Here is a 57,671-nt window from a genome sequence, read left to right as displayed (position 1 = left end):
TCGTCGGCGAGGCCGGTGGTGTGCGACTGCGAGGTGAGCATCCAGATCGGCGCCTCGACGCCCGCGCCGAGCATGCCCTGCGTGAGCGCGAGGGAGAGGGAGAGGCCGACGGTGACGCCCTCGTAGCCCGGCTGGGGCTGCTCGTCGAGGGCGAGGAGGGAGAGGACACCGCTGGGGTTGCCGTTCTCTCCGAGGGTGGCGCGCAGCTGCTCCGCCACGGCGCCGTTCTCGACGGCGGAGGTGTCCAGAGGGAGGACGCTGACGTGTCCGCCCGCGTCGGTCACCGCCTGCTGGACCTGCTGTACGAGTGCATCGTCCTGGTGCGCCGTCGGTACGGCCAGCAGCCAGGTGCCGTCCAGGGTGGCCGGTTTCGGGTTCTGCTGGGGGCGCCACACGATGCGGTAGCGCCAGCTGTCCACCGTCGCACGCTGCTGGCGGTCGCGCCGCCAGGAGGACAGCGCGGGCAGCACCTCGCCGAGCGAGCTGGGGTCGCTGATGCCGAGGGTGCCTGCGAGCGCGTCCAGGTCCTCCCGTTCGACGGTGTCCCAGAACTGTGCGTCCACCGGATCGGCGGCGGCAGTCGGCGCGTTGGGCACCTCCAGCCAGTACCGCTGACGCTGGAAGGGGTACGTCGGCAGATCCACGACGGCGGGCAGGTGCGCGGCGAACGCCGGGGCCCAGTCCACCTGTACGCCGTGCGCCCACAGGTGGCCGAGCGAGGTGTAGAAGCGGTCGAGACCGCCCTCGTCGCGGCGGAGGGTGCCGGTGACCGTGACCTCGGCGTCGACGGCCTCGGCGGTGTCCTGCACCGGCATGGTCAGGACGGGGTGAGGGCTCATCTCCGCGAAGGCGCCGTGGCCGTCTTCCACGAGGCTGCGGATGGCGGGCTCGAGCTGCACCGTGTGGCGCAGGTTGGTGTACCAGTATTCGGCATCCACACGCGTGTCGTCGTCCAGCCAGTCACCCGTGACGGTGGAGAAGAACGGCACCTCGGGCGTCCTGGGCTCCAGCGGCGCCAGAGCGGTCAGGATCGCCTCGCGGATCTCCTCCACGTGAGCGGAGTGCGAGGCGTAGTCCACCTCAATACGGCGCGCCCGGATCTCCCGCTGCTCACACGTCACCATGAGCTCGTCGAGGGCGTCCGCGTCACCGGAAACGACCACCGCGGAGGGGCCGTTGACGGCGGCGACCGAGATACGGCCCTCCCACGCGGCGATCAGCCCGTCCACATCCGTACGCGGCTGCGCGACCGACACCATCCCGCCACGGCCCGCCAGAGCGGTGATGGCCTGGCTGCGCAACGCCACCACACGGGCGCCGTCCTCCAGGGACAGTGCGCCGGAGACACAGGCGGCGGCGATCTCGCCCTGCGAGTGACCGACAACGGCGGCAGGCTGCACACCGTAGGAGCGCCACACCTCCGCGAGGGACACCATCACGGCCCACAGGACGGGCTGCACGACATCCACCCGGTCAAAACCGGGAGCACCGTCCACACCCCGCAGCACACCCGACAGCGACCAGTCCACGAACGGCGCCAGCGCCGCGTCGCACTCGGCGATGCGTGCCGCGAACACGGGTGAGGTGTCGAGGAGTTCGCGCCCCATGCCGACCCACTGCGCCCCCTGACCCGGGAACACGAACACCACGTCCGTGTCCGCTCCGGAGGTCTCGTCCACGCCGAGGGCCGCGCCCGCGGGCACCTCGCCGCGCGCCACCGCGCGCAGCCGGTCGAGGAGTTCGCCGGTGTCCGCGCCGGTCACCACCGCACGGTGCTCCAGCCCCGCACGTGCCACCGCGAGCGAGTGCCCGACGTCCGCCGCGCCCGCACCGGACTCCGCCACGTACGCGGCCAGCCGCTCCGCCTGCGCCCGCAGCGCCTCGCCCGAGCGCGCCGACAGCATCCACGGCAGCGGGCTGCCCGCCGGCGGCGCCGACGCGGCGGCCTCCTCCGCGGCGACGTCCGCCGCGGCCTTCGCCACGGCCGCGGCGACCTCGGCCTTCTCGCCGGTCAGCCCTTCCGTGGCCGCGGGCCCGTCGGCCGGAGGCGCCTGTTCCAGTACGACATGCGCGTTGGTGCCGCTGCCGCCGAAGGACGACACGCCCGCGCGGCGCGGTGCGTCGCCCGTGTCCGGCCAGGGCCGTGCCTCGGTCAGCAGCCGTACGGTGCCCTCTTCCCAGTCGACGTGCGGCGTGGGGTCGTCCGCGTACAGGGACTTGGGCAGGACGCCCTCCCTGATCGCGTGCACCATCTTCATGACGCCGGCCATGCCCGAGGCGGCCTGCGTGTGCCCGATGTTGGACTTCACGGAGCCGAGCCAGAGCGGCCGTTCGGGGTCGTGTGCCTTGCCGTACGTGGCACTGAGCGCGTCGGCCTCGATGGGGTCGCCGAGCTTGGTGCCGGTGCCGTGTGCCTCGACGACGTCCACGTCGCCCGGCTCCAGTCCGGCGTTCGCGAGGGCGGCGCGGATGACGCGCTGCTGCGACGGGCCGTTGGGCGCCGTGAGCCCGTTGGAGGCGCCGTCCTGGTTGATGGCCGAACCCTTGAGCACCGCCAGCACCTGGTGCCCGTTGCGCTGCGCGTCCGACAGCCGCTCCAGCAGCAGCACACCGACGCCCTCGCCCCAGCCCGTACCGTCCGCACCCGCCGCGAACGGCTTGCACCGGCCGTCCGGCGACAGACCCCGCTGACGGCTGAACTCCACGAAGTTGCGGGTGGACGACATGACGGTGGCGCCGCCCGCGAGCGCCATCGAGCAGTCGTCGTCACGCAGTGCCTGGATCGCGAGGTGCAGCGCCACCAGCGACGACGAGCACATCGTGTCGAGGGTGACGGCGGGGCCCTCCAGGCCGAAGTGGTAGGCGATACGCCCGGACAGGATGGCCGCCGAACCGCCGGTGAGGAGATGGCCCTCGACCTCGTCGGGCGCCATCGAACCGTCCACGGCGTAGCCCTGGTTGCTGGACCCGACGAACACGCCCGCCTTGCTGCCGCGCAGTGTCGCGGGGTCGATTCCGGCGCGCTCGAAGACCTCCCAGGCCGTCTCCAGCATCAGCCGCTGCTGCGGGTCCATGGCCAGCGCCTCGCGGGGCGAGATCTCGAAGAAGGGCGCGTCGAACTCGGCCGCGTCGTAGAGGAATCCGCCCTCCCGCACGTAGCTGGTGCCGAGCTGGTCCGGGTCCGGGTCGTACAGCCCGTCCAGGTCCCAGCCGCGGTCGGTGGGCAGCGAGCCGATGGCGTCGGTGCCTTCGGTCACCAGCCGCCACAGGTCCTCGGGGCTGCTGGCCCCGCCGGGCCAGCGGCAGGCCATCGAGACAACAGCGATGGGCTCGTGCTGCCGTGATTCGACCTCGGACAGCCGGCGGCGTGTCTGCCGCAGGTCGGTGGTGACCCGCTTGAGGTAATCGCGGAGCTTGTCCTCGTTGTTGTCCATGATGAAGCGTCAGCCCTTCAAGAATCGGGATGTCTGCACGTACTGGCTCAGGAGATCCCGAGTTCCCTGTCGATCAGATCGAACATGTCCTGGTCGGTAGCGGCCGCGACTTCGTCGTCGATGCCGTCGTCGCCGTCCTGCGGTACTTCTCCGTCCCACGCGCTCAGCAGCGCGCGCATGCCGTCGGCCATGGCCTGGCGGGCGGCGTCGTCCGGCGCCTCGCGGTAGGCGGCGTCCAGCTTCTGCAGTTCGGCGGGGAGACCGGAGTCGCCGCCGCCGTCGCCCTCCGGGAGCAGCTGTTCGCGGAGGTACGCGGCGAGCGTGGTGGGCGTGGGGTGGTCGAAGACCAGCGCGGCGGGCAGCTTGAGCCCGGTGGCGGCGCCCAGCCGGTTCCGCAGCTCCACGGCCGTCAGCGAGTCGAAGCCGAGCTCGCGGAACGCCCTGTCCGCCTTCACCTGGTCCGCCGAGCCGTGCCCGAGCACCGCCCCGGCCTCGCCCCGCACCAGGTCCACCAGCATCCGCTTCCGCTTGGGCTCCGGCAGCGCGCTCAGCTGCCGTACGAGCTCCGCGCCCGGGTCGTCGGCACCGCCCCCGGCCGCCTCGTCGCGCTCCCGCTCCCGCTGCTGCTCGGCGAGCAACTCCCGTACCTCGGGCAGCTCGTCCAGCAGCGGACGGTGGCCGCGGCTCGCGTACGCGGGCAGGAAGCGGTCCCAGCGGATGTCCGCGACCACGACGGCCGTCTCGTCCCGGTCCACGGCCTCGCCCAGTGCCCGTACGGCCAGCTCCGGTGCCATCTCCGGGACGCCGCGGCGGCGCAGCTGCTCCGCGACCTCCTCGTCGACCATGCCGCCGTCCGCCCACGCGCCCCAGGCGATGGACGTGGCCGTACGGCCTGTGGCGCGGCGGCGTTCGGCGAGCGCGTCGAGCTGGGCGTTGGCGGCGGCGTACGGGCCCTGGCCGCCGTTGCCCCACACGCCGGCGCCGGAGGAGAACAGCACGAACGCCTCCAGGTCCGCGTCCGCCAGCAGTTCGTCCAGGTGGAGCGCGCCGGCGACCTTGCCCCGTACGGTGGCCGCCGCGTCCGCCACGGATGTCTCCGCCAGCGGCCGCGCGCCGCCGACGACGCCAGCGGTGTGCATGACGGCTGTCAGCGGAAGGTCCGCGGGGATGCCGGCGAGCAGCTCCGCGAGCGCCTGCCGGTCGGCGACGTCGCAGGCGGTGACGGTGACGCGGGCGCCCAACGCGGTGAGCTCGTCACGGAGTTCGGCCGCACCCGGCGCGTCCATGCCGCGCCGGCTGACGAGCAGGAGGTGCTCGGCGCCCTCCCGGGCCAGATCGCGGGCCACGTGGCTGCCGAGCGCGCCGGTGCCGCCGGTGACGAGCACCGTCCCGTGCGGGCACCACTGCCGTACGGAGGGCGCGGCGCTGAGCGGCGCGCGCACCATACGGCGTGCGTGGACGCCGGACGGGCGGAGGGCGACGTCGTCCTCCGCGGACCCGGCGGGCGGCGCGGTGCCGTCCGCCTCCGCCTGCGCGTGCGTTCGGGCGTGGGCGAGGAGGGGCGCAAGGAAGGCCAGGGCGGCGGCCGTACGGTCCGGCTCGGTGCCGTCTGTCTGGGTTCCGTCTGTCCCGGTGCCATCCGCCTCGGGCAGGTCGATCAGGCCGCCGAAGCACTCCGGCTCGTCCAGCCCGAACACCCGGGCCAGCCCGCGTACCGCCGCCTGTGCGGGGCGGGCCGGCGGCTCGTCCGGACCGGTGGACACCGCGCCGCGCGTGACACACCACAGCGGGGCGGCGGGTACGGCACCCTGCTCGAGGGCCTGCGCGAGCGCCATCGTGGCGAGCAGGCCGCGGCTGACGCCGAAGCCGTGGGCACTGTCCGCCTCGTCCAGGGCGAGGAGGGAGAGGACACCGCTCGGGGCGTCGCTCTCCGCGAGCGCCGTACGCAACTGCTCCGCCACGGCGTCGCCTTCGACGGCGGAGGTGTCCAGAGGGAGGACGCTGACGTGTCCGCCCGCGTCGGTCACCGCCTGCTGGACCTGCTGTACGAGTGCATCGTCCTGGTGCGCCGTCGGTACGGCCAGCAGCCAGGTGCCGTCCAGGGTGGCCGGTTTCGGGTTCTGCTGGGGGCGCCAGACGATGCGGTAGCGCCAGCTGTCCACGGTGGCGCGCTGCTGGCGGTCGCGCCGCCAGGAGGACAGCGCGGGCAGCACCTCGCCGAGCGATGTGGAGTCGCTGATGCCGAGCGTCCCGGCCAGCGCCTCCAGGTCCTCCCGTTCGACGGTCTCCCAGAACTGCGCGTCCACCGGATCGGCGGCGGCAGTCGGCGCGTTGGGCACCTCCAGCCAGTACCGCTGACGCTGGAAGGGGTACGTCGGCAGATCCACGACGGCGGGCAGGTGCGCGGCGAACGCCGGGGCCCAGTCCACCTGTACGCCGTGCGCCCACAGGTGGCCGAGCGAGGTGTAGAAGCGGTCGAGACCGCCCTCGTCGCGCTCCAGCAGCTGCTCCGCCCGCGTGTACGCGGCGGACTTGTGGTGCCCGAGGAGCCGGGCCAGCAGCACGAGGTTCTCCGTGCCGGTCAGGTCCTCGTCCACCGAGGCGTACTGCCCGGTGAGGCTCCATCTGCTGCGGACGGCGTCGGCCTCGCGCGCCACCTCGTGGCCGAACCCCCGCCCCCCGCCGCCGTCCCCCCCGCGGAACACATGCCCCGACAGCCCCCCTCCCGTTCCGCCCTTCGCTGCTCCTCCAGCTGCTCCGCCAGCTGCTCCTCCAGCTCGTGCAGGATGAGCCGGGCGGGGCTGTCACCCGCGGCGGCCGCCTCACGCGTCCACTTGGCGGCCTCCTCCGTGTGGATCTCGCGCGTGACGGGGTCGGCGGCCCGTTCCGCGCGTTCGAAGGCGAGGCCCGCAAGTTCGCGGGCGCAGGGGCCGTCGCCCCGCTCCGCGCCCTGGCGCAGCCAGCGGCTGGCCTCCTGGCCGTGGCCGCGTTCCCGCAGCGAGATGCCGAGGTACTCGCAACTGCGGTCGTCCTTCAGCTTCTCGGCCGCCGTACGCCACCACCCCTCCGCGGCCTCCGTCTTGCCGAGGCCGCGCAGCCGTACGCCCGGTTCGTGCGGCGGAACGCCCGTACGCAGGGCTTCGAGCCGCCGCCACCACCTCAGAGCGTCCGTGTACCGGCCGTCGGCGGCGCACTCGACGACGACGTTGGCCGTGGCGCGGGCATCGCCCTGTTCGGCCAGTTCGTGCCAGATCGCCAGCGCCTCGTCCCGGTGGCCCTGCTCGGAGAGGGCCTGCGCGGTGTCGTTCCGCACGCTCGGCGCCGGGCCGGTGCTGTCGGCCGGAGTGTCGCGCCGGCCGGCCTGCCGCCCCCGTGCCTGCCTCTGGCTCCGCCCCTGCCCCCGTCCCCGTCTGAACCAGTTCGTCATGTCTCCCCTGCCCCGCCCCCCGCGGTGGTGACCAGGACAGCAGAAGGGCACTCCGGAGGGAAGGGGACATAACGGGTCGGAGGGGGTGAGGTGGTCGATGGGTGGTCAGATCCACGACCGGGTGGGCGCCGGAACGGCGGTCAGGCGCGCGGCTCCCCTGCGTAGACGCCGAACGACCACGAGTTGCCCTCGGGGTCCTTGGCGGAGAACTCGCGGTTGCCGTAGTCCGTGTCCTCGATCGGCCGGGGCATCTCGACGCCGGCCCCCCGCAGCCGTTCGTAGAGCTCGTCGACGCGCGCCGTCACGACGTACGCGCTGAACGATCCGGGCGCGCTGAGGCAGTCCGAGTCCTCCTTGTACGAGCCGAGCATGACGCCGCCGCCCTCGGGCCAGTCGAGCTGGGCGTGCGCCACCTTGTCGCCGTCGGCGTACACGGCTGTGCGCAGGAACCCGACGGTGCCGACCAGGAAGTCGATGAGGGCGGGTGCGTCGTGCGCCTGGAGGACCGGCCACACGGTCGGCGGGGGCGCGGTCCGAGAGGAGGTGCGGGCAGTGTCTGTCGTCGCGTTCGTGGTGGGTGTGTTCATGGGTCCCACTGTTCGTCGACATGGTGCCCGCCCGCTTGGATATTTCGGTGCTCTTCCGCGATCCACGCCGTCGGGCTCAGCCCGGTGTACTGGTGGAAGTCCCGCACCAGGTGCGAGTGGTCGTAGAAGCCGCAGTGCGCCGCGACGTCCGCGAGGTCCAGCGGCGCGCCGCGCTGAAGCGTCCGCGCGATCCGCTGCCGCGCGTGCTCGAACCGCATCAGCCGGCTCGCCTGCTTCGGGCCGATCCCCAGCTCCCGCCGGAACAGCGTGCTCAACTGCCGTGGGCTGAGCGCCACATGTGCCGCCAGCCCGTCCATCGAACCGCCCCCGCGGTGCCACGCCATCCACCGCCACGCCTCGGCCACCTCGGGCCGTACGCCCGTACGGCGCTCGTGGTCCTCCGTACGGGCGCGGAGGTAGTCGGTGAGCACCGTGAACCGCTCGTGCCAGCCGCCCAGTTCGCACAGCCGCTCCCGTACGAGCGCCGCGTGCCCGCCCAGCACGTCCGCGGCGTCCTCGGTGAGCGTGTACAGCTCGGCGGCGGGCATGCCGGTGAGGGTGCGGGCGGCGAGCGGGTGCACGGCCAGCTGGATGCCGGCCTCGTGGCGCGGCCGCCGTACGAACGCGGGCCGCTGGTGCAGACCGCCGAGGACGATGTCCGCGCTGTACGCCTCCGGGCCGCGCGCCTGCTCCGGCGTCTCGCCCGCCACGACCGGCTCGTGCAGCGAGAAGATCAGCGTCAGATACGGCGACGGCAGCCCGCGGTGGAGCCCGCCCTGCGGCTGGTCCTCCACGTGGTAACCGACGGCGGACGGGACCAGGCCGCCGAGCAGGCGCGGGGCGCGCACGAAGGCGTACGTGTCGGTGCCCGCCGTCGCGCCCCTCGCGTCAGCCGCCGCCTCAGCCCGTGCCTCCGTCCGCCCGTCCGCCCGTGCCTCAGTCCGCGCCTCCGTCCCGGCTGCCGCGCCGGGCGGCCGGTGTCGTCTCCGCCGGCTTTTCGCCACCATGCGGCCAGTATGCGACGGGCCACTGACACCGGCGCCGTGGACGGCCGCGGGCCCGGCCCCGTGCGCCCGCGGTCAGCCGCTGACCACGCGCAGCGCGCCCGGCTGGCGGCCCGTGAGCCGGTCGAGGGCGGCCGACGTGGCGTCGTCCGCCGGGAGGTGGACGATCAGGTGCTGGTCGTCTGCGTCCGGCAGCCCGAGGATCTCGTACGCGAGCCGCAGCTCGCCCGCGCCCGGGTGCGACAGCCGCTCGACGCCCGTACGGCGGGGCAGGTCGGTCACGCTCTCCAGCCGGTCGGCGAACGGCCGCCCCGCGGTGACCGTCAGCTCGTCGCACAGCTCCTGCGCGTGCGGATCGTGCAGCGTCAGCACGGTCTTGAGGCCCGCGATCTGCTCGTCGGCCATCCGCTCCCACTCGGGGTACGCGGCGCGGGCGCGCTCGTCGGTGAAGACGTACCGCGTGAGGTTGGGCGGGTCCGCGTCCAGCAGGCCGAGGGGACGGGCGAGTTGCTCGTACCCGGAGGTGTACGCGAGGAGGTCGCCGATCCGGTTGACCAGGGCGGCGGGCGACGGCTCCAGCTGGTCGAGCAGCGTCCGCACGGTCGGCCGCACCGTACGGCTCGGCGGGGGCGGCGACGACGGGCAGAGGGCCAGGGTGCTGCTGTCGTACGCCTTGACGAGGCGGCGCAGATGCTGCCGCTCCTCACCGGTCAGGCGCAGTGCCTCCGACAGCGCGCCCAGCACCTGCGCCGACGGGTTGCGGTCGCGCCCCTGCTCGAGGCGCGCCAGATACTCCACGCTGACCCCGGCCAGCGTGGCCAGTTCCGCTCTGCGCAGCCCGGGTGTACGGCGACGGGTGCCGCCGGGCAGCCCCACCTCGGCGGGTGTCACGGCCTCCCGGCGGGAGCGGAGGAACGCGCCCAGCTCGTTCTGGCTCACGCGCACAAGGTACGTCGGGGGGTGCCCGCGAGGGTAGCCCTGGCGGTGCCAGCCTCGGGGCGGCCTTCCTGTGTGCGGCGCGGGGCCGCAGCGTAGGGGCATGACTTCGGAAACCGGCACCCACACCAGTACGTCCACCAGCACGTCCACCACTACGTCCGTCAGCCCGTCCGTCAGCACGCCCGAGCCCGCCGATCTGCCGCTGGCGCCCGGCCGGTGGGCGCTCGACCCGTACCACTCCGCCGTCGGCTTCGTGATCCGCCACCTCGGGATCTCGAAGGTGCGCGGCCACTTCGCCCGGTTCGACGCCGAGTTGACGGTCGGCAGCACCGTCGACGACTGCGCGGTCACGGCCACCGTCGCCGTCGACTCGATCGACACCGGCAACGCCGACCGCGACGCGCACGTCCTGGCCCCCGACATGCTCGACGTCGCCCGCCGCCCCACGCTGGCCTTCCGCTCGACCCGTATCCGCGGTGAGGGCGCCGACTGGGTGCTGGAGGGCGAACTGACCCTGGGCGACGTCACGCGGAACGTGACGTTCGACGTCGAGTTCGGGGGCGCGGAGGACTCCCTCGCGGACGGCCGCCGGCACGCCGGGTTCGAGGCGAACGGTGAGATACGGCGCAGCGACTTCGGCCTCGACTTCGCGCCGGGCATCCTCGGGGACGTGCTGAAGATCCAGCTCGACCTGCAGTTCGTGGCACCGGAGCCGCAGGACGCTTAAGGCGGAACCGTAAGGCGGAAACCGTAGGGTGTGACCGGTCGTGCACGGCGGGCAAACAGCCCACTCCCGGACAAGGCGTACAGTCCGAAGAGGGGGGATGTCAGCCCGCGAGCACGACCGGAGGGCACCATGGCAGCAGCGCGTACCCGCTTCGCCCCGGACCGGGGGCTGACCAGCCGCATGACGGCCACCATGTTCCTGATCGGACTGCTGTACGTGGTCTTCGTCGGCGCGCTGATCGCGCTGGCGAAGGGCGCCTGGCCGCTGATCGTGCTGGTCGCGGGCGGGCTGTTCATCGCGCAGTTCTGGTTCAGCGACCGGATCGCGGCGTACAGCATGGGCGCCCGCGAGGTCACCCCCGAGCAGGCACCCGAGCTGCACGGCGCCGTGGACCGGCTGTGCGCGCTGGCGGACATGCCGAAGCCGCGCGTCGCCATCGCCGAGTCGGACATCCCCAACGCGTTCGCCACCGGCCGCAACCAGGAGAACGCCCTCGTTTGCGCCACCACGGGCCTGCTGCGGCGGCTGGAGCCGGAGGAGCTGGAAGGCGTGCTCGCGCACGAGCTGTCGCACGTGGCGCACCGCGACGTGGCGGTGATGACGATCGCGTCGTTCCTCGGCGTGCTGGCCGGCACCATCACGCGGATCGCGCTGTGGACCGGCCTCGTGGGCGGCGGCCGTAACAACAACAACCCGCTGCTCCTCCTCATACCGCTGGTCAGCGCCGTCGTATACGTGATCAGCTACCTGCTGACGCGGCTGCTCTCGCGCTACCGCGAGCTGACCGCGGACCGGGCCGCCGCGCTGCTGACCGGCCGACCGTCGGCGCTGGCCGCGGCGCTGACGAAGATCAGCGGGCAGATGGCCCGGATCCCGACGCGGGACCTGCGCAAGGCCGAGCCGTTCAACGCCTTCTACTTCGTGCCCGCCTTCTCCGGCCGCCAGAGCCTGGGTCGGCTGCTCTCCTCGCACCCGACCCTCGAGCAGCGCCTGAACCAGCTGAGCCACATCTCGGCGCAGCTGGGCCGCCCGTAAGGCGCCGTCCGTATGGAGCTGTCCGTATGGCGCCGTCCGTATGGCGCCGCGAGGGGGGCCAGCTCACCGCAACCGACCCACCCGGAGGAGCGCTCGCATGGGCTTCCTGGACACCCTCTTCGGCCGGTCCAAGCCGGTACGGCCCGACCTCGACCAGCTGTTCGGTCTCCCCTCCGCGGCGGTCACGCTGCGGGCGGCGGCCGGTTTCGCCCCGACCGGCCTCGGGTCGGTCTGCTTCGCCAGCGTCGAGGGCGGCGCCTTCGCGCAACTGCGGCAGGACGTACGGGCGCTGCTGGACGCGGACACCGAACGGGGCGGCATCCCGGTCGAGTTCAGCCAGGACACGTACGGCTACACCTGGTTGCTCTCCCGCCACCCCGCCGACGAGCCCGAGTCCACCGTCAACGACCTGCACGCCGTCAACACCCTCCTCCAGGACGGCGGCTTCGGCCCGCAGCTCCTCTGCTCCCTGATGGGCTTCGAGCGCACCGCCGACGGCCGCCCCCTCGCCCTCGTCTACCTCTACAAGCGCGGCACCTTCTACCCCTTCGCCCCGCTCCCCGGCGGCGCCGAGAAACGGGACAACGCGCTGGAACTGGAGATCCGCGCGACCGTCGCGGACGACCTCCGCGTCGAGCCGGACCTGTCCCGCTGGTTCCCGGTCTGGGGCGCGCCGGGGCTGTAGGCGGCCGGAGGGCCGGGGGCCGGCCGGCGGGCCCATCGGCCGTACGGGCTCCCGCCCTCCGTCACGTTTGCCGTCCCGTGTCCGGGAAACAGCGGCCACCAGGCAGAACGAAGGAGGAGACGACGATGGACCTCTCGAGGCTGCGCCCGGTGTACGAGCACGACGGGCCCTTCGCCACCGTCTACCTGGAGGGCCGCGCGCCCGCCGAGGACGCCGCGAAGCAGGTACGGCTGCGCTGGCAGGCGCTCCGGGAGCGGCTGGAGGCGGACGGCGCCGATCCGCGCGCCGTGGACGCCGCCGAGGCCGCGGCGCGTACGGACACCCCCGGCGAGGAGCAGGCCGACGGCCGCGTCATCGTGGCGCACCCGGAGGCCGGGGTCGTCCTCGACGAGCACTGGGACGCCGCACTCGGCGCCGGCGACGCCGCGCACTGGGGCCACCTCCCGGAGCTCGGCGCGTACGGGCGGGAGGCGGCACGCGCCGTACGCGCCCTCGTCGTGCTCGCCGACCGGGAGGGCGCGCGCGTACGGCAGGAGGTCGTCGCCGAACAGCACACGCCGGAGACCCGCGCCGACGAGGAGGTCGAGGGCGGCGCGCTGGAAGGCGTGCACAAGCCGCGCGAAGGCGGCCTCTCCCACCGCGTGATCCAGCACCGCGCCGAGAACGCCGTCAGCCGCAACGCACAGGACGTCGCCGACTACGTCGCCCGCACCGCCGACACCTTCCACCCGCGCGTGGTGATCCTCGCGGGCGAGGTGCAGGCCCGTACCGCCGTACGGGACGCCCTGCCCGCCCCGCTGCGCGACACCGTGACGGAGACGTCACGCGGCGGCGCCCACGCGGGCTCGTCGGACGAGGCGCTGACCGACGAGGTGCTGCGCATCGCCGAGCGCGAGAGCACGGCGGACGCGGAAGAGCAGGTGGACCGGCTCCGCTCCGGCCTCGGCCACGACCGCGCGGCGGAGGGCAGCCAGGCGGTCGGCGCCGCGGCGGAGATGGGCGCGGTGGACACGCTGCTCCTGGAGGACGGCGCGGCGGCCTCCCGCGAGGCGTTCCTGCTGCGGAACTGCGCGGAAAGCGCCTCCACCCTGACCGTCGCCCCGGCGGGCACGGGCCTCAAGGACGGCGTGGGCGCGCTGCTGCGCTTCCCGCTGGAGCAGTCGACACCGGGCTGACGGCGCGGCTCCCGGCTGCCTCCGCCAGGACTCCGTCCGTACGCGTGGGGCGTCGCGGTCGCGGTCCGCGTCGTCCGAGGTGCCGGACAGCGGGGGTTGCCCGTACGGCGGTTGCGCGCGGCGTCTGCGGCGTTCGGCGGGCTCCAGGGCGCAGGCCAGGAGCGCCAGCAGGGCGAGGGCGGTGAGTACGGCCGTCATGGGCGCGGGCGGGGCGGCCCGGGGCTGACCGCCTGGGCCTTGAAAAAGGTGTAGTGGAACGTGCCGTCGTCCTCCGCCGTCCGGCGCAACTCCGCCATCCCGCGCTCCCATTCGGCCCGCGTGGTCAGCGCGGCGGCCAGCGCGTCGTCGCGTACGCCCTCGACCATCGCCACGAACGTGTTCCGGGTGAAGCCCTCGACGAGCGCGGGCCGGGAGGCGTCGGCGTAGACCGTACGGGGGCGGACCACCACGTCGTCGTAGCCGGCCGCCGTCACCAGCGGGTGCAGCCGCCGCCCGATCAGCGCGTCGCCGCCCGCGGCGGCCTGCAGCCGTACGAGATGGCCGACGGCGGTGCGCGCTGCGGCACCGTCGGGGTGGAAGAACGCCGAACCGTGGTCCCCCTCGATCACCGTCAGCGTGCCGCCGGGCCGCAGCACGCGCCGTAGCACGGCCAACGCCCGTTCCGGATCCGGCAGATGCTCGAGCACGAAACACGCGAAGAGATGGTCGAACGAGGCGTCGGGGAAGGGCAGGTCGAAGAGGTCGGCGCGGGCCCACTCGACGCGCGCGCCCGGCGCGTGGGCGGTCACGCGGGCGCGGGCCCGCGCGAGGGAGTCGGCCGAGACGTCGACGGCGGTGAGGTGCGCGCCGGGGCTGCCGTCGACCAGGTGCACCGTCTGCGCGCCCACGCCACAGCCGATCTCCAGCACGCGGCTGCCCGTGGGGTACGCGGTGCCGGTGTGGAGGAGTGCGGCGAGGGTGTCGGCCTGGTCGGCGAGGCGGCGGGTCTCGTGGTCGGAGTACCCGTGGACGTAGTCGCGGGGAGCGGCGGTTGTGTTCACGGCGCTGTTCACGGGGGACTTCGCCGCGGTCTTCGCGGCTGTGTTCACGGCTGTGTACATGGCTTCAGGCTGGTGCGAGAATGGTCCGGTGAACAGGTCCAAAGGTGACCCACTTGACCGGTCCAAAAGGCCCGAGCCGCCCGGGCCGTCCGGTTCCGACTTCCTGCAGCTGGACGTCGGCGAGGCGCCGCCCGGCGGGCTCTCCGACTGGCTGGCCGGGCAGCTGCGGCACGCCGTCTCCGACGGCCGCCTCCCCGTGGGCAGCCGGCTGCCCGCCTCCCGCGTGCTCGCCGCGGAGCTGCGCGTGTCCCGCGGGGTGGTCACGGAGGCGTACCAGCGGCTGATCGAGGACGGGCACGCGGCGGGCCGTGGCCGCGCCGGAACGGTCGTCGTCGCGGCCCCGGTGGCGGTGCCGGCGCCCCCGCCGCCACCGGCCCCACCGCCCCCCGTGCCCCCCACCGCGGAACACCTGCCCCGAGACGTCAACGGCCACTGCTGGACCATGCACTCCGGATTCGCGGCGCGGGTCGCGAACATCGACGACCATCGGAAAACCCGCCTCGGCGGCCCGCCCGCCGAACGGCGGAGGCTCGACGCGCCGTCCCGGCAGGCGGTCTCGATCGAGAAACTGCGCCGGCTGGTGCCCGCCGTTTCCACGATGGGCTTCGGTCCCGGTTACCACCGCACGGTCATCGACAGGCGTTGCTGACGGGTGTCGGCCGGCTGCATGTGGATGGTCTGTCGCCGGACTGGGGTGTGCTGTTCGCGGGTGCCCGTACGGTTGCGCTGCCCACGTACGCCTTCCAGCGGCAGCGTTTCTGGCTTGAGCCGTCCGACCCCGGCGGCACCTCCGGCGGTCAGGCTCGGGCGACGGATTCCGCGTTCTGGGCCGCCGTCGAGCAGGGGGACGTCGATCAGCTCGCGCGGAGTCTCGACCTGGACCGTTCGCTGCTGGCGCCGGTCGTGCCCGCGCTCGCGGACTGGCACCGGGACCGGCAGCAGCACGCGACCACGCAGTCCTGGCGTTACCGCGAGCTGTGGAAGCCGCTCGGCGCACTGCCCGACGCGCCCGCGCCGTCCGGACGCTGGCTGGTCGTCGTACCCGAAGGGCTCGGCACGGAAGACCCGCTCCTCTGCGGCCTGTTGGAGGCCCTGGGCACCACGGAGGCGTATGCGCCCCGCACGCTGGCGCTCGGCGCGGGCCACGACCGCGAAGAGGTCGCCCGCCTGCTGCACGGCGCGCTCGGCGACGCCACAGAAGCCACCGTCGGTGTTCTGTCGCTGCTGGGCCTCACCGGCGAGGTTCCCGTACGGCTCGCCCTCACCAACCACCTCGTTCAGGCGCTGGCCGGGCGCGACGACCCGCTGCCGCTGTGGGCTGTGACCACGGGGGCGGTCTCCACGGGGCGTTCGGACCGGCTTCGTGACCCGTACCAGGCCGCCGTCTGGGGCCTCGGGCGCGGCGCCGCGCTGGAACACCCCGCCGTGTGGGCCGGTCTGATCGACCTGCCCGAGCAGCCGGACGTACGGGCGTGGGCGCGCCTCCGCGCCGTACTGTCCGACACGCCCGAGAACGAACTCGCCATCCGTACCAGCGGCGTGCTCGCCCGCCGTATCGTCCGCGCCCCCGCCGCCGAAGGCGCCGACGGCACACCCGGCACGCCGGGCCCCGCCCTCGCCCACGCCGGCACCACGCTGATCACCGGCGGCACCGGCACCATCGGCGTCCAGCTCGCCCGCAGGCTCGCCGGGGAGGGCGCGCGGCACCTGCTGCTCGTGAGCCGCCGAGGCCCCGACACGCCCGGCATCGACGCGACCGTCGCCGAACTCACCGAACTGGGCGCCCAGGTCACCGTCGCCGCCTGCGACCCCGCCGACCGCGACGCGCTCGCCGGCCTCCTGGCGGAGGTGCCCGCCGACCGGCCGCTGACCGCCGTCTACCACGCCGCCGGTGTCCTCGACGACGGCATGCTGCACACGCTGGACGAGGGGCGTTTCGCGGCTGTTCTGCGCGCGAAGCTCGACGCGGCGGTGCAGCTGGACGAGTTGACGCGGGGCGCGGACCTGACCGCGTTCGTGCTGTTCTCGTCGATCGCCGGGGCGCTCGGCTCGGTCGGGCAGGCAAACTACGCCGCCGCCAACGCCGCACTCGACGCCCTCGCCCAGCGCCGCCACGCCGAGGGGCTGCCCGCGCTCTCCGTGGCCTGGGGCCCGTGGGCGGGCGGCGGCATGGCCGAGGACCCCGCCGTCCTCGCGCGGCTGCGGCGCGGCGGACTCACCCCGATGGAGCCCGCGCCCGCACTGGCCGTTCTCGGTGCGGCGCTGCGGGAGGGCGAGACGCAGCTCGTCGTCTCCGACATCGACTGGGGCACGCTGGCCGCCGGACAACGGACGGCGGGAGAGCAGACGGCGGGGCAGCAGGGCGGCGTACGCCCGCTGTTCCGCGAACTGCCCGAAGCCGCGGCGGCCGCGACCACGGGCGACACGCCCGGGACCGACCTGCGCGGCAGGCTCCGCCCGCTGGAACCCGCCGAGCGTGAACGGGAGTTGCTGCGCCTCGTACGGGAGCGTGCCGCCGCCGTGCTCGGCTACCCCGGCCCGGAGGCCGTCGAGCCCGGACGCGCCTTCCAGGACCTGGGCATCGACTCGCTCACCGCCGTCGAACTGCGCAACGCCCTCACCGCCGAGTCCGGCCTCACGTTGTCCGCCACCCTCGTCTTCGACCACCCGACCCCGGCCGCGCTCGCCGGCCACCTGCTCGCCGAACTGCTCGGCGACGAGGGTGCGGTGGCGGGCACGCCGGCCGGAACGGGCGACACGCCCGGCGCCGTCGACGAGCCCGTCGCCATCGTCGCCATGAGCTGCCGTATGCCCGGCGACATCACCTCGCCCGAGCAGCTGTGGGACCTGGTGGCCTCCGGCGCGGACGCCATCGGCAACTTCCCCGAGGACCGGGGCTGGGACACGGACGCGCTGTACGACCCGGACTCCCGGCGCAGCGGCACCAGTTACACCTCACGCGGCGGCTTCCTGCCGGGCGCCGCCGAGTTCGACCCGGCGTTCTTCGGCATCTCGCCGCGCGAGGCGCTCGCGATGGACCCGCAGCAGCGGCTGCTGCTGGAGACATCCTGGGAGGCCGTCGAACGGGCGGGCATCGACCCGCACACGCTGCGCGGCAGCCGCAGCGGCCTGTTCGTCGGCTGCGCGTACCAGGGCTACGGCGCGGCCGCCGACGACGTACCCGAGGACGTGCACGGCCACCTGCTGACCGGCAGCGCGGGTAGCGTCGCGTCGGGCCGCATCGCGTACACGCTGGGCCTGGAGGGCCCGGCGGTGACGGTGGACACGGCGTGTTCCTCGTCGCTCGTGGCGCTCCACCTGGCCGCACAGGCGCTGCGCAGCGGCGAGTGCGATCTGGCGCTCGCGGGCGGCGTGACGGTGATGTCGACACCCGCGTCCTTCGTGGAGTTCAGCCGCCAGGGCGGACTGGCGCCCGACGGGCGGTGCAAGGCGTTCGCCGACGAGGCCGACGGCACCGTGTGGTCGGAGGGCGTCGGCATGCTCCTCGTGGAGCGCCTGTCGGACGCCCGCGCGAAGGGGCACGAGGTGCTGGCCGTCGTACGCGGCTCCGCCGTCAACCAGGACGGCGCGTCGAACGGTCTCACGGCCCCCAATGGGCCTTCGCAGCAGCGCGTGATCCGTGCGGCGCTCGCCCAGGCGGGGCTGACACCGGATGACGTGGACGCGGTGGAGGCGCACGGCACCGGAACGCCGTTGGGTGACCCGATCGAGGCGCAGGCGCTGCTTGCCACGTACGGGCGCGAGCGGGACGCGGAACGGCCGCTGTGGCTCGGCTCGGTGAAGTCCAACGTCGGGCACACGCAGGCCGCCGCCGGTGTCGCCGGAATCATCAAGATGGTGCAGGCGATGCACCACGAGCGGCTGCCGCGGACGCTGTACGCGGACGCACCCTCCTCCCACGTGGACTGGTCGGCGGGCGGCGGTGCCGTACGGCTGCTCAGCGAGCCGGTGGAGTGGCCCGTACGGGAGGGGCACGTACGGCAGGCCGGCGTGTCGTCGTTCGGGCTCAGCGGCACCAACGCGCATGTGATCATCGCGGCACCCGACGCGGAAAACGCGCACCGTACGGAGGCGCCGCAGCCCGTCGGCACCACGGGCGACGCCGAGTGGGTGCCGTGGCTGCTGTCCGCGCGGAGCGCGGACGCGCTCCGCGCACAGGCGGCACAACTGGCCGCGCGACTCGCCGGAACGGACGACGACGCGTACGACGTGGCGCGTGCGCTGGCGACGACCCGTTCGCGTTTCGAGCACCGTGCGGTGGTCGTCGGCGCGGAGCGCGACGAACTGCTCGCGGCTATTGAGGCGTTGGCGAACGGCGAGCCGCACGCGCACGCGGTGGCGGGTACGGCGCTGGGCGAGGGCAAGTCGGCGTTTGTATTTGCGGGTCAGGGTGCGCAGCGGCTGGGGATGGGGCGTGAGCTGTATGAGGCGTTCCCGGTGTTTGCGGAGGCCTTTGATGAGGTGTGTGCGCATCTGGATGGGGAGCTTGAGCGGCCGCTGCGGGATGTTGTTTTCGGTGCGGATGCTGGTGCGCTGAGTGAGACCGGGTTTACGCAGCCTGCGTTGTTCGCGTTCGAGGTGGCGCTGTTCCGGCTGGTCGAATCCTGGGGTGTGCGTCCGGACTTCCTGGTGGGTCATTCCATTGGTGAGTTGGCGGCGGCGTATGTGGCGGGTGTGTGGTCGCTTGCGGATGTGTGCCGTCTGGTTGCTGCCCGTGGGCGGTTGATGCAGGCGCTTCCCTCCGGTGGCGGAATGGTTGCCGTCGAAGCGTCCGAGGGTGAGGTGCTGCCGCTGTTGGAGGGGCGCACCGACCGGGTGTCGATCGCCGCTCTGAACGGGCCGCAGTCCACGGTGGTTTCGGGTGCCGAGGATGCGGTGGAGGAGATCGCGGGGCACTTCCGTTCGGAGGGTCGCCGTACGAGTCGTCTCTCTGTCAGCCACGCCTTCCACTCCCCGCTCATGGAGCCGATGCTGGCGGACTTCCAGCGCGTCGCGGAGTCGGTCGAGTTCCGCGAACCCGTCCTCCCCGTGGTGTCGAACCTGACGGGCGAACTCGCCACGGCGGAGGAGCTGTGCTCGCCCGAGTATTGGGTGCGGCATGTGCGTGAGGCGGTGCGCTTCGCGGACGGTGTGACCACGCTGGCCGAACATGGCGTGCAGCGTTTCGTGGAGATCGGCCCGGACGGCACGCTGACGGCGATGGCGCAGGCCTCCGTCCCGGCCGAGGCGGCACTCGTACCGTTGCTGCGGAAGGACCGCCCCGAGGCGCAGGCGCTGCTGTCCGGTCTCGCGAGTGCCTTCGTACGCGGTGAACACGTTGACTGGACGGCGCTGTTCGCCGGTCGCTTCGGCCGTACGGTCGCGCTGCCCACGTACCCCTTCCAGCGCGAGCGCTACTGGCTCGTCCAGCGGCCCTCCGCCGGAGGCGGCGCAGGGGGCGCGTCGGCGGAGTTGGACGCGCCATTCTGGGACGCCGTCGAGAAGGACGATCTCGAGTCGCTGGCCGGTGAGCTGGCCATCGACCGGTCCGCCCCCTGGGGCGAGGCGCTGCCCGCTCTGGCGTCGTGGCGGCAGCGCCGCCGCGCCCAGTCCGAGGTGGACGGCTGGCGCTACCGCGTGACCTGGCAGCCGCTCACCGGCACGCCCGGCGCCGGACAGCTCACCGGCCGCTGGCTGCTGCTGGCCCCGGAGAGCGCGGAGCTGCCCGAGGGCCTGGACGGTCTCGCGGATGCTCTCGGTACGGGCGTCGAGACGGTCTCCGTGCCTTCCGGCGCCGACCGTACGGTGCTCGCCGACCGGCTGCGAGCCGCGCTGTCGGCCGAGGGCGCGGAGCCCGTGAGCGGCGTCCTGTCGCTCCTGGCCTGTGCTGCCCCCGCAGCGGACGGCACGGGACGCGTTCCGGCGGGTCTGCGGGAGACGGTGGCGCTCGTACAGGCGCTCGGTGACGCTGAGTTGGGCGCGCCCCTGTGGACGCTGACGCACGGTGCTGTCTCCACCTCCCGTACGGAGGCCGTCGCCGACCCGGCCACCGCCGGAGTGTGGGGTCTGGGCCGTGTGGTGGCGCTGGAACACCCGGAGCGGTGGGGCGGTCTGGTGGACCTGCCCTCGCGCGCTGACGACCGTACGGTGGCGCGTCTCGCCGCCGTGCTGGAAGGCGCGTCCGGCGAGGATCAGGTGGCGCTGCGTGCGTCCGGTGCCCTCGTACGGCGCGTCGTGCGGGCGGGTGTGCCGGAGGGTTCCGTACGGGAGTGGACGCCGGGCGGCACCGTACTGATCACAGGTGGCACTGGCGCGCTGGGCGCGCAGGTGGCCCGCTGGGTGGTCGAGCGGGGTGCCGAGCACGTCGTACTGACCAGCCGCCGCGGTGCCGAAGCGCCCGGCGCGTCCGACCTCGAACGCGAACTCGCGGCGTCAGGCGCCCGCGTGTCCCTCGTCGCCTGCGACGTCACCGACCGCGACGCCGTCGCCAAGCTGCTCGCCGAGCACCCGGTGAACGCGGTGGTCCACGCGGCGGGCGCACTCGACGTCGGCACGGTCGACGAGCTGAACGAGGACGCACTGGCCGCCGTGTGGCACGGCAAGGTGCAGGGCGCCCTCCACCTCCACGAACTGCTGGGCACCCAGGAATTGGACGCGTTCGTCGTGTTCTCGTCCATCGCCGGTGTGTGGGGGAGCGGCGGCCAGGCGGCGTACGCGGCCGCAAATGCCGCTCTGGACGCGCTCGTCGAGGCGCGCCGTACGGAAGGGCTCGCCGGTACGTCCGTGGCCTGGGGCCCCTGGGCCGAGGCGGGCATGGCGGCCGACGACGACGCGCAGGAACAGCTGCGCCGCCGCGGCCTCAACCCGCTGGCCCCCGAGGGCGGGCTGCGCGCACTGCAGCGCACCCTCGACGTACAGGACGGCTGCGTGGTCGTCGCCGACGTCGACTGGACGCGCTTCGCCGCCGCCTTCACCAGCCGCCGCAGCGCACCCCTGTTCGCCGAACTCCCCGAGGCGGCGGACGCCTCCGCGCGCGCGGAGGGCGGCCCCGCCGCGGACGGCGAGGCCGGAAGCGAACTCCTGCGGCGCCTCGCCGACGCCTCCGCCGAGGAACGGGGCGAGACGGTGCTCACCGTCGTACGGTCCTGCGCCGCCCGCGCGCTCGGCTACGGCGACCCGAAGGCGGTGGAGGCACAGCGCGCCTTCAAGGATCTCGGCTTCGACTCGCTGACCGCCGTCGAGCTGCGCAACCAGCTCAGCGCGGAGACCGGAGTGGCGCTCCCCGCCACCCTCGTCTTCGACCACCCGACGCCGGCGGATCTGGCGCGGCACGTCACTGACCAGCTCTTCTCGGAGGAGACCGAGGACGGTGCGGCGGTGATCGCGGATCTGGAGAGGATCGCCACAGCGATTTCAAGATTTTCCCCAGACTACGACGCCCGGCCGGTCATCGAGGCCCGTCTACGACGCATGCTGTCGGAGCTAGGTGCCTCGACTCAGGACGAACAGAAGGCCGAGGTCTCCCAGCAGCTGGACACGGCCTCGGACGACGAGATCTTCGATTTCATCAATCAGGAACTCGGACGCTCCTGACGGGCCGTGGAGACCGTTCCATCACCACGACCATATGGGGCACGTTCCAATGGCGAATGAGGCGAAGCTCCGCGACTACCTCAAGTGGGTCACTGCCGACCTGCACACCACACGGCAGCGGCTCCAAGAGCTGGAGTCGCAGCAGCAAGAGCCTGTCGCGATCGTCGGGATGAGCTGCCGCCTGCCCGGGTCCGTGGAGTCGCCTGAGGACTTCTGGGAGCTGCTGGCGGGCGGCGTCGACGCCATCTCGCCGTGGCCCACGGACCGTGGCTGGGACGAGGACGCCCTGCCCGGCGCGGGCGCGGGCACGGACGCCCGTACGGCCACGGGCTCCGGTACGGACGCCGGTACGGGTGACGGCGCGGTCTCGCAGGAGCACGACGCCGCCGCGGAGGCGGGCTACGCGCGCGAGGGCGGCTTCGTACACGACGCCGCCGACTTCGACCCCGCCTTCTTCGGGATCTCGCCGCGCGAGGCCCTCGCCATGGACCCGCAGCAGCGGCTGCTGCTGGAGGCGTCCTGGGAGGCCGTGGAGCGGGCGGGCATCGACCCGCGTTCGCTGCGCGGCAGCCGCAGCGGCGTCTTCGTGGGCTGCAGCGAGATGGGCTACAGCAGCGGCCTCAAGGACGTGCCCGACGAGGTGCGCGGGCACCTGCTGACCGGAAACTCGACGTCCGTCGCCTCCGGCCGCATCTCGTACACCCTGGGCCTGGAGGGCCCGGCCGTCACGGTCGACACGGCCTGCTCGTCGTCCCTGGTCGCCCTGCACCTGGCCGCGCAGGCGCTGCGCGGCGGCGAGTGCGGCATGGCGCTGGTCGGCGGCGTGACGGTGATGTCGACGCCGGGCGCCTTCGTGGAGTTCGGACGCCAGGGTGGGCTGGCGCCCGACGGGCGGTGCAAGGCGTTCGCGGACGGTGCGGACGGCACCGGCTGGTCCGAGGGCGTCGGCATGCTCGTCGTCGAACGGCTCTCCGACGCACGCGCCAACGGCCACCCCGTGCTCGCCGTTCTGCGCGGCTCCGCCGTCAACCAGGACGGCGCCTCCAACGGCCTCACCGCTCCCAACGGCCCCTCCCAGCAGCGCGTCATCTGGAACGCGCTCGCCGCCGCCGGACTCGCTCCCGGCGACGTGGACGCCGTAGAGGCGCACGGCACCGGTACGTCGCTGGGCGACCCGATCGAGGCGCAGGCGCTCCTCGCGACTTACGGCGCACAGCGCGACGAGCCGCTCTGGCTCGGCTCCGCCAAGTCCAACCTCGGCCACACGCAGGCCGCCGCCGGTGTCGTCGGCGTCATCAAGACCGTCCTGTCGCTCCAGCACGCGGTGCTGCCCAGAACCCTGCACGCGGAACAGCCCTCCACGCACGTCGACTGGTCGGCGGGCAACGTACGGCTGCTGAACGAGGCCCGCGACTGGCCGCAGACCGACGCCGAACGCCCCCGCCGCGCCGCGGTGTCCGCGTTCGGCGTCAGCGGCACCAACGCGCACGCCATCCTCGAGCAGGCGCCCGCACCCGAGGACCCGGAGACGGAGTCCGCGGGCGGCGCCGAGGGGAAGCCGGACGACGCCGCCGCCGACACGGCGGAAACGGCGCCGGCGGCCGAGCCGTTGGCGCTGCCGCTCGTGCCGTGGACGCTGTCCGGCGCGGGCGAAGAGGCGCTGCGCGCACAGGCCGCCCGGCTGCTGAACCACCTCCGCGCGCACCCCCAGGACGGCGCCCGCGACGTCGCCTGGTCGCTCGCGACCACCCGCTCACGCCTCGACCACCGTGCGGTGCTGCTCGGCACGGGACGCGACGAACTGCTCGCGGGCCTGGAGGCACTGGCGAACGGCGAGCCGCAGACGGACGCGGTGGCGGGTACGGCGCGCGCCGAGGGCAAGTCGGCGTTTGTTTTTGCGGGTCAGGGTGCGCAGCGGTTGGGGATGGGGCGTGAGCTGTATGAGGCGTTCCCGGTGTTTGCGGAGGCCTTTGATGAGGTGTGTGCGCACTTTGATGGGGAGCTTGAGTGGCCGCTGCGGGATGTTGTTTTCGGGGATGACGCTGGTGCGCTGAGTGAGACCGGGTTTACGCAGCCTGCGTTGTTCGCGTTCGAAGTCGCCCTGTTCCGGCTGGTGGAGTCTTGGGGTGTGCGTCCGGACTTCCTGGTGGGTCATTCCATTGGTGAGTTGGCGGTATGCGTCGGCAGGAGCACGGTGATGAGTGTGTCGTGCTGGCCCCGGCCTCCGCGCCCAGCGTCACTACCCCAGGGCACGGGCGGCCCAACTCCCGTACGTCGGACGCGCAGGACCGCGCTTGATCCGTACGGGAGTAAGGCGCCTCGTCCCTCGGGCGCGTAACTCTGCGCGCGCTGACGGGGGCGGGGCGCGTACGGGAAGTGCGGCGGGGGGCGCTGGCTGAGGCGTCGCTCGCCTTCCGCGGTGACGTGGCACCGTGGCTCCCCCACGGCTTCTGACGCGCCGCGTCAGCCACATCAAGCCCGTCCGGCCGTTGAGGCGCCGAACACCCGCCCGTTCCCGGGCGGCACCCGCGCACGATGGGGCGACCCGTCACCGGCGGCAGCCGCTCGGCGCGGGCTGAGGGCTGTCCTCAAACGCCGGACGGGCTTGAGTTGGCTGAGGTTCGCCCTCAACCGCGGCCCGGGAACGGGCGCCGGACAGGCTGGATGTGGCTGAGGGCCGTACTCAGGCGGCCGACGGGCCGAGTGGTTGGCAGTGCGGGCACCAGAAGAGGTTGCGGGCGGCGAGAACGGCGGTGCGGATCTCGCCGCCACACACGTGGCACCCCATCGCCGCACGCCGGTAGACGTACACCTCACCCCCGTGGTCGTCCACCCGCGGCGCGCGTCCCATAGCCTCCGGCATGTGTTCCGGCCGCACCGTGTCGATGCGGTTGCTGCGCACGCCCGTACGCATCAGGGCGGCCAAGTCGGTCCACACGGCGTCCCATTCGCGGCGGCTGAGGTCGCGGCCCGCGCGGTACGGGTCGATGCCGTGCCGGAAGAGGACCTCCGCGCGGTACACGTTGCCGACGCCCGCGACGATCTTCTGGTCCAGCAGCAGCGCCGCGATCGACGTACGGCTGCGGGAGACGCGCGCCCACGCCGCGTCGGGGTCGGACGCGGCCCGCAGCGGGTCCGGGCCCAGCCGCCCGTGCACCGCCGCCTTCTCCTCCGCGGTGATCAACTGGCAGCGCGTGGGCCCCCGCAGGTCCGCGTACGCGTCCGGCGTGGCCAGCCGCAGCCGTACCTGCCCCACGGGCGCGGGCGCCGGGCCCGTACCGAAGCGGAACGTGCCGTACAGCCCCAGGTGGATGTGCGTCCAGCCGGCCGCGTCGAAGTCCAGGAACAGGTGCTTGCCGTGCGCGTCCGCGCCGCGCAGCACGCGGCCGTCGAGCAGCGCGGCGCCGTCCGAGAACTTGCCCTGCGGGCTGTACGCGCGGACCGTACGGCCGCCGAAGCGCTCGCCGAGGTCGGCGGCCAGCCGGTGGATCGTGTGGCCTTCGGGCACAGACCGGACCTCAGGCGGATTCGCCGGGCAGCGCCGGGAGTTCGCCGGTGTTCTCGTACGCGGTGAGCATGCCGACGCGCCGCGAGTGCCGGTCCTCGCCGGAGTACGGGGTGTCGAGGAAGGTCCGTACGAACGCCACGGCCTCGTCCGTGGTGTGCATGCGGGCGCCGACGCTGACGAGATTGGCGTCGTTGTGCTCCCGTCCGAGCGCGGCGGTCTCCTCGCTCCAGGCGAGGACGCAGCGGGCGCCCTTGACCTTGTTCGCGGCGATCTGCTCGCCATTGCCGGAGCCGCCGATGACGATGCCCAGGGACTCGCCGTCCGCGACCGTGCGTTCGGCGGCGCGGAGGCAGAAGGGCGGGTAGTCGTCCTGGGCGTCGTAGACGTGCGGGCCGCAGTCGACGGGCTCGTGGCCCGCCGACTTCAGCCACTCGACGAGGTGGTTCTTGAGTTCGTAGCCGGCGTGATCGGAGCCGAGGTAGACGCGCATGCGCGCAGTCTAGACACCGCCGGACACGGCGCCGGACACGGCTGCGGCTGCGGCCGCGGCTGTGACCACAATCGCCGCCTACGACTTGTCGCCGACGAGCTTCCAGGCCGCGGGCAGGGCCCCCATCGCCAGCGCCGCCTTGAGCGCGTCGCCCACCAGGAACGGCACGAGCCCGTCCGCGATCGCCTCGCCGGCCGTCAGGTCGGCGGCCACCGCGAGGTACGGCACGCCCACCGCGTACGTGACGGCCATCCCCGCCGCCATCGTGCCGGCCGTACGGAGCATGCCGCGGTCGCCGCCGCGCCGCGCCAGGGCGCCGACGACGGTGGCCGCGAGGAGCATGCCGAGGATGTAGCCGAACGACGGCATCGCGGCGCCGGACGCGCCCTCCGAGAACCACGGCATCCCGGCGACGCCCGCCACCGCGTACAGCGCCATCGACAGCAGGCCGCGGCGCGCGCCCAGCGAGGCGCCGACCAGCAGCGCGGCGAAGGTCTGCCCGGTCACGGGCACCGGTGAGCCCGGCACGGGTACGGCGATCTGCGCGGCGACGCCGGTCAGCGCGGCGCCGCCGAGCACCAGGACGGTGTCGCGGACGCGCGCGCGGCCGGCGCTGGAGGCGGGGAGTACGTCGGCGAGAACGGCGCCGGGGCGGACGGTGGAGGCGGAAAAACTCATCGGAACTCCGGTACGCGGGGACGGGACTTGGACGGACCTTCCGACGCTAGCCGAACGCGATGGCGATCTCCGCGTGAGTTTCGCGACAGTGTCCCCGGGCATACGGCGCCGCGGGCCGGGAAACGGCCGGCGCTCGGGACGGGTGGCAGGTGGGACGGGGTGGCGTCGCTCACACCGTGTTGCCGTATCCGGCCGCTCCCCTGACACTGGCCGCTGCTGGAATGATCCATTCCGTCGCTCCCCCCACCTGCCATGCCCCCCCACTCTCCACGGAACGGCACCTCCATGACGGATACGGAACGGCGGTCCGCCGAACAGGCGGTCGCGCCCGACGCCCTGACGCACGGCCTCAAGCAGCGCCACCTGTCCATGATCGCGCTCGGCGGTGTCATCGGCGCCGGGCTGTTCGTGGGCTCCGGCGCGGGCATCGCCGCCGCGGGGCCGTCGATCGTCCTCGCGTACGCGGCCTCCGGCCTGCTGGTCATGCTCGTGATGCGGATGCTCGGCGAGATGTCCGCGGCCAACCCGGCCTCCGGCTCGTTCTCCGTGCACGCGGAGCGGGCCATCGGCCCGTGGGCGGGCTTCACCGTCGGCTGGATCTTCTGGGGCCTGCTCTGCGTGGCCGTCGCCGTCGAGGCGATCGGTGCCGCCGACATCATGACGAGCTGGTTCCCCGGCACGGAGTCGTGGCTGTGGGTCGCCCTGTTCATGCTGATGTTCTGCGGCACGAACCTGACCGCGGTGCGGAACTACGGCGAGTACGAGTTCTGGTTCGCCCTCATCAAGATCGTCGCCATCGCGGCGTTCCTGACCCTCGGCGTCCTCGCCATCGCCGGCCTCCTGCCCGGCACCGACTCCCCCGGCACCTCCCATCTCACCGGCGACGGCGGCTTCTTCCCGAACGGCACCGACGGGCTGATCGTCGGCCTGCTCGCGTCGGTCTTCGCGTACGGCGGTCTGGAGACGGTGACGATCGCCGCGGCCGAGTCGGAGAACCCGGTGCGCGGGGTGGCCAAGGCGGTGCGTACGGCGATGTGGCGCATCGCCCTCTTCTACGTCGGCTCGATGCTGGTGATCGTCACGCTGGTGCCGTGGCACGACAAGGCGGTCGCGGGCGGCCCGTACGCCGCCGCGCTGGACACCCTCGGGGTCGCGGGCGCGGGCGACGTGATGGACGTGGTGGTGCTGCTGGCCCTGCTGTCCGCCATGAACGCGAACATCTACGGCGCGTCCCGCATGTCGTACTCCCTGGTGGCCCGCGGCGAGGGCCCGGCGCTGTTCGCGAAGGTGACCGGCGGCGTGCCGCGCCGTACGGTCCTCGCCTCCTCCTTCTTCGGCTTCTGCGCCGTGCTGCTCAGCTACTGGTGGCCCGACACCGTCTTCAGCTGGCTGCTGAACATGGTGGGCGCCGCCGTCCTCGTCGTCTGGGGCTTCATCGCGGTGGCGCAGCTGCGGACACGGCGCAGGCTGGAGCGGGAGTCGCCGGAGCGGCTGGTCGTACGGATGTGGGCGTTCCCGGTGCTGACCTGGGTGGCGCTCGCCGGCATGGCGGCGGTGCTGCTGCTGATGCTGCGCGAGGACGACACGCGCACGCAGCTGTTCTCGACGGCGGGGCTCGCGGTGGCTCTTTCGGTCGTCGGCATCGTCCGGCAGCGGCTGCCCGGCCGCCGTTCGTAACCTTCTCACCAGGCTCTTCACGGGTCTCGCGGCAGCACTGCCGACCAGGCGGGGCGGCCCCTCGACGGAGGGGCCGCCCCGCTTTCACATGCCCTCTTGCTGGTAGCGTCCTCTTGCAAGTAACTTGCAATAAGGCCCGGAGGGAAACAAGCATGGCGACCTACTCACTGCCGGAGCTCCCGTACGACTACGCGTCCCTGGAGCCGGTCATCAGCGGCGAGATCATCGAGCTGCACCATGACAAGCACCACGCGGCGTACGTGAAGGGCGCGAACGACACCCTCGAGCAGCTCGAGGAGGCGCGCGAGACGGACCAGTGGGGCTCCATCAACGGCCTCGAGAAGAGCCTGGCCTTCCATCTGTCCGGCCACATCCTGCACACCATCTACTGGCGCAACATGTCCGGCGACGGCGGCGGCGAGCCGCTGGAGCAGGACGGCACCGGCGAACTGGCCGACGCGATCGCCGAGTCGTTCGGCGGCTTCGCCCGCTTCAAGGCCCAGATGTCCAAGGCGGCCGCCACCACGCAGGGTTCGGGCTGGGGCGTGCTGGCGTACGAGCCGGTCAGCGAACGGCTCGTGGTGGAGCAGGTCTACGACCACCAGGGGAACGTCGGCCAGGGCTCCGTGCCGATCCTCGTCTTCGACGCGTGGGAGCACGCGTTCTATCTCCAGTACCGCAACCAGAAGGTCGACTTCGTCGAGGCCATGTGGCGGGTCGTGGACTGGCAGGACGTCAACAGGCGCTACCTCGCCGCGAAGCAGCGGGCGAACAACCTGCTGCTGGCGCCGTAACGGCGTACGGGCGGCCTCCTGCCGCGTGCGCGTCTGCCTCGTGACCGTCTTCTCACCGTTCACCCGGCAGGCGGGGAAAGGGGACGGCCCCTGTGTGGACGTGACACACAGGGGCCGTTCCACGCCCGTTCAATCAATCGAACTGCGGCTCCGCGTCCCGCGTGCGCTTCAGCTCGTAGAACCCCGGCGTCCCCGCCACCAGCAGCGTGCCGTCCCACAGCCGCGCCGCCGCCTCGCCCTTCGGCGCGGGGGTGACCACGGGGCCGAAGAACGCGATCTGCCGCCCGTCCGCGCCGGGCACGGCGATGACCGGGGTGCCGACCTCCTGCCCGACCAGGTCGATGCCCGCCTTGTGCGAGGCACGCAGCTCCTTGTCGTACGCGTCGGAGTCCGCCGCGTCCAGCAGCTCCGCGGGGAGCCCGGCGTCCGCCAGGGCGGCGGCGATCAGGTCGCGGGAGCGCTCCTCGCGACGGTTGTGCAGGCGGGTGCCGAGCGCGGTGTAGAGCGGGCCGAGGACCTCGCTGCCGTGCTGCTGCTCGGCCGCGATGCAGACCCGTACGGGACCCCACGCGGTCTTCATCAGCTCGCGGTACTGCTCGGGCATCTCGTCCAGCCGGTCCTCGTTGAGCACCGCGAGGCTCATCACGTGCCACCGGACCTCGACGTCCCGCACCTTCTCCACTTCCAGCATCCAGCGGGAGGTGAGCCAGGCCCACGGGCAGACGGGATCGAACCAGAAGTCGACGGGGGTCTTCTCGGACATGTCCTCGGATCTCCTCACACATTCGGTCGGCACAGCGGTCGGCATGGCCGGCGGCACCGCGTACGACGGGGGAACGTGCCCGCGCACCGGACCATTCCCCAGTGTGCCCGGCCGTCCTGACATGCGATGCTGACCCGACGGCGTTCGCTATCCGAGACGAGGAGTCCGTTGTGCCCGGTGAGAATCTGACCCGCGACGAGGCCCGCCGGCGGGCGGAGCTGCTGTCCGTCGACGGGTACGACGTGGCGCTGGACCTGCGGTCCGCGCTGGCACCGGTACCCGACGGCGCGGAGCGCACCTTCCGGTCCACCACGACCATCCGGTTCCGCTGCGCGGAGCCCGGCGCGTCCAGCTTCGTCGACCTGGTGGCGCCCTCCGTGCACTCGGTGACCCTCAACGGCCGCGGCCTGAACGCCGACACCGCCTTCGACGGCACCCGTATCGCCCTCGACGGCCTCGCCGCCGAGAACGAGCTGACCGTCGACGCGCGCTGCGCCTACAGCCGTACGGGCGAGGGCCTGCACCACTTCGTGGACCCGGAGGACGGCGAGGTCTACCTCTACACGCAGTACGAGCCCGCCGACGCGCGCCGCGTCTTCGCGAACTTCGAACAGCCCGACCTCAAGGCCCCGTTCACCTTCACCGTGACCGCGCCCGCGCACTGGACGGTGCTCGGCAACGGCGCCCAGGAGGGCGCACCCGCGCCCGCCGACGGAGACGCCGCGGTGTGGCGCTTCGCCCGCACCCAGCCCATCTCCACGTACATCACGGCGGTCGTCGCAGGCCCGTACCACTACGTCACCGACCGCTACTCGCGCACCCTCGACGACGGCACCTCACTGGACATCCCACTCGGCGCCCTGTGCCGCAAGGGCCTCGCGCGGCACTTCGACCACGAGGACATCTTCCGCATCACCAAGCAGGGCCTGGACTTCTTCCACGACCACTTCGACTACCCGTACCCGTTCGGGAAGTACGACCAGGCGTTCGTGCCCGAGTACAACATCGGCGCGATGGAGAACCCCGGGTGCGTCACGTTCCGCGAGGAGTTCGTCTTCCGCGGCCGGGTCACCGAGGCGTCGTACGAGGGCCGCGCGAACGTCATCCTGCACGAGATGGCGCACATGTGGTTCGGCGACCTGGTGACCATGGAGTGGTGGGACGACCTGTGGCTCAAGGAGTCCTTCGCGGACTTCATGGGAGCGCTGTCGCTGGTCGAGGCCACCCGCTTCCGGGACGGCTGGATCACCTTCGCCAACCGCCGTAAGTCCTGGGCGTACCGCGCCGACCAGCTGCCCTCCACCCACCCCATCACCGCCGACATCCACGACCTCGAGGACGCCAAGCTCAACTTCGACGGCATCACGTACGCCAAGGGCGCCTCCGTACTCAAGCAACTCGTCGCCTACGTCGGCCGCGACGCCTTCCTGGAGGGCGCCCGCCGCTACTTCAAGCAGCACGCCTGGGGCAACACGCGCCTCGGCCACCTGCTGTCCGTCCTGGAGGAGACCTCCGGGCGCGACATGGGCGAGTGGTCCAAGGCGTGGCTCCAGACCGCCGGCGTCAACGCCCTCACCCCGCACGCCACTTACGACGCCGAGGGCCGCGTCACGGAGCTCGCCGTCCTCCAGGAGGCCCCGGACGCACACCCGGTGCTGCGCCCGCACCGGATCGCCGTCGGCCTCTACCGCCGGGAGTCGGCGGGCGGCGCGCTGGAGCGCTACGCGCGCGCGGAGGTGGACGTCACCGGGCCGCGTACGGCCGTACCGGAGCTGGCAGGAGCGGAACGGCCCGAGCTGATCCTGCTCAACGACGAGGACCTCACGTACTGCAAGATCCGCTTCGACGAGCTCTCGCTGGCCACCCTCCGCGAGCACCTCGGCGAGCTCACCGACCCCCTGGCCCGCGCCCTGTGCTGGTCGGCGCTGTGGAACCTGACCCGCGACGGGCTGATGCCCGCCCGCGACTTCCTCGCGCTCGTCCTGCGCTTCGCGGGCGACGAGACGGACATCGGCGTACTGCAGATGCTGCACGCGTGGGCCCGTACGGCGCAGGTGCACTACACCGCCCCCGCGGCGCGCGAGCAGACCGCCCGCGAACTGGCCGAGGGCGCGCTGAGCGGACTGCGGCTGGCCGCGCCCGGCAGCGGGCACCAGCTGGCGTGGGCCCGGTTCTTCGCGACGGTCGCGCACAGCGCACACGACCTGCAACTCCTGCGCGGGCTGCTCGCGGGCACCGCGCGCATCGACGGGCTGGACGTCGACCAGGAGCTGCGGTGGACCTTCCTGCTGCCGCTGGCGGCGCAGGGGGAGGCCGACGAGGCCGTACTGGACGAGGAGCTGCGGCGCGACGACACGGCCTCCGGGCGGCGGCACCAGACCCGCTGCCTCGCCGCACGGCCGTCCGCCGCCGTCAAGGCGGAGGCGTGGGACGCGGTGGTCGGCTCCGACCGGCTGTCCAACGCGCTGGTGGAGGCGACGATTTCGGGCTTCGGGCAGCCGGGCGAGCGTCAGCGGGAGCTGATCGCGCCGTACGCGCCGCGGTACTTCGAGGCGCTGGAGGAGGTGTGGCGGACCCGCTCCATCGAGATCGCGATGGCGGTCGTCCGCGGGCTGTACCCGTCGCTGCAGGGGGACCAGGCGACGCTGGACGCGACGGACCGGTGGCTGGCGTCCCACCAGGACGCGGCGCCGGCGCTGCGCCGCCTGGTCCTGGAGTCGCGCGACGACCTGTCGCGCGCGCTGTCGGCGCAGCGCTGCGACGCCTTGGCGTCGCCGTAAGCCACGCCCCCACGCCTGCCCTCCAGCCCGTCCGGCGCTTGAGGCGGCCCGCGCGGCGCGGTGAACCCGCACCACATCCAGCCCGTACGGCGCTTGAGGACGGCCCCCGGCCACGGAACACCGACGCGTCGGCCACGCAGCTGACCAGCCACCGGCCGCGGCCACCCCAGTCTGTCCTCAAACGCCGGACGGGCTTGATGTGGCGACCGCAAGTGACCCAGGGGCGGGAATCGAACTGCCGTACTTTAGGGCAGAGTTGTCCTCGTTTTTCGACGGCCCTGTAACAACGGGTAGCACACGCCCCACAATTGGGCATCGACCGGGGCATGACGTACGACACCCCGCTCTCTCCCCGTCCCCTGAGCCATCTCAACGACGCGCCGCTCCGCGTCCTCAACAGCCGTGCGCTGCGCGAGCACGGCGTGTCGCCCGCCGAGGCCGATGCGCGGTGCAGGCCCGGTGGGCCGTGGCAGATGCCGTTGCCCGGCATCTACCTGCTGCACCCCGGCCCGCCGACCACCGCGGACCGGCTGCACGCCTGCCTGCTGTACGCGGACCGCCCGCCGCGCCCCGTCCCCACGCAGGCGGGCCCGCACCGCCGGCTCGCCGCCGCGCCCGGCGTACCAGCCGCGCCCGGCGCGCAGGCCCCGCCCGCCGCACCCACCGCACACCAGGGGTGGCGCTTTGTTTTTTTTTGTTACAGCGACGGGGGCACCCGCGTATCTCTCTGTAGGCTTCGGTGGCAAGCGTCAGGTGGGTATAGGCGCCAGGCCCGTGCCCGTTGCGGCGGCTTGGCCGGCGCCCGCCCCTGGCTGCGCTTCCGTACCGGCGGCCGTGCCCGCGCCCCTGCCCCTGCCCGTGCCCGGGTACGGGGACGGCAGCGGCAGTCCGCCCGCCTCCCTCAGCTCGCGGGCGCTGTCCAGCTCGATCTCCCAGCTGTTGATGAGCGCCTGGTGCGTCCGTACGTGCTCCGCGCGGCCCTGTGCCGCGTGCCGTTCGGCGTACGCGGACAGCCGGTCGAAGAGATCGCGGCTCAGCTCCCAGCGCAGCTGCGCGACGGCCTCGGGCGCGACGGCGTGCTCGTAGCAGGTCGCGCGGGCCCGCCGCCAGCGCGTCCAGTGGCCGTCGTCGGTGAGGAGGGTCGCCCAGTACGCGATGGCACGCTCCCACGCCTGTTCGGCGTGTTCCCAGGCGCCGGAGTCCTCGAGCTCCTGCGCCTCCCAGAACCGCGCGACGGCGAGGGCCTGCACGGTGTCCATGTCGCCGGGCGCGGCACGCAGCCGCTCCTCCCACACCTCGACGGCCTCCTCGCGGCCGCGCGCCAGGAGGACGAGCAGCGGCGCGTCTTCGGGCAGTTCGCGGCAGAGCCGGTCGAGGAGCGCGGCGCCGTCCGCGCCGTGGTCATGGCCGTGGTCATGGTCGTGGCCGTGGCCGTCCGGGCCCGTACCGTCGGGGGCGCCTTCCGGTGCGGCGAGACGCGCCAGGGCGCGGGCGAGCGCCTGCGGGTCGTACAACGGGTACAGGAGCGCGTCCAGTTGCAGCCTGCGCGCCGGAAGCCGGAGCTGGTCCAGCGCCATGCGCTCCTGGCGGCCCATGCCGCCGTTCTCCATGAGCGCGAACGGCGCGTTCTTCACCGTGTCCGCCGACGAGCCCGGCGCGATGCCCGCGTCGCGCAGCGCCAGATACGGGAAGGTCGGATCGCGCAGCGCGGACGGGTCGGCCACCAGGACGGCGGTCGCCAGCCCGTCGGCCCACGGCAGCTGCTCCCGCAGCGCGCACAGCCGCTCCCGCCGCGTGCGCGCGCTGTCCCTCACACCGCGTGCGGCGCCGTCCGGGGCGGTGCGCGCGGCACCGTCCTGTGCGCCGCTCGCGTCACCGTCGGGTGCGGCCTCGGACTCGGACCCGGGCTCTGACTCAACCCCGGCCTCGGCCTCGTCGTCAGGCTCCGTGAGCGCCGTGCCATACGCGTCGATCGCCGCGCTCCACTTGCCCTGCGCCTCCAGCACACGGGCGCGCGCGTACGCGCAGCGTGCGGCGGCGTCCTGGCGCTGGAGGCACGCGCTGTACGCCTGTGCCGCCGCCTCCCACTGTTGTGCGCTCTCCGCCAGCCTGCCGCGCGCGTACGCGCACAGCCCCGCGGCGTCCCTGTGGTCGCCCAGCGCCCCGCCGGCCTTCAGCGCGGCCGTCCAGTCCCCCGCCTCCTCCGCCTGCCGGGCCCGCGCGTATCGCGCTCTGTACGGCACGTCCTCGAGGTCCGCGGGCAGCTTCTCGTACGCCTCCCCCGCGCGCCGCCAGCCCGCCTCGTCGGCCGCCGCCTCTTCGGTCAGCCGGGCGCGCGCGTAGGCGCGGCGCGGTACGACGTCGGTGTGCCCGTCGGGGAGTTCGCGGTACGCCTCCAGCGCCCCCGTCCAGTCGCCGCCCAACTCGTGCTCGCGGGCGCGCGCGTAGTGGAACAGCCGCGAGAGCTCCGGTTCGGACGGTGCGGCCGGTCCGTAGTGCTCGCGGGCCGCCGTCCAGTCGCCCGCCTCCTCGGCCCAGCGGCCCGCCGCCTTGCGGCGCAGTACGCCGACCGCACCGCCGCGCTCGCCGTCCTCGACGTCCGCGAGCAGGCCCAGGACCGAGCCCCAGTCGCCCCGTTCCTCGGCCAGCCGCGCGCGTGCGAAGAGGCGCCGCGCGCCGACCTCGCCGCCGTCGAACGTGTCGGGCAGCCTGCCGAAACCGTCGATGACCCCGTGCCAGTCGGCCCGTTCGTCGGCGTCGCGGCCCGCCACGTACAGCAGCCGGTCGGCGACATCGAGCATCCGGGAGGGCAGTTCGGCGAAGTGGGCGCGCGCCTGCTGCCACTCGCGCGTCTCCTCGCAGCGGCGGCCGAGCGCGTAGGCGAGGCGAGCGGGGGCGTCGGCGTGCGTGTTGCCGTCGTACGCCGCGACAGCGCGCCGCCAGTCGGCGGTCTCCTCCGCTACGCGGCCCTCCGCGTAGCGGGCGGCTCCGGAGGCCTCGTCCGTGCTGCCCGCGCCGTCGGCCGGTGCGGGCAGTGCCGCGTACAGTGCCGCCGCCCGCGCCCAGTGGCCGCTGCCCGCGGCGGCCACGGCCTGCGCGTGCACTTCCGTACGGGCGCGCTCGAGCCACGTACGGACGTCGGCCTCGCGGTCGCCGTCCGCGTCGCCGTCCGCGTCCCCGTCCGCGTCCCCGTCCGCGTCCCCGTCCGTGTCCACGTCCGTCTCGTCCGGGCGGCCGACAGCTCCGTCCGCACCGGAGCCGTCCGCCGCCAGCGCCTGGAGGTCGGTGAGGGCCGCCGGCCAGTCGGCGGCGTCCGCCGCGGCGCGGGCCCGCGCGTACCGGAGGCGTTCCGGCGCGTCCCCGGTGCCGTCGGCCGCCGCGTACGCCGTCGTCGCCGCCGGCCAGTCGGTGGCCCCCTCGGCGACGCGCCCCTCCGCGTAGTGGGACCAGCCGTCCTCCGGGATGCCCCGTTCGTGTGCGGCGGCGAAGGCGTCGCGCGCGGCGGGCCAGTCACCGCGTTCGGCCGCCGCACAGGCGCTCGCGTACGCGTACCGCGCCGCCGCGTCCGCGAGGTCCGCGCCCCCGCCTGCCCCGGCGCTGTCCGCCGTACGCGCGCCCTCGGCTTCGCTGTCCGCCGTACCCGCGTCGCCCGCAACGCCGCGCGCATCGCCCGCCACCCCCGGGCAGCGCCCGTACGCCGCCACCGCACACGCCCAGTCGCCCTCCGCCTCCGCCGCGCGCCCCTCCGCGTACGCGGCCAGTTCAGCAGCGTCCCGGTACCCGGACGGGCGGCTCGCGGCGGCCGATGCGTAGCCGCTCGCCGCCTCGCGCCAATCGCCCTCCGTACGGTGCCGTTCGGCCGCCGCGTACACCTCGGCCAGCCGGCGTTCCTCGCACACGGCGGCGCGCCGTGCGGCCACGTCGTGGAAGCCGTGCGGCCGTACGGCGAGGATCTCGTCGTAGTGCCGGAGCGCGCCGTCCCAGTCCCCGTCGTCCTCCGCGCGCGCGGCGCGCGATGCCGTCTCGGAGAGGCGCCGCAGCTGCCGTACCTCTCCCTCCAGGCACTCCGTGACCCCGGCTTCGGGCAGCTTCCGGCGCAGCGCTTCGAGGAGCCTGTCCGCGGCGTCCGGATCGCCGTCCGACGCGAGCGCGCGGCACAGCGACTCGACGTGCGGCCAGGCGAGTTCGGCCCGGGCCTCGTCGCTCAGCCAGTCACATTCGTCGGCGTACTGCGGAATGCCGTGTTCGGTCATCCGCAGCACCCGCTCCCACGCGCCGCCGAGCCGCAGGTGCCGTACGGCGGCCAGCATCCCGGCGGGCGACACGTGGTGCGACTGGCCCTCGTAGTCGCGCAGCGCCTCCGCGCCGACCCGCAGCGGATCGTCGTACTCGCCGGGGTCGCGGATCTCGCGTGCCTTGAACAGCCAGCCGTGCCGGTACTCGCCGTGCAGGAACAGCGCCGGCGTCGCCCACTCGATCTCGGTGTGGCCGGGCACGTTGGCGATGTTCCGGCGGGCCTGTGCGACCGACTCGTCGACGGTCATGTTCGCCGCGACGCCCCGCAGCAGCGCCGGGCTGAAGCGCGCGGACGCCTTCTCGCTGATCCTCCCCTGCATGGCCACCACCGCGGGCATGCCCTGCCCGACGAGCGCCTGGGCCAGGCCGGAGAACGGTTCCGACTCCGTACTCTCGGCCCCCGAGCACAGGTTGAGCACGACGAGCCGCAACTGCCGCGCCTGGAGCAGCATTCCGCTCAGCAGCCGGCCCGTGATCCGGTCGCAGGAGTGGTCCTCGGTCTCCAGATAGACGACGCCCTCGCTTGCGGTGTCGTCGTACTCGCCGCGCGCCATCAGCAGCAGAATCGTGGGCTGGTCGGCGCACGCCAGCAGCTCCCTCTGCAGGTCCCCGCGCGTCGCGCGGTGCAGTGGCTTCAGCTCGAACGCGGGCCCGGACGCCAGCCGTTCCAGCTCGGCGAACTCCGGCCCGCTCTGTACGGGCCGCAGTCCGCAGCCGGACGGCGAGGCGTCGGCCACCAGGAGCCGGATCTGCTCCGGTTCGGCGGCGGCGTCCGGAAGGCGGGCGCCGGGCGAGTCTCCGTCGAGCGAACGGACGACGGACAGGTTGTGGTGGAGCGCCAGCGCCTGCTGCGGATGGGACGCCGGCGTCGTCACCGTCTCGACAGGCAGGTCGCTCAGCGTGCGCGGCAGGCTGAAACTCAGCCGGAGCAGCCGCTGCGGCCGCTGCCGCTGCGCCCGGTCCTGTGCCTCCAGGACGCAGTCGAACAGCGGCCGGGTGAGCAGCATTTCGAAGACCGCACGCCCGAGGTTCAGCAACCGGGTGGCGACGGGGATGTCACCGGTGGGAGCCTCCGCCAGCTCGATCCGGATGAGGCTCTCGTACGCCGCCCGCAGTTCCGCAGCGGCCGCCGTACCGCCCTTCAGCTCGATGACGTCCGCGGCCGACGACGGGCCGTTCGCCGCCACCAGGTAGCGGCCGCCGCCGAGTTCGCGTACGCGGACGCGCAGTTCCTCGTACTCCGCCACTGTCGTCACCTCCTGTCCGGTCCGGTGGGGCCGGTCCTGCTCTACGGGTCGGTCTGCTTCGGGGTCGGTCCGCTGTGGGGCGGTGGCTCCACTGCGAGCCGGTCGGTCTGCTCCGGGTCAGAGGAAGCCGCGCATGTCGGCCAGGGTCTCCTCCAGGAGCCGTTCCACCTCCTCGTTGCCGGGGCTGCGCCGGAGCGTCTGGTTGAGCCGGTCGATCGCCTCCTGGAGGAGGGCCAGCGCGTCCGCGAGGCGTCTGTCGCGCATCCGGTAACTGCCCAGCACCCGCAGCACGATGCCGAGGTTCAGCTGCGCGCGGAGCAGATGCGGATTGAGGTCGGCCGCGCGGCGCAGGTCCTCGGCAGGCTGCTCGAGCCGCTGCGGGTCGTTGTTGGCGGCGATGATCCCCCGGTCCGTGAGAGCGGCGGCCAACTGACCCTGTACCCGGCCCTTCTCGTCTCCGTCCAGCAGGTCGTGTGCCGTCTCCAGCACGGCGACGGCCGCGTCCAGGCTCTCCGCCCTGTGCAGCGTCTCCGCCCGGCCGAGAGCCATCTCCGCGATCACGCCCTGCGTCTCCCGTACGGAGCCCAGTTCCTGCGCGCGGCCCATCGCCTCGCGCCAGCAGGAGGCGACTTCCGCGAAGTCGGGCTCGCTGTCGGTGAGATGGTTCAGGCCGAGGGTGAGCAGGGTGTCCAGGGCGAGCGCGACGGCGTCGTCCGACAGCTTCCGGAACTTGTCCGGGAGCGCGGCGTACGCCGGGTTGAACTCGTCGAAGCGCCCGCAGCCCTCCCTGCACGCCATCGGGCGGGCCCGCAGCTTCCACACCGCCACCCGCCCGGCGCCCGGCCGCGTACGGCCGCGTGAGCGCACCCCGCGGCAGCTCGGGCAGCGCAGGTCCGTCAGCGCCTCCAGGGCCTCCCTCGGGCGTCCGGCGACGAGTTGCGCGTGTGCGACGCCGAGCTGCGAGAACCACGTGCGCAGCCGCGCCCTGGTGCTCTCCGCGCCCTGCTCCGCCACGAACTCGCCGAACCTCTCCTGCAGCCCCAGCTCGGCGATCCGCAGCGGCCCGCACACCAGCGGCGGCCCGCCGGCCGCCCGGGGCAGCGGGAAGCCGCCGCTCTCTGCCAGCGCCTCCGCCGCCTCCGTCTCGCGGTGCAGCAGCAGCCGCGGGTGCGCGCCGGGCGCGCCTTCCGGGAGCCAGGTTTCCAGGTAGCCGCGGAAGGAGTTGCGGAGCGACTCGTCGGCCGAACGCGGCAGCGACTCCTCGTAGCGCCGTACGGCATGGGTACGCAGGTCGCGCCAGAACGCGTCCGTGTGCAGCACGCTGGTCCAGGTGGCTATGCAGCGTTCCCAGGTGGCCTCCGAGGTGGGGCCCTTGGCCGCGTTCAGGGTGTTGAGGAGGGTGACGGCCAGCGGGTGGGTGAGGCGGTGGTCGGTCGGCGCGTGGCGGGCGGCCTCGCCGAGGACCTCCAGGGCGTCGTCGCGGCGGCCTCCGCGCAGCAGCACGGCCGCGTGCAGGACGGACGAGCCGCCCAGGCCCGGGGTGAGTTGGCGACCGGCGTGCAGCAGCGCGGACGCCGCGCCCCACAGCTTGTCCGCCTCGTCGCCGGGCGCCGCCACGGCGCGTGCCGTACGGTTCAGCGCCGCCTGCCGGAGGAGCAGCCCCGTCTCGCGCACAGGACGGGCGCCGGCGGCCGTAGCCGGTGCGGTGGTCGGGAGAGGCGCGTCCGTACGGGGTGCGTCCGTACGGGGTGCGTTCGTACGGGGTGTGTCCGTACGGGGTGCGTTCGTGCGGTGCGGCGCCTCCGTACGGTGCTGCTGCCCGTCGGCTCCGTACGGTGAGTCGGCCCCGTACGGTGCTTCCGCGCCTGGCGGAACGGACGCGCCGTTGCCCAGGTGCCGCAGCGCCTTGCGGGCGGCGTCGGCGCGCCCGGCACGGCAGTGAGCGGCGGCACGCCACACCCCCGTACGGTCGTCACCGCCGTCCCGGCCGGACCGGTAGGCGGACTCGGCCAGCAGCGCGTCGCGTACGTCTCCGGGCGGGAGAGGCTCCAGTACGGCGGCGGCTTCGCCCCAGCGCCCCGCCCGGATGTGCAGCGCCGCCAGGGCCTGCGCGGACGGCACATCGGGAGCGGCATCGGCATCCGTACGGGGCGCCGCGGCCAACGCCCGTACCGCCAGCTCCTCTTGCCCCGTGTGCGCCCGGCACAGTGCCAGCCCGTGCCGGGCGCGCGCGTCCTCGGGCCGCAGCCGCAAGGCGCGCGCCCACAGGGCCGCCGCCTGCCGGTGCGACCCGGTGTGGCACTCCAGCGCGGCGAGGGCGCGGAGCGCGCGTACGTCGTCGGGGCGGCGCCATACGGCGTCGCCGAGATGCCGGCGGGCGCGCTCGCGGCCGCCTTCTTCGCGCTGTGCGGCCGCGTCCCAGGCCGCGTACAGGTGGAGTTCGACGAGGGCGGCGTCGAGCCGTTCGAGCGCCTCCCGCGCTCCGGCCGCATCGGACGCACCGGCCGCGCTGGCCGCACCCTCTGCTCCGGAGGCACCGTTCTGCGGGGGGTGCGCCTGGCCTGTGAGCTCCGGTTCGGAGCGTACGAGCAGTTCGGCGGCCGACTCGAAGTCCTTCCGCCGGAGCGGCTCCGCGGCGGACGCGTAAGTGGCCTGCGCGGTCAGTGTCCTCAGCCGGGCACGTTCCGGGTGCCGCCCGCTCAGCTCGGTCCAGGAGCGGAGGCTGTCGCCGTAGCGGCTCAGCCGGTACGCGACGAGCCCGTGTCGGAGCAGCACCCGGTCGTCGCGGTGGCCGTCCGCCAGCACCCGCTCGTACGCGGACAGCGCCGCCGGCAGCTCCCCCTGCCGCTCCAGTGCGAACGCGAGCAGCGCGAGCGCCTGCGGCGCCCGTTCGGCCGGGCCCTGGTCCAGCAGCCTGCGCAACGCGGACGCCGCGGCCCGCCATTCGCCGGACCGCAGCGCCAGCAGGGCGGCCAGCCACTGGTCGTCCGTGTCCAGCGGGCTGATGCGCCCGGCGGCGCGCAGGTCCTGGAGCGCCTGTTCGGGACGGTCCAGCCGTACGCGCACGTACGCGCGCTGCACGAGCGTGCGCGCCCGTCCGGGCTCGCGTCGCGCCGCCTCGGTGAGGTGGTCTTCGGCCGCGTCGTGGTCGCCGCTGTGGGCGGCGGCGCAGCCGGACCAGTACCAGGCGTCCGCGCTGTCCGGCCGCGCCTGCCGGGCGGCGCGTAAGTGCGGGACGGCGCGCCCGGGTTCGGCGGCGGCGAGCGCGGCACGGCCCAGCCCGACGCGGGCGGCGGCGAGGAGGGCGGCGGCTTCGGGGTCGGCCTCGGGCCTGGCCTCGGGGCCCGTGCCAGGTCCGGTGTCGGGTCCGGCGGCGGGTGCGTCCGAGAGGTCCGAGGGCGGCGACTCGGGCAGTGCCGCGAGTGCCTCCCAGAAGCTGCGTTCGGCCCCCGCGATGTCGCCCCGCTCCAACCGCTGTTCACCCTCGGCGACCGACCGCCGGGCGTGCCGCAGGGAGGTGTCCCGCACCATGCTCGCGTCCCCTTCCGTGGCGCCCGGTGTCGATTCGTTGCCCGTGTGCGGCCGGCTGCGGTGGTGTCAGCCCGCGGCCTCGTCCAGTTCCGACCGCCAGCGCCCCAGCGCCCGGTCGTAGTGCAGCGGCCCCGTACGGAACGCCGTCAGGTCGAGCTCCATCAGCTGCTCGTACGCCTCGCTCGGCAGGCCCTGTTCCAGCACGATCCGCAGCTCGCTGCGCGAGTCCTGGAGGACCAGCACACCGGGTGGCTCCCGGCCCGGCTCCGGGCCCGTGCCGCGCCCGTCCCGCCCGCTCCCGTCGCCGTTCCGCGCGCCGTTCCGCGGGAAGCGGTCCACGAGGCGCTTCAGCCCGCGGTAGGCGTCGGCGACGGCCTCCGTGCCGAGCCCGCTGAGGAACGCCTGCAGCGGCAGCGCGGCCAGCACCACCCAGCCGAGGTCCTCCGGGCCGCGGTGGTCGAGCGCCCGCCGGGCGCGTACGGGGAAGCCCCGCGCCTCGAAGTGTGCGATCAGCTCCGCCGACTGGCTCTCGGTGACGTCCTGGCGCAGCAGCAGTTCCGCACGCGGTGCGGGGTCGACCATGCTGGTGTCCCTTCTGGCGGCGGACTTCCCTGTGTGCACGGTGCGTTCGGTACGCACGGTGCGTTCGGTACGCGGAGCGCGCGGTACGTGCCGGGTGTGCCCACGGGTGCGGTCACTTTGCGTCCGCAGGCGCCGGCACACCGAATTATGTCGCTCCGTCGCTTTCCCGCACGCCGCTCCGCGGTTTTCCCCGCTGCGCTCCGTACGCAACCCCCGACCTGCCCCTTATACACATCTCCCCCCTGCCCCTTCTACCTACGTATGGGCCTCGGTAGCGGCCGCAGCCAGAAATCGAACAATAGTGCCAATCTATGCTGGCGACTCCTACTCGATGCTTACAGTCGCACCACCTCCCTGATGACCGGCACCTCCTACCGCCGCTCCGCCGAACTCGCGGCCGCGGTGGGCCCGTACGAGGGCTACGCACGCACCGCCGAGGCGCACCAGCGCGTCATGCGGCAGCACGCGGACGCCCACGACGATGCCAAGCGCTCCGACGACCTGGACACCCCGGTGTGGGCCGCGCCGACCGAGGCGTGGCAGGCCGTCGTCCGGCTGGGCAAGACGCACGGCCACCGCAACGCCCAGGCTTCCGTGCTCGCCCCCCCCCGCCCCAGCGGCATGCTGTGGGCCGGCGCCACCCCCGCCGTCCGCTCCGCCGGCCCCGGTGCTGTCTCCGCTGTGCATGCGACCCCCTGTGAACTACTTGGCGCCAGCAACAATAGACGGTCAGTCAGAAGTGCACAGGGGGCGAATTTCCCTCGTCGCAGGTCCGGGAGGCGGTCGCTCCGGACGGTGCCGTCACGCGTCGACGACCAGATCGCCCCGCGGCTTCGCACAGCACAGCAGGATCTTGTTGTCGGCGATTTCGCGGGGCCTGATGCCGCCGCCATGCCGCATGTCGACGGAGCCCTCCAGCAGGGTGGTCTTGCACGTGCCGCAGATGCCCTGCGCGCACGAGGCGGGAAGGGTGATTCCCGCGCGGGCGGCGGCGGCCAGGACGGGTGTCTCCGCGTCGCACTCTATGGTGCGTCCGCTGCGGGCCAGTTCGACCTTGAAGCCGGTGCCGGTGCCGGTGCCGGGCTCCGTTTCGGGTTCCGCTTCGGCGTCGGTTTCGGCGTCGGCGTCGGGTACGGGCCCGGCGGCGGGCAGTTGGCCGAAGTCGAAGCTCTCCTCGTGGTAGCGGGACATGTCGCAGCCCTCGGCCGTGAGCATCCGCCGTACGGCCGCCATGTACCCCGCAGGCCCGCACGTGAAGACCTCGCGATCGGCGAAGTCGGGGGCGGCCTCGCGCAGCGTACGAGCGTCCAGCTGTTCCCCGCGGTCGTCGAGGACGTGCCTCACGCGGATGTGTGACGCCGTCGCCGCGATGAAGTCCAGCTCCTGGCGGAAGATGACGTCGTCGAAGCTCCGGGCGCTGTGGACGAACACGACGTCCACGGGGTGCGCCAGGTCGTACAGCGTCCGTGTCATCGACATCAGCGGCGTGACGCCGCTGCCCGCCGACAGGAACAGATACGCGGGCGCCGGATGCCAGGTGAACGAGAACCGGCCGAGCGGCCCCGTCGCCCACACCGTGCCGCCCGGTGCCAGACGGTCGTGGAGCCAGTTGGAGACCAGGCCGCCCGGTACGCGCTTCACCGTGATCGTGATGAGGTCGGGGCGGGTCGGCGCGGACGAGATGGTGTAGCAGCGCTCGACGCGCAGGCCGCCGATGTCGAGGGCGAGGGTGAGGAACTGGCCGGGGTCGTGCCGGAAGAGCCGGGGTTCGGCGGGCTCGAACACGAAGGTCTTCACGTCGGCGGTGACGTCGTGGATCCGCCTGCACACCAGCGTCCCGTCGCCCCAGGCGGCCGGGGAGCCGGCGGCCGTCATGGTCGCTGTCGTCATCGTTCCTCCAGTTCTGCCGTCCGGTCTGCCTTCCGCTCTGCCTTCCGCTCCGCCGTCACGTCTGTCTCCAGGTGTGCCTTCAGCCGGCTGACGTACCAGTTGACGAAGTCCTCGACCTGGGACTCGGTCGGGCTGTACGGGCCGGGCACGTAGGCGGGGCTGCCGATGCCGCGTTGCGCCCGGGCGACGAAGACCGCGTCCTGTTCGTTGGTGGTGGCCCAGACGCCGGTCAGGGTGTCCAGGTCGTAGTCGGTGCCTTCCTCCGCGTCGGCGTGGACGAGCCAGGTGGTGCGTACGAGGGTGCGGTCGGCCGCGAGGGGGACGACGGAGAAGAGGACCGCGTGGTCCGCGGCGACGTGGAACCAGGCGTTGGGCTGCAGATGGAGGCCGAGGTGGCCGAGCCGTGCCGTGGGGAAGTCGGCGAGCAGGCGCTTCACGGCGGCCGTGCCGTCGTACGTGAAGGACTCCCCGGCCATGTCGAGCGGTTCGCGCTCGATGCGGAAGCCGGTGGGCCGGGTGTCCAGCTCCTCGACGGCCGCGTACGGCAGGCCCAGGGACTCGTACGTGGCGCGGGCCTCCGCGTCGGCCCGCCGGAAGCGCGCGAAGGTCGTACGCAGCGCCGGGGGCACCTCGTCCTCGGTGAAGTTGTAGAGGGGGAAGTAGCAGCGCTGGAGCTCGGGATGGCCGGCGCAGTGGTAGCACTCCCGGTTGTTCTCCATCGTGAGCTTCCAGTTGGCGTGCTCCACGAGGTCGGTCTGCGCGGCGACCTTGGCGCGCGGCAGGTTGTGCGGCGCGAGGTAGGGCTCGACGGTGGAGGCGAACTCGTCGAAGTCGGCGGGCGGTTCCGGGGCGAGGCAGAGGAAGACGAGCCCGGCGACGGTGCGCGCGTGTACGGCCCTCAGCCCGAAGCAGGACGGGTCGAAGCCGGGGGCCTGCGACTCGGCGTGCAGCAGCGTGCCGTCGACGCCGTACGTCCAGTGGTGGTAGCCGCAGACGATGTTGCCCACGGAGCCGCGCTCGTCGTTGAGGATGCGGGCGCCGCGGTGCCGGCACACGTTGTGGAAGGCCCGTACGTTCTCGTCGTCGTCGCGTACGGCGATGACGGAGTACGGGCCAATGTCCACCGTGATGTAGTCGCCGGGTTCGGGGAGTTCGGCCTCGGCGGCGGCGAAGATCCAGCTGCGGGCGAAGACGGCCTCGATGTCGAGGCGGAAGAACTCGTCGCTGACGTAGAAGGGCGCTTCGAGGCTGTGGCCGGCCACGCGGCGGGACACGAGGTCGGCGGGGGCTGCGGCAGGGGCCGGGGCTGGGAGTGGAGCGTTCATGGCGTCTCTCCGATGGCTCGTCCGATGGCTCGTCAGACCGGGAGGCACAGCCGCAGGGCGTCGTACACCGCGGCGTGGATGTTGCGGCTGGTGACGGCGTCACCGATGCGGAACAGCTGGTAGCCGCCCGCCTCGTGGCGTACGACCCGCTGCTCCTCGTACGCGAGCAGGGCGCGGTGGTCGACCTCGCCGAGGTTGCGGGACCCGGGGAGCAGGGCGGTGTACAGCTCGTCGTTGGGGAGCGTGCCGTGCTCGACCACGACGTGGTCGACGGCGCGTTCGCTCTCGGTCCCGGCGTACTCGCTGTACAGGGTCGCGGTGAGCCGGCCGGCCCCGTCGCGCCGTACCGAGCGCAGGCGCCGCGCGAGGGTGACGGTCACGCCGTGCTCGGTGAACGCCCGCAGATAGGCCGGGGAGTTCATGCTGCCGACATCGGGCGCCAGGGTGCGTTCCGGCGTCACGTACTCCAGCCGGGCGCCGTACGGGGCGAGGACCTCGGCGGCGTCCATCGCGGGGTGGCCGCCGTGGTCGTCGTAGACGAGTACGTCGCTGCCGCCGCGCGGGCGCAGCTCGCCGGACATCACGTCCCAGGTGTCGGCGACCAGGTCCTCTCCTTCCGTGAGGAACGAGCGGTTGGGCATGCCTCCGGTGGCGACGATGACGAGGTCGGGATGTTCGTCGAGTACGTCACCGGCCTCGGCGTACGCCCCCAGGCGCAGGTCGGTGCCGAGGTGCTTGCACTCCGCGACCCGCCAGTCGACGATGCCGAGCAAATCGTGGCGGCGGGGGTTGCGTGCGGCGAGCCGGATCTGCCCGCCGGGCCGGTCGCCCGCCTCGAACAGCACGACGTCGTGGCCGCGTTCACCCAGCACGCGTGCGGCCTCCAGGCCTGCGGGGCCCCCGCCGACGACGACGGCCTTCCTGCGGCGGCCGCCGGTACGGGGGATGGTGTGCGGGATCCGCAGCTCGCGGCCGGTCGCCGGGTTGTGGATGCACTTGGTGTCCCCGGAGTCGTAGATCGCGTCCAGGCAGTAACTCGCCCCGACGCAGGGCCGGATGCGCTCCTCGTCACCCGCCGCGATCTTGGCGACCAGGTGCGGCTCGGCGATCTGTGCCCGGGTCATGCCGACCAGGTCCAGCAGCCCCTCGCGCAGGGCGTGCCGCGCGGTGGCCGGGTCGGCGACGCGTGCCGCGTGCATGACGGGGATGTCGAGCCGGCGCCGTACCTCTCCGGTGAACTCCAGGAACGGGCCGAGCGGAGTGCCGATGGACGGGATCGTCCGCGACAGCGCCGCGTCGCTCTCGATCGACCCGCGTATCGCGCTGATGAAGTCGATGCCGTCCGCGCTGAACTGCTCGGCCGCGGCCATCGCCTCGTCGAAGACGAGCCCACCCGGCTGTGCCTCGTCGAGCGCCATGCGGATGCCGACGACGAAGTCCGGGCCGACGGCCTCGCGTACGGCGCGGATCACCCGGCGGGGGAACGCCATACGGTGCCGGAGGTCGCCGCCGAACTCGTCGTCGCGGTGGTTCGTCGCCGGGGACAGGAAGCTGTCGAGGAAGTGGCCGTACGACTGCAGTTCGATGCCGTCCAGGCCGCCGTCCCGGCAGCGTACGGCCGCGGCCGCGTAGTCGGCGGTGATCCGGTCCAGGTCCCACGCCTCCGCCGCCTTGGGGAACGCGCGGTGCGCGGGCTCGCGCAGCGGGGACGCGGCGACCAGCGGCAGCCAGTCGCCGGAGTGGTTGCTCGTACGCCGCCCCAGGTGGGTGACCTGGCACATGACGGCCGCACCGGCGCCGTGTACGTCGTCGGCGAGCCTGCGGAGCCACGGCACGATCTCGTCCCGGTACAGCAGCAGATTGCCGAACGAGGGCGGGCTGTCGGGGGAGACGACCGCGGAGCCCCCGATCATCGTGAGGCCGACGCCGCCGCGGGCCTTCTCCAAGTGGTAGGCGCGGTAACGGTCCTTGGGCAGTCCGTCCTCCCCGAAAGCGGGCTCGTGGGACGTGCTGACCACGCGGTTGCGCAGGGTGAGGTGCTTCAGCCGGAACGGCTGGAGGAGGGGATCGGAGTTCGTTGCCGGTGCTCGCACATTCGCTCCTAGGGGGCTCTGTGACCGGGCGGCGACGGCGACTTGACCGGAAGGCGCTGACCGCCGAGCGCCGATCGCGTCGCGTTTCTGGCGTTTCGCAAAGCGAAACAACAGCGCTATGCGAAACAAATGTGCGGCGCGCGTCGCCCCGTCGTCAACCCTTACCGGGAGGTAGTCAGCCGCGCCGGACGTAGCCCTTGCGCCACGAGATCCGGTCGCCCGCCGCCTTGAGCTGCTCGCCGAGTCCGGGGATCGTCCCGTCGTTGATGCGGAAGGTCGGCCCGGAGACCGTCACGGTGGCGATGACCTGGCCGTTCAGGGACCGTACGGGTGCGGAGAGGGCGGCCAGCCCGATCTCGTGCTCCTCGCTGACGGCGCCGTAACCCCGCTCGCGTACGGCCTGCAGCTCCTCCTTGAGGAGTGCCGGGTCCGTGACGGTGTGTGGAGTGAACTGCTCGAGAGGCCGCGCGAGGAACTCGGCGGCCTCGTCCTGGGGCATGTGGGCCAGGAAGACCTTGCCCGCCGAAGTGGCGTGCAGGGGCGTGCGCTTGCCGACCCAGTCGATGCTGGTGATGGCCGCGTTCCCGATCACCTGGTCGATGCTGATGACCGACTCCCCGTCGTGGACGGCGACGTTCACCGTCTCGCCGACGGCCTCGGCGAGCTCCTCGCAGATCGGCCGGCTCAGGAGCGACAGGTCGTTCCCCTTGGTCGCCCCGCCCGCCAGCTCCACCACGGTGTAGCCGATGCGGTACCGCCCGCGCTCACCGCCCTGCTCGACGAGACCGCGCGCCTCCAGGGTCGCGAGCAGCCGGAACACGGTCGACTTGTGGACGTCCAGTGCCTCGGCGATCTCGGTCACACCGGACGGCCCCTGCACGGCCAGCACCTGCAGAATCGACACGGCCCGGTCCACCGACTGCACCGACGTGTCCCGCGCCCGACCCTTGCCGCTCATACGGGAAGCGTATCGGAGCCGTCCGGGGCGCCCCGTGCGTGCGAGGTGCTCAGGTACGGCGGTCGCTGCGGCGGTCGGCGGCGGCCCCCACGAGGCGGTCGAGGCGGGCGAGTGTGGCGGTGAGCTGGTCGATCTCACGTCTGATGCGGGTGCGTTCCGCGTTGAGCATGGCCCACTGGTGGTCGGTGGTGGTGCCGCTGTCGATGCAGGGGAGCAGTTCGGCGATGCGGCGGCTGGACAGACCCGCGGCGTAGAACTGCCGGAAGATGCGGACCCGGCCGACGGCGTCCTCGGTGTACTCGCGCTGGCCGCCGGGGCTGCGGCCGGGGGTGAGCAGCCCCTGTTCCTCGTAGTAGCGCAGGGCCCGGACGCTGACTCCGGAGCGCCGGGCGAGCTCTCCGATGCGCATGCGTTCCCCTTCCCCGGGCCCTGGCGGGACTTGACCCTCACGTCGGCGGCAGGTTTTAGCGTACCCGGCATGACCACAACCAAGACGGAACGCATCGAGGGCGCGGTCGCGCTCGTGACCGGAGCCAACCGGGGGCTGGGCCGCCACTTCGCCCGGCAGCTCCTGGAGCGCGGCGCGGCGCGCGTGTACGCGGCCGCCAGGCGTCCGGATACCGTCGGCCTGCCCGGCACCGTGCCGCTGCGGCTGGACATCACGGACGACGACGAGGTCCGGGCGACGGCCGCCGCGGCGGGCGACGTGACACTTCTGGTGAACAACGCCGGGATCAGCCGCTTCACGAACCTCGTCACCTCCGAACTGGCCGACGTACGCGCGGAGATGGACACCAACTACTGGGGCACGCTGGCCGTCGTCCGCGCGTTCGCCCCGGTCCTCGCGGCGAACGGGGGCGGGGCGATCCTCAACGTGCTGTCCGCGCAGTCCTGGCACCCCTACCCGGGCACGAACGGCTACCACGCCGCCAAGGCGGCCCAGTGGGCGCTGACCAACGGCGTACGGACAGAGCTGGCCGCGCAGGGCACGCTCGTGACCGGCCTGCACCTGGGAGCCGTCGACACCGACTTCAGCGCCGCCTACGACGGCCCCAAGGGCGACCCGGCCGACACCGTCCGCGCCGGCCTGGACGGGATCGAGGCGGGAGCGGCCGAGGTGCTCGCCGACGAGTGGAGCGCGCGCGTCAAGAGGTCACTGGCCGAGGACCCCACCCGCCTGTACGAGGAGATCCGCGCAGGCGCCGTCTGACCGGACCGGCGCCGGTCAGTGGATGCCGGAGCCGGGATCTCCGCCATCGCCGCCGGATTCCTGTCCCGCACCGGTGGCGACCTGCGTCAACTCCTGGGCCGCGCGCCCGCGTCCCCGCTCGCGGCGGCGCGCGTAGCCGTACGGAACGGCCGGGGCCGTCGCGGGCGCGCGTCAGCCGTGGGCCGCACGCAGGAGTTGGCGGCGCAGCGGGGCGATCCGCGTCAGGCTGTCGTCGAGGCCGCCGGGCCGCGAGCGCAGCAGCCAGCACGCGCGCTGTTCGGTGAGCAGCGGGTCCAGGCGGCGCAGCAGCCGGCGGGCCGTGGCGGCGGGGATCGCGTCGGCGTCCGCGCCGGGCCCGGCCGCCGTACGGGCGCGCAGGACGTCCACGGCGAACTCCGCGAGGGCGGTCGCGTGCAGGAGTTCGCGTACGACGATGTCGCCGTCCTGCGCGGCCGGTTCGGTGGCGGACAGGTCGCGGCGGCTCTCGGCGAGGGCGGCCGCGGCCGCGTCCAGGGCGGCGGGCGTGGGCAGGTCCGGCAGGGGCAGCGAGGGGTCGGGGAACAGTGCCCGTGCGACGGGCGACCCGTTCAGGAGGGGGACTCCGAGCAGCCGGTACACCCCGCCCAGGCGCACCAGCGTACGTCCGGCGAGACCGGCCGCGTCGAGCAGCACGTGGTCGTCGAGGACGGCGCCGAGGTCGAGGTCGCGGTTCGTGTCCAGGCACCAGCTCGCCGCGCCGCCGAACACGGCGGGGCCGAAGGCCACGGACGGCGCGTCCCACATGCCGTTGTCGCCCCAGGAGGTGAGGAGGTAGCCGGAGGCCCCGTGGGCGAGGCCCGCCTCGGCGGCGTCCGCCATGTTCTCCACGGCGTTGTCGAGGCGGCCGAGGACGCCGTTCCAGTTGCCGGCGCCGGGGGCCACCCAGTACGGGAGTCCGGCGTCGCCGAGGAGCCTGCCGTGGGCGGCGAAGCCGTCGCGCAGGCGCTCCAGTTCGGTGCCGCGCTGCCGCCAGGCGGCGGCCTCCGCGCCGTCGGCGTCCATGACCTCGACGGCGTGCCGCGGCGCGTCGTACTGCCAGACGACGGGCACCGCCCCGTGCGGCACCCGGTCCAGCAGCTCGGGGTGGTGCGCGAACACGTCGGCCCAGAACTGCACGGTGTACCCGGCGTCCAGCCAGGGCCGCAGCACGGCGGTGACGTAGTCGAAATAGACGGTGCCCAGGCCGTCGCGGCGCGCCCGGTCCCGGGACCGGCCGGTGCCCAGCTCGAACGGCTCGTCGGCGCCGATGTTCAGGCGCTTGGCGCGTACGTGTGCGGTGAGCTCCGTGAGCAGGCCGTGGGTGAACGCGGCGTTGTCGGCCGTGGGCGCGAGGGTGCTCGGCGGACGGTGGGCGCCGCCGCGCTCGAAGCCGTCGGGGTTCTCGGCGCGGTGCGCGTACGGGGGATGGGCGAGGAAGCGTTCCATGTGCCCGAACGTGTTCTGGTTGACGACCAGATCGATGCCGGCCGCGGTGCAGCGCGCGTCGAGCCAGCGCAGGTCGTCGGCGGTGAGCGGGGACGCGTCCTGCCAGACCTGCCGGTGGTCGCGGAAGGCGTAGGTGTGCTCGGTGTACAGCTCGAACTGGTTGAAGCGGGCCAGGGCGAGGATCTCCACCCAGCGGGCCAGGGTGCGGCGGGTGGGCACGCGGTCCCGGCTGATGTCGAGCAGGAAGCCGCGGCGCTCGAAGTCGGGGTGGTCCGCGATGTCGTAGCCCGTCCCGCCGAAGTCGGGGGAGGCGCGCAGCTGGTCGAGGGTGTGCAGGGCGTAGCGGAGCCCGGCCGGGTCGCGGTGGCGGATGCTCACCCCGTCCGGGCCGGTGCGCAGGCGGTAGCCCTGGGCGGGCAGCGCGGGGTCGACGGCGGTGGTCACCGGGGCGTCGGCGGGGGCGGGGCGGGAGTCGGCGGGGGCTGCGGCGGAGGACGGGGGGAGTGGTCCAGACCTGTGCCATTCCACCACGGCCTCGTCGCGCGCGGCCACCGGGATGCGCCCCCAGCGCGGTTCGCGCGCCGCCTCGGCCAGGGAGAAGCCGACGCGGAGGCCGCCGGGCAGCAGGCGCGGTCCGGGCCGTACGGGCAGGGCGTCGAGCGCGGCGCGGACCAGCAGCCGTTCGGAACGGCCGTCCGAGGTGTCCATCAGGAAGCAGCCGTTGGCGATGATCTGCAGCAGTTCGCCCCAAGCGCTGTCCAGTAGGCGCAGCCACACTCAGTGTCTTGTCTGGCGGACGTGCATAGTGGTTATTACTTTTTTTTTTAGATTGTATAAGAGACAGCTTTCCACATGGACTCACAGATCGTCACTGCCGACGCCGCCGGCAGCTGGACGCTTGGTGACCGCACCGTCCACCGCATGGGGTTCGGCGCGATGCGTCTGACCGGCAGCGGGGCGTTCCACGACGGCACCCCCAGCGACCGCGAGCGGTCGCTCACCGTGCTGCGGCGGGCGGTCGAGCTCGGCGTCAACCACATCGACACCGCCGCGTTCTACTTCTCCTCCCTCCGCTCCGCCAACGAGTTGATCAACCGCGCGCTCGCCCCGTACCCGGACGACCTCGTCATCTCCACCAAGGTCTGGCCCGGCCGCGACCCGTCGGGCGGCTGGTGGTGGGCGGAGCCGGAGCAGTTGCGTGGGCAGGTCGAGGAGAATCTGCGCCAGCTCGGACGCGATCACCTGGACGTGGTCAACCTCCGCGTCCCGCCCAGCCGCAGGCGCGCGAGCGCGGCCGCGACCGCAGCCGCGAGCCCGGGCGCGAACAGCGCCGCGAGCCAAGAGGGCGCCCCCGACGGCTCCATCGCCGAACACTTCGGCGCGCTGGCCGCCCTGCGCGACGCCGGACTCGTACGCCACCTCGGCATCTCCAACGCCACCCCCGCGCACCTCGCCGAGGCCCAGGCCATCGCGCCGGTCGTCTGCGTGCAGAACCCGTACGGGATCGGCACCGCGCCGGCCGAGGAGCGCGCGTTCCTGCGGGCGTGCGGGGAACGGGGCGTCGCCTACGTGCCGTTCTTCGCCATCGCCGGCACCCGTCGCGAGGCGGGCGTGAGCTCCACCGACGCTGACACCGCCGCCGACGACGACACCGTGCACGACCCCGACCCCGTGCACGACGTGGCACGCGGGCACGGTGCGACGCCCGCGCAGGTACGGCTGGCGTGGACGCTCCAGCAGGGTCCGCACGTGCTGGCCATTCCCGGTACGGGCAACCCCGACCACCTCACGGCCAACGTGGCCGCCGGCGCCCTGCGCCTGTCGGCCGACGAGCTCGACCGCCTCGACCCCGCGTGACTACGGCTTCTTCGCGGCCGCCTTCGCCGCCTGCTTCATCTCACGCTTGTGCGCGCGTACGCGGTCCAGGGAGTCCGGACCGGTGATGTCCGCGACGGAACGGTACGAGCCCTCCTCGCCGTACGCGCCCGCCGCCTCCCGCCAGCCCTCCGGGCGTACGCCGTACTGCTTGCCGAGCAGCGCCACGAAGATCTGGGACTTCTGCTTGCCGTAGCCCGGCAGGGCGTTGAGGCGGTTCAGCAGCTCGCGGCCGGTCGCCGCATCGCGCCAGAGGGTGCGCGGGTCGCCGCCGTACTCGTCGACCAGGTGCCGGCACAGCTGCTGGACGCGCTTGGCCATCGACCCCGGGTAACGGTGGACGGCGGGCTTCGCGGAGAGCAGCGCCGCGAACTCCTCGGGCGCGTACGACGCGATCTCCCCCGCGTCGAGCGTCTCGCGGCCCATGCGCTGCGCGATGGTGTACGGGCCGGTGAACGCCCATTCCATCGGCACCTGCTGGTCCAGCAGCATGCCGATCAGGGCGGCGAGCGGGTCACGGCTGAGCAGTTCGTCGGCCTCCGGCTGCTGGGCAAGCCGTACGGTGGTGTTCATGCCCCGATGATCGCGCCCGTACGGCCCCGACGCATCCCGAACCGGCGGGACGCGCCGGAGCACCGACGAGCCGGAGGCGTCACGCCGAGGCGGCACCGCCCCGGCGGCGCCGTACGACGAGCACCGTTCCCGCACCGGCCACCACGGCCAGGGCACCGGCCGCGGCGACGGCCGTCGTCGCGGAGGAGGAACCCGTCTCGGCGAGCTTCTCGCCGCTCTCGCCGCTCCCGCCGTCCGCGGGCTTCGAAGCGCCGCCCTGCGGCTTGGTGCCGTCCGGCGCGGCACCGGGCTCGGTCGCCGGTGACGTCTCGGAACCGCCGCCGCCCTCCTGGCCGGGGGCCAGCACGTCGAAGTTGGCGGACGGGGTGGTGGTGCCGTCGGTGCAGCCCTCCTCCGGGTCCACGTACGTGGCACCGCCGCCCGCGTAACTCGGGCCGGGCGTGGCCCCGGCGTCGACCCGCAGCCGGAACTTCAGCGTGGCCGATTCCTTCGCGTCCAGGTCGGTGAAGCCGAAGATGATGCCGGTGTCGCGGACGTCGTTCCGGCCCTGGTCCTCCAGGCTCATCCACTTGCCCTCACCGGCGTCCCAGAACTCCAGCCAGGCGTGCTCGAACAGGTCGCCGTTCTCGCTGGGGGAACCGTTGTTGGCGGTGACGGACGCTTCGACCGCGCCGAGCGCGGTGCCGGTCTTGTTGGCCACGTCCAGGGTGAACGTGTGCCAGCCGCCACCCGCCTTGATCTCGTCGGGCAGCCCCTTGAGGCTGACACTCACCATGGTGGAAGGCCCGTTGTTGCAGGGCGCGGGCGGCTCGGTGGCCGACGGGGCGGGCGACGCCGACGGCGCGGAAGGGGACGGGGACGGCGAGGGGCCGTCGTCCGTGGCGTGGGCAGCGGTCGCGCCCAGGAGAGTTAACGGGGCGACCGCGGCGGTCAGGGCGGTGGCCGACAGTATGCGACGAAGCTTCATGTACCTGGTCCTTGACGTGAGCAGGGAAATGCGTTGGTACATGTGTGACGGCGGTGGCCCTGACAACGTTGTAGGCGGTTCGGAGTGTTCGGATTTCATTCAACGCGTGTTCAGACAGCCCAAGCCCGGTGCGGTGCCTGCCACGCACTCAAGCCGTCCGGCGATTGAGGACGGCCCCCGGCCACGACGGACCTGCCGGTGGCCACGCCGCCACACGACCACCCGCCCACCGGTGGCCGCCCCGGTCCGTCCTCAAACGCCGGACGGGCTTGAGGTGGCGCGCGCGTCAGCCCGACGCAGGGGCCGCCGGAAAGTAGTGGTCGAGGGGCGCGTTCCGGAACGTGCCACCCGGGTCGCACCGCGCCAGCAGCGCCGCGAAGTCGTCCCATCGCGCGTACGAGCGGCGCAGCGCCTCCGGGGCCGTCGTGGAGAGCTTCCCCCAGTGGGGGCGCGCGTCGAACGGCGCGAGCGCCTCTTCGAGGCGTACGAGCACGGGCTCGACGGCCGCCGCGTCCGCGACCCACGTGAAGTGGAACGCGACGCTGGCCCGCCCGTGGCTCGGGCTGAGCCACTGCCCGTCGGCCGCCACGCTGCGGATCTCGGACACCTGGAGTACGGGCGCGAGCCACGGCCGCAGGGTGCGGAGCGCCTGTACGGCCGCGGCGGCGTCCGTGCGCGGCACCAGGTACTCGGACTGCAGCTCGTCGCCCGCGCTCGGCAGGAAACCGGAACGGAAGTGCGGCAGCCGCTCGTCCCACGGCCCGGCGACGCCCAGTTGCTCGGTGGCGTTGGCCGTCGGCATCCCGTCGATGGGGTGGTGCGGGCGGGTCGCGGGGCGGGCGCCGGTCCAGGCGAGGTCCGGCAGAGGGTCGCCGACGCGGCGCTTCAGCCACAGCCGTACGGAGTCGCCGCCCCAGTCGGTGAAGGCGCTGACGCTGTACGCGGTGGCCGGCAGCGCGTCGATGTGTTCGGTGAACGCGCCCCACGGCAGGCCCTCGTACACGTGCTGCTCGACCTCGAAGGCGGGGCACAGGTCGAGCGTGACGGCGGTGGCGATGCCGAGCGCGCCGAGAGAGGTCACGGCACCCCCGAAGTCACCGCCGAAGTCGCCATCGAAGTCCCCGCCGACGCCCCCGTCTTCAGCAGAGGACAGCGTGCTGACCTTGCCGTCCGCCGTGACCAGTTCGACGGCCCGTACGGCGGTGGCGAGCGTCCCGTGCGCGTCACCCGAACCGTGCGTTCCGGTGGCGTACGCGCCCGCGAGCGTGAAGTGCGGTGTGGACGGCAGGTTGGGCAGCGCGAGGCCGTACGGGCGGAGTGCGGCGCACAGTTGGGCGAAGGTCATGCCCGCGCCGGCGCGTACGGTGCGCGCGCCGGTGTCCACCTCCGCGAGCCGGGGCATACGGCTCAGGCTGACGAGGGTGCCCGTCGTGTCGGCGGCGCGGTTGAACGAGTGCCCGGCGCCCAGCGCCCGTACGCGCCCGCCCTCGGCCACGAGCGCGCACAGCTCGTCGAGCGAGGCCGGGGTACGGAGGCCGCCGGCCGCCTGGAACTCGACGTTCCGGGCCCAGTTCGTCAGGTTTCCCGCCATGGGCTGGACCTCTCTCGGTCGACGGCTCGCACCCCGCGGCAGCGGGCGCCCCTACGGGGGGAGGGGCTACGAGTCTGCCAGGCGGCGGGCGGTCCGTGACCTGCCCCCCGCAGGCCACGGACCGCCCGGCACACCCCGAAACGCCCCTACTCCTCCTCGTCGTACGCTCCGCCGTCCGGCAGCGCCGCCAGCCGCGGCAGCAGTTGCGCCGTGACCAGCGTGGACAGCGCCGAGGTGTCGCCACCGCCGCCCCCGTCCGTACGTACCACCAGCGGCTGTGGCGCGCTGCCCGCCAGCGTCGCGCCGACCTCCAGGCGGCGGCGGGCCAGTTCGTACTGGAGCACCGCGCGGTTGTCCCGGTACGCCTGCGCCAGCCGGCGCTGCGCACGTGCCTCGTTCTCGGCTGAGATGAGTCCGCTGCGGCCGCGCGTCTCGATCTCGAAGCGCACCTTCTGCGCCTCCGTCTCGCGCTCCTCGAGCAGCTGCGCGACGTCCTCGCGGGCCTTGTTGAGCGCCGCCCGCACCTCGACGATGCGCGCGTCCCGCACCTTCTTCGCCCGCTCGATGTCCATCTGCAGGCTGTCCGTACGGCGCTTCCGGGTCAGGCCCCACTCCTGCTCGTACGCGGTGCGCTCCTTGGCGACGCGTTCACGGGTGGCCAGGTGCTGCTGGTACTGCACGGGCAGCTGCACGTCCGGGATGTTGCTGCCGGTGATGCGGACGCCGTAGCGGGACAGCTGCCGGTTGAGGAGTTCCTGCATGTCGGCGACGTCCGAGCCGCGCAGGTCGTACGCGTGCTCCGTGCGCACCTGGCGGCCGCGCTGCCGGATGGCGTCCTGTACGGCGTTGGACAGCACGAGGTCGAAGTTGCCCGCCCCGATGGTCCGTACGAACAGCACGGCGTCCGTGATGCGGAACTTCAGGAAGAACTCGATGGACCGCAGGGGCACGTTCTCCCGCGTCGGGCAGGCGACGACCGGCGCCGAGTACGGGATCTCCGTGGCGGTGTCCACCACGAACTCCACCCGCGACCACGGGTGCCACAGGAAGTGCCGTCCGGGGTCCAGCGTGCGGGCGATCGCGCCGTAGCGGGTGAGGATGCCGGTGGTGCCCTGCTCGATCTTCACGATCGACGAGCGCCACCACCACAGGCCGCCGCCCACCAGCAGCAGTACGCCGCCGACGTAGGCGAGCGTGGCGAGGGCGCCGTACGCGAGGTCGGACGCGGCGTCGGCGCCGGACCCTTCGACGTTCAGCATGATGCCGGTGAGCAGGGCGAGGACGCCGAGCCACATCGGGACCATCCACCACACCCGCTGGCGGTTGCGCGGGATGATCACCGGGGTGATCTTGCCGGCCTCGCCGCCGCGCAGCAGTTGCGGGATGTCGCCCCAGGGAGCGACCTCTTCCGAGATCACCGACCGGCGGCCGGCGCGTGCGATGCTCATTCGGCGGTCTCCTCGTCCTGCTCGGCGTGCGCGGTGTGCTCGGTGTGCTCGGCGTGCGCCGTGTGCTCGTCACGGTCGTCGTCCCCGGCGGTGGTTCCACCGGCTGTCGTGTCCGGTACGGTCGGCCGGTCCGCCGCCTCCAGCAGGCTGGCGATCTCCGCCTCCCGGCCCGCGATCCGGTCGGACACCTCCGGCAGCCGGTCCCGTACGGCGGCCATGTCGCCC

The 57,671-nt window shown here is 73.4% G+C and carries 35 protein-coding genes and 4 pseudogenes (2 of these 39 only partly in view); 14 read left to right on the top strand and 25 right to left on the bottom strand.

Features of this window, described 5'->3' with window-relative positions:
• From DVA86_RS33400 to DVA86_RS33380, 6 genes and pseudogenes are all read right to left on the bottom strand, one after another.
• Positions 1-3,434, bottom strand: a pseudogene (locus DVA86_RS33400) (type I polyketide synthase); its annotated part reaches 2,809 nt to the left of the window's first position; the annotation flags it as partial.
• Positions 3,435-3,481: 47 nt separating this feature from the next.
• Positions 3,482-6,091, bottom strand: coding sequence for an SDR family NAD(P)-dependent oxidoreductase (locus DVA86_RS33395; protein WP_222623395.1), 2,610 nt, complete (start codon positions 6,089-6,091; stop codon positions 3,482-3,484).
• Complete coding sequence (locus DVA86_RS35055; protein WP_222623477.1) at positions 6,016-6,747, bottom strand: hypothetical protein; 732 nt, start codon at positions 6,745-6,747, stop codon at positions 6,016-6,018. Before DVA86_RS35055 ends, DVA86_RS33395 begins: the two co-directional genes overlap by 76 nt.
• A 254-nt stretch (positions 6,748-7,001) precedes the next feature.
• Positions 7,002-7,448 carry a VOC family protein gene (locus tag DVA86_RS33390; protein ID WP_208883911.1) on the bottom strand — a complete coding sequence of 149 codons (447 nt, stop codon included), beginning with the start codon at positions 7,446-7,448 and terminating at the stop codon, positions 7,002-7,004.
• Positions 7,445-8,455 carry an AraC family transcriptional regulator gene (locus tag DVA86_RS33385; RefSeq protein ID WP_208883910.1) on the bottom strand — a complete coding sequence of 337 codons (1,011 nt, stop codon included), beginning with the start codon at positions 8,453-8,455 and terminating at the stop codon, positions 7,445-7,447. The genes DVA86_RS33390 and DVA86_RS33385 overlap by 4 nt, the downstream gene beginning before the upstream one ends.
• 72 nt (positions 8,456-8,527) lie before the next feature.
• Complete coding sequence (locus DVA86_RS33380) at positions 8,528-9,391, bottom strand: helix-turn-helix transcriptional regulator (RefSeq protein ID WP_208883908.1); 864 nt, start codon at positions 9,389-9,391, stop codon at positions 8,528-8,530.
• Positions 9,392-9,491: 100 nt separating this feature from the next.
• Here DVA86_RS33380 and DVA86_RS33375 point away from each other — a divergent pair, with 100 nt between their 5' ends.
• The 4 genes from DVA86_RS33375 to DVA86_RS33360 all read left to right on the top strand — a co-directional run bounded on the left by DVA86_RS33375 (position 9,492) and on the right by DVA86_RS33360 (position 13,013).
• Complete coding sequence (locus DVA86_RS33375; RefSeq protein WP_208883906.1) at positions 9,492-10,118, top strand: YceI family protein; 627 nt, start codon at positions 9,492-9,494, stop codon at positions 10,116-10,118.
• A gap of 129 nt (positions 10,119-10,247) precedes the next feature.
• Positions 10,248-11,153 carry a zinc metalloprotease HtpX gene (gene htpX / locus DVA86_RS33370; protein WP_208883903.1) on the top strand — a complete coding sequence of 302 codons (906 nt, stop codon included), beginning with the start codon at positions 10,248-10,250 and terminating at the stop codon, positions 11,151-11,153.
• Positions 11,154-11,250: 97 nt separating this feature from the next.
• Positions 11,251-11,838 carry a PspA-associated protein PspAB gene (pspAB, locus tag DVA86_RS33365; RefSeq protein ID WP_208883901.1) on the top strand — a complete coding sequence of 196 codons (588 nt, stop codon included), beginning with the start codon at positions 11,251-11,253 and terminating at the stop codon, positions 11,836-11,838.
• A 125-nt stretch (positions 11,839-11,963) separates the two neighbouring features.
• Entirely contained in the window at positions 11,964-13,013 is a 1,050-nt protein-coding gene (locus DVA86_RS33360; protein WP_208883900.1) for a baeRF2 domain-containing protein, read from the top strand.
• Positions 13,014-13,207: 194 nt separating this feature from the next.
• Here DVA86_RS33360 and DVA86_RS33355 read toward each other — a convergent pair whose 3' ends face one another.
• Positions 13,208-14,113 (bottom strand): class I SAM-dependent methyltransferase, encoded by a 906-nt coding sequence (locus tag DVA86_RS33355; protein ID WP_208883898.1) that lies wholly within the window; start codon positions 14,111-14,113, stop codon positions 13,208-13,210.
• On the opposite strand from DVA86_RS33355, the pseudogene DVA86_RS33350 reads away from it, so the two are divergent.
• From DVA86_RS33350 to DVA86_RS36375, 4 genes and pseudogenes are all read left to right on the top strand, one after another.
• A pseudogene (locus DVA86_RS33350) lies at positions 14,112-14,495 on the top strand (GntR family transcriptional regulator); the annotation flags it as partial. The gene DVA86_RS33355 and the pseudogene DVA86_RS33350 overlap by 2 nt on opposite strands.
• 260 nt (positions 14,496-14,755) lie before the next feature.
• Positions 14,756-21,706 carry a type I polyketide synthase gene (locus DVA86_RS33345; RefSeq protein WP_208883897.1) on the top strand — a complete coding sequence of 2,317 codons (6,951 nt, stop codon included), beginning with the start codon at positions 14,756-14,758 and terminating at the stop codon, positions 21,704-21,706.
• A gap of 49 nt (positions 21,707-21,755) precedes the next feature.
• Positions 21,756-24,044: a type I polyketide synthase gene (locus DVA86_RS33340; protein ID WP_281279344.1), complete on the top strand. Its 2,289-nt coding sequence runs from the start codon at positions 21,756-21,758 to the stop codon at positions 24,042-24,044.
• Positions 24,020-24,160: pseudogene (locus DVA86_RS36375) on the top strand (GNAT family N-acetyltransferase); the annotation flags it as partial. The gene DVA86_RS33340 and the pseudogene DVA86_RS36375, both read left to right, overlap by 25 nt.
• 229 nt (positions 24,161-24,389) lie before the next feature.
• On the opposite strand, the gene DVA86_RS33335 reads toward DVA86_RS36375, so the two are convergent.
• The 3 genes from DVA86_RS33335 to DVA86_RS33325 all read right to left on the bottom strand — a co-directional run bounded on the left by DVA86_RS33335 (position 24,390) and on the right by DVA86_RS33325 (position 26,382).
• The gene (locus tag DVA86_RS33335) at positions 24,390-25,214 is read right to left on the bottom strand and encodes an Fpg/Nei family DNA glycosylase (protein ID WP_208883894.1); all 825 of its coding nucleotides are present in this window, start codon (positions 25,212-25,214) and stop codon (positions 24,390-24,392) included.
• Between the two features lie 10 nt (positions 25,215-25,224).
• The gene (locus DVA86_RS33330) at positions 25,225-25,704 is read right to left on the bottom strand and encodes a ribose-5-phosphate isomerase (RefSeq protein WP_208883893.1); all 480 of its coding nucleotides are present in this window, start codon (positions 25,702-25,704) and stop codon (positions 25,225-25,227) included.
• A gap of 78 nt (positions 25,705-25,782) precedes the next feature.
• Positions 25,783-26,382 (bottom strand): biotin transporter BioY, encoded by a 600-nt coding sequence (locus tag DVA86_RS33325; protein WP_208883891.1) that lies wholly within the window; start codon positions 26,380-26,382, stop codon positions 25,783-25,785.
• 285 nt (positions 26,383-26,667) lie between these two features.
• Here DVA86_RS33325 and DVA86_RS33320 point away from each other — a divergent pair, with 285 nt between their 5' ends.
• Both DVA86_RS33320 and DVA86_RS33315 read left to right on the top strand, forming a co-directional pair.
• Positions 26,668-28,059, top strand: a complete 1,392-nt coding sequence (locus DVA86_RS33320) for an amino acid permease (protein WP_208883889.1) — start codon at positions 26,668-26,670, stop codon at positions 28,057-28,059.
• 152 nt (positions 28,060-28,211) lie between these two features.
• The gene (locus DVA86_RS33315; RefSeq protein WP_208883888.1) at positions 28,212-28,853 is read left to right on the top strand and encodes a superoxide dismutase; all 642 of its coding nucleotides are present in this window, start codon (positions 28,212-28,214) and stop codon (positions 28,851-28,853) included.
• Positions 28,854-28,986: 133 nt separating this feature from the next.
• Here the strand turns inward: DVA86_RS33315 and DVA86_RS33310 are convergent, their stop codons facing one another.
• Positions 28,987-29,616, bottom strand: a complete 630-nt coding sequence (locus tag DVA86_RS33310; RefSeq protein WP_208883886.1) for a DsbA family protein — start codon at positions 29,614-29,616, stop codon at positions 28,987-28,989.
• A gap of 170 nt (positions 29,617-29,786) precedes the next feature.
• On the opposite strand from DVA86_RS33310, the gene pepN reads away from it, so the two are divergent.
• Positions 29,787-32,396, top strand: coding sequence for an aminopeptidase N (pepN, locus tag DVA86_RS33305; RefSeq protein ID WP_208883884.1), 2,610 nt, complete (start codon positions 29,787-29,789; stop codon positions 32,394-32,396).
• 749 nt (positions 32,397-33,145) lie between these two features.
• Here pepN and DVA86_RS33300 read toward each other — a convergent pair.
• The 3 genes from DVA86_RS33300 to DVA86_RS33290 all read right to left on the bottom strand — a co-directional run bounded on the left by DVA86_RS33300 (position 33,146) and on the right by DVA86_RS33290 (position 42,109).
• On the bottom strand, positions 33,146-37,939 hold the full coding sequence (locus tag DVA86_RS33300; RefSeq protein ID WP_208883883.1) for a CHAT domain-containing protein: 4,794 nt from the start codon (positions 37,937-37,939) through the stop codon (positions 33,146-33,148).
• Positions 37,940-38,056: 117 nt separating this feature from the next.
• Positions 38,057-41,470 (bottom strand): tetratricopeptide repeat protein, encoded by a 3,414-nt coding sequence (locus tag DVA86_RS33295; protein ID WP_208883881.1) that lies wholly within the window; start codon positions 41,468-41,470, stop codon positions 38,057-38,059.
• 66 nt (positions 41,471-41,536) lie between these two features.
• Entirely contained in the window at positions 41,537-42,109 is a 573-nt protein-coding gene (locus tag DVA86_RS33290) for a hypothetical protein (RefSeq protein WP_245997456.1), read from the bottom strand.
• A 291-nt stretch (positions 42,110-42,400) separates the two neighbouring features.
• Here DVA86_RS33290 and DVA86_RS33285 point away from each other — a divergent pair.
• Positions 42,401-42,679, top strand: a pseudogene (locus DVA86_RS33285) (hypothetical protein); the annotation flags it as partial.
• Between the two features lie 174 nt (positions 42,680-42,853).
• On the opposite strand, the gene DVA86_RS33280 reads toward DVA86_RS33285, so the two are convergent.
• The 5 genes from DVA86_RS33280 to DVA86_RS33260 form a co-directional block, all read right to left on the bottom strand.
• Entirely contained in the window at positions 42,854-43,942 is a 1,089-nt protein-coding gene (locus DVA86_RS33280) for an FAD-binding oxidoreductase (RefSeq protein ID WP_208883879.1), read from the bottom strand.
• Positions 43,939-45,267: an aromatic ring-hydroxylating oxygenase subunit alpha gene (locus tag DVA86_RS33275; RefSeq protein ID WP_208883877.1), complete on the bottom strand. Its 1,329-nt coding sequence runs from the start codon at positions 45,265-45,267 to the stop codon at positions 43,939-43,941. The genes DVA86_RS33280 and DVA86_RS33275 overlap by 4 nt, the downstream gene beginning before the upstream one ends.
• 32 nt (positions 45,268-45,299) lie before the next feature.
• Positions 45,300-47,360 carry an oxidoreductase gene (locus DVA86_RS33270; protein ID WP_208883875.1) on the bottom strand — a complete coding sequence of 687 codons (2,061 nt, stop codon included), beginning with the start codon at positions 47,358-47,360 and terminating at the stop codon, positions 45,300-45,302.
• 175 nt (positions 47,361-47,535) lie between these two features.
• Positions 47,536-48,285, bottom strand: coding sequence for an IclR family transcriptional regulator (locus tag DVA86_RS33265; protein WP_222623472.1), 750 nt, complete (start codon positions 48,283-48,285; stop codon positions 47,536-47,538).
• A gap of 82 nt (positions 48,286-48,367) precedes the next feature.
• The gene (locus DVA86_RS33260) at positions 48,368-48,727 is read right to left on the bottom strand and encodes a MerR family transcriptional regulator (RefSeq protein ID WP_208883872.1); all 360 of its coding nucleotides are present in this window, start codon (positions 48,725-48,727) and stop codon (positions 48,368-48,370) included.
• 69 nt (positions 48,728-48,796) lie between these two features.
• On the opposite strand from DVA86_RS33260, the gene DVA86_RS33255 reads away from it, so the two are divergent.
• The gene (locus DVA86_RS33255; RefSeq protein WP_208883871.1) at positions 48,797-49,528 is read left to right on the top strand and encodes an SDR family oxidoreductase; all 732 of its coding nucleotides are present in this window, start codon (positions 48,797-48,799) and stop codon (positions 49,526-49,528) included.
• 171 nt (positions 49,529-49,699) lie between these two features.
• On the opposite strand, the gene DVA86_RS33250 is transcribed toward DVA86_RS33255, so the two are convergent.
• Entirely contained in the window at positions 49,700-51,769 is a 2,070-nt protein-coding gene (locus DVA86_RS33250) for a glycoside hydrolase family 20 zincin-like fold domain-containing protein (protein WP_425470954.1), read from the bottom strand.
• Between the two features lie 75 nt (positions 51,770-51,844).
• Here DVA86_RS33250 and DVA86_RS33245 point away from each other — a divergent pair, with 75 nt between their 5' ends.
• Positions 51,845-52,849, top strand: coding sequence for an aldo/keto reductase (locus DVA86_RS33245; RefSeq protein WP_208883870.1), 1,005 nt, complete (start codon positions 51,845-51,847; stop codon positions 52,847-52,849).
• Here the strand turns inward: DVA86_RS33245 and DVA86_RS33240 are convergent, their stop codons facing one another.
• From DVA86_RS33240 to DVA86_RS33220, 5 genes are all read right to left on the bottom strand, one after another.
• Positions 52,850-53,440, bottom strand: a complete 591-nt coding sequence (locus DVA86_RS33240) for an HhH-GPD-type base excision DNA repair protein (protein WP_208883869.1) — start codon at positions 53,438-53,440, stop codon at positions 52,850-52,852.
• A 79-nt stretch (positions 53,441-53,519) separates the two neighbouring features.
• Positions 53,520-54,215: an LAETG motif-containing sortase-dependent surface protein gene (locus DVA86_RS33235; protein ID WP_208883868.1), complete on the bottom strand. Its 696-nt coding sequence runs from the start codon at positions 54,213-54,215 to the stop codon at positions 53,520-53,522.
• A gap of 478 nt (positions 54,216-54,693) precedes the next feature.
• A complete protein-coding gene (locus DVA86_RS33230; RefSeq protein WP_208883867.1) occupies positions 54,694-55,998 on the bottom strand; it encodes an FAD-binding protein in 1,305 nt (434 codons plus the stop codon).
• A 146-nt stretch (positions 55,999-56,144) separates the two neighbouring features.
• Complete coding sequence (locus DVA86_RS33225; RefSeq protein ID WP_208883865.1) at positions 56,145-57,446, bottom strand: SPFH domain-containing protein; 1,302 nt, start codon at positions 57,444-57,446, stop codon at positions 56,145-56,147.
• Positions 57,443-57,671: the 3' portion of an SPFH domain-containing protein gene (locus tag DVA86_RS33220; RefSeq protein WP_245997815.1), read on the bottom strand. Its footprint extends 1,346 nt past the window's final position; 229 of the gene's 1,575 nt are visible here — the last part of the coding sequence; its start codon lies off the right edge, out of view — the gene reads right to left on this strand; the stop codon is at positions 57,443-57,445. Before DVA86_RS33220 ends, DVA86_RS33225 begins: the two co-directional genes overlap by 4 nt.

Origin of the sequence: Streptomyces armeniacus, assembly GCF_003355155.1 — a bacterium.
Lineage (GTDB): Bacteria > Actinomycetota > Actinomycetes > Streptomycetales > Streptomycetaceae > Streptomyces > Streptomyces armeniacus.
The sequence above is the reverse complement of the archived record's forward strand: the minus strand, read 5'-3'. Positions and strand labels throughout refer to the sequence as shown.

Excerpts from the sequence above, each read along its gene's own strand:
- DVA86_RS33275 (WP_208883877.1), bottom strand. The coding sequence starts at position 45,267 with ATGAACGCTCCACTCCCAGCCCCGGCCCCTGCCGCAGCCCCCGCCGAC.
- DVA86_RS33355 (WP_208883898.1), bottom strand. The coding sequence starts at position 14,113 with ATGTACACAGCCGTGAACACAGCCGCGAAGACCGCGGCGAAGTCCCCC.
- DVA86_RS33255 (WP_208883871.1), top strand. The coding sequence starts at position 48,797 with ATGACCACAACCAAGACGGAACGCATCGAGGGCGCGGTCGCGCTCGTG.
- DVA86_RS33360 (WP_208883900.1), top strand. The coding sequence starts at position 11,964 with ATGGACCTCTCGAGGCTGCGCCCGGTGTACGAGCACGACGGGCCCTTC.
- DVA86_RS33295 (WP_208883881.1), bottom strand. The coding sequence starts at position 41,470 with ATGGTGCGGGACACCTCCCTGCGGCACGCCCGGCGGTCGGTCGCCGAG.
- DVA86_RS33240 (WP_208883869.1), bottom strand. The coding sequence starts at position 53,440 with ATGAACACCACCGTACGGCTTGCCCAGCAGCCGGAGGCCGACGAACTG.
- DVA86_RS33260 (WP_208883872.1), bottom strand. The coding sequence starts at position 48,727 with ATGCGCATCGGAGAGCTCGCCCGGCGCTCCGGAGTCAGCGTCCGGGCC.
- DVA86_RS33225 (WP_208883865.1), bottom strand. The coding sequence starts at position 57,446 with ATGAGCATCGCACGCGCCGGCCGCCGGTCGGTGATCTCGGAAGAGGTC.
- DVA86_RS33385 (WP_208883910.1), bottom strand. The coding sequence starts at position 8,455 with ATGGTGGCGAAAAGCCGGCGGAGACGACACCGGCCGCCCGGCGCGGCA.
- DVA86_RS33340 (WP_281279344.1), top strand. The coding sequence starts at position 21,756 with ATGGCGAATGAGGCGAAGCTCCGCGACTACCTCAAGTGGGTCACTGCC.
- DVA86_RS33230 (WP_208883867.1), bottom strand. The coding sequence starts at position 55,998 with ATGGCGGGAAACCTGACGAACTGGGCCCGGAACGTCGAGTTCCAGGCG.
- DVA86_RS33310 (WP_208883886.1), bottom strand. The coding sequence starts at position 29,616 with ATGTCCGAGAAGACCCCCGTCGACTTCTGGTTCGATCCCGTCTGCCCG.
- DVA86_RS33320 (WP_208883889.1), top strand. The coding sequence starts at position 26,668 with ATGACGGATACGGAACGGCGGTCCGCCGAACAGGCGGTCGCGCCCGAC.
- DVA86_RS33390 (WP_208883911.1), bottom strand. The coding sequence starts at position 7,448 with ATGAACACACCCACCACGAACGCGACGACAGACACTGCCCGCACCTCC.
- DVA86_RS33325 (WP_208883891.1), bottom strand. The coding sequence starts at position 26,382 with ATGAGTTTTTCCGCCTCCACCGTCCGCCCCGGCGCCGTTCTCGCCGAC.
- pspAB (WP_208883901.1), top strand. The coding sequence starts at position 11,251 with ATGGGCTTCCTGGACACCCTCTTCGGCCGGTCCAAGCCGGTACGGCCC.
- DVA86_RS33280 (WP_208883879.1), bottom strand. The coding sequence starts at position 43,942 with ATGACGACAGCGACCATGACGGCCGCCGGCTCCCCGGCCGCCTGGGGC.
- DVA86_RS33330 (WP_208883893.1), bottom strand. The coding sequence starts at position 25,704 with ATGCGCGTCTACCTCGGCTCCGATCACGCCGGCTACGAACTCAAGAAC.
- DVA86_RS33315 (WP_208883888.1), top strand. The coding sequence starts at position 28,212 with ATGGCGACCTACTCACTGCCGGAGCTCCCGTACGACTACGCGTCCCTG.
- DVA86_RS33375 (WP_208883906.1), top strand. The coding sequence starts at position 9,492 with ATGACTTCGGAAACCGGCACCCACACCAGTACGTCCACCAGCACGTCC.
- htpX (WP_208883903.1), top strand. The coding sequence starts at position 10,248 with ATGGCAGCAGCGCGTACCCGCTTCGCCCCGGACCGGGGGCTGACCAGC.
- DVA86_RS33235 (WP_208883868.1), bottom strand. The coding sequence starts at position 54,215 with ATGGTGAGTGTCAGCCTCAAGGGGCTGCCCGACGAGATCAAGGCGGGT.
- DVA86_RS33245 (WP_208883870.1), top strand. The coding sequence starts at position 51,845 with ATGGACTCACAGATCGTCACTGCCGACGCCGCCGGCAGCTGGACGCTT.